Here is a 57,671-nt window from a genome sequence, read left to right as displayed (position 1 = left end):
TTGCTGGACATGGCTCGAATAGTGGGCTCACACAATAGGCAGAACAGGGCTTCGCGGTAACCGCTCTTCCAGGGAGGCGTGTGAACTGTTCTCGCGGCGAATTGCGGGAGCCCCTGTCCGCGTCTGCGGTTCCCCGCGCAGCGCCGGCCACCGTACAGCGTGACCCCGCGGTGCGCCCGAGGGTCAGCCGATGACGTTGCGACCTTCGACCGGATAGTTGGGGTCCGTGTAGCCGGCCGTCGAAGCGTGACCCGGAGGCACCAGACTATCGACGAACTTTTCGTCGTCCGTTCCGAGCTCGAGCTTCAGTGCTTCGAGATAGCTGTCCCAATGCGCTTCCGTCCGCGGACCGGCAATCGCTGAGCTCACCAGCTTGTTCTTCAGCACCCATGCAATCGCAAAGGCAATTGAAGTCGTGCCGCGTTCAGCGGCGTGAGCCGCGAGTTTCTGCACGATGGCCAGCGACTCCGGACGCCATTCGGTCTGCTGAATACGCTTGTCACCGCGGCCGGCGCGGGAGTCGGCCGGCGGCGTACCGTCCAGCGCATATTTACCCGTCAACACGCCACGTGCGAGCGGGCTGTACGGAACCACGCCGATACCATAGTGGCCGGCGGCCGGCATCAATTCAGTCTCGGCGGTGCGATCGACCATGTTGTACACCGGCTCGATAGCAACCGGCCGATCGATGCCGAGCTGGTCCGCAAGACGCACGACCTCGGCAACCCGCCATGCGCGGAAATTCGAAAGGCCAAAATAGCGTACCTTGCCTTGACGAATAAGGTCGCCGATAGCGCGCACACCCTCTTCGAGCGGCGCATCGATCAGCGCACGATGGAAGTAGAGAACATCGATGTAGTCGGTGCCGAGACGCTTCAGGCTTGCGTCGACCATCTGGAAAATCCACTTGCGCGATTGCCCCTGCTCGTTCGGGCCTGGATTCGCGGTCGCGTGGTAGCCGAACTTCGTTGCAATGACCCAGTTGTCACGCTTTTGCGCAATCGCGCGGCCGACGACTTCCTCGGAGCGCCCAGCGTGATAAACGTCAGCGGTGTCGAGGAAATTCACACCTTGATCGAAGGCCTTATCGATGATTCGCCTGGACGTTGCTTCGTCGGTTTCACCGCCGAACATCATTGCGCCCAGACAAAGCGGCGAAACCTTAAGGGCGCTGCGGCCAAGATATCGATAATCCATGATCTTCTCCGTGCAGGCAGTGCCTGCTGTTGCTTGGGGGGAAAGGAGGAATGCACGCGGCGGTTCGATACGCGGCGGATGCTTTGGCTAGCCCGTCCGGTCGAGCGGACCGGGCGCGTTGCTGACGAGCCGTAGCGGGTATCGACAAATGATAGGCAGTTTCGGTCTAGCGATAAAGCCCGTAGAATGGCAAAGTATTATTAACTTTATTCATGAATGGCTTTGCCTCGTCAGCGACGGTAACGAAGCGTTTCGACGATCAACGACAGGGCAGGTGACACTTGTCTATTGCGGTTTCGACCTCCCATGCCCGAGAACAAAAGCCCGCTGACAACCAAGGCCTAGGCGATGAGGATCCAAGCAAGTGCGTTATGGTGACAAGCGACCACGGGCGGCGGCCGCACGCCAGATCGTTACGTCATAGGTGATCGATGGGCTTGTGATTTCTGGTAAATTTATCGCTCCGCGGCGTAGTACAAATACAAGGACCGCGAATGATATCGTCGAGGTGGTCATGGAAGTTCTTGATCGCGCGCCCGCCGTCTCGCCGGACGGACGCGCCGTGGTTTTCATGTTGTCGGCTCGCGGCCGCGATGTCGAAGGTGCGGTTGCGCGTGCCGCACTCGAAGAACACTTCTGGCTTCCTCCCGATGCCGACGCGGCACGCACACTCAAGACATTTCAAAACGGCCGCAACCGCATCGTCGCGGTCGCACAACGAAAGTTACTTGCGCGGCCCGACGAGCCGCTGTGCCTGACCGTCAACGACTTTCTAACCCGGTAACTGGCCGTTGGCTGAGGCTGACCGTCGGGCGGATGTGCATCTGATAAGCACAGAAAAGCACGATCGTTCAAATGTTGATCATTTCTTTTATGTAAAATGCAGGAATCCTATTTATATTTCACCCGACAACTAGCTCGTCAGAGACTCTGCTACGGCGACCCCGGAATCGGAGAGTCGCTCTTCCCCTTCAAGAAATGCAGCAACTGGCGCTCAGCGTCCTGCACCTCGTGAAGCCGCGCTTTCGCGAGCTGGGCGTCATGCAGGCACAGCAGCGCTTCAAAGTCACTGATGACGTCAGGCTCGAGCCGCCATTCGCCAGTTTCGTGAGCGTGAGCCAACGTGTTCTCGACGGCATATTCCGCGATTTTGAACTGCTCGTCCGGCAGATTCCCATAGCCGGCCCGCTGCAGGTACCAGCCGAGGTACACCGCACGCATGAGCTCATTGATCAGATGGGTATTGCCGTGGCCGTCGCGGCATGCAGCCAGCGCCAGATGGCACGTTAGTGAACGTTCAATGGCAGAAGACCGGTCCATCGGCAACAGATGCGCTTTTGTCAGGGATCGATGACCTTGACCGCGGCTCGACTTGTTCTGCCTGGATGACATTTTTGAATGTTATGGCTTTAGGGGACGCGGGAAATTATAGCGAATCCCTGTCATGGGTCCTGTCTTGGCCCGCGGCACAGGCCACGCAATGATGGACATCTGCAGTTGCGTCGGGTTGCGCGAATGAGGCGCGGGTTGCGCAACCTGGGCCGTCGACGCGTCGAAACGGGGCGCGAGTTCGTTTGCCTGATAGGTCTCTTCCCTGGCTCCATAAGCCGGAGCAGGCTCCCGGAAGTGAGTTTAATCGACGTTTCCTCAACATCAACCCGCAGTTTGCCGCGCGTATCTTATTCGCCGTTTCCCCCAACGTCCCACAGCGCTGCATGGTGCATGCATTGCGTCTTCGGGTATAGCGAAGCTGCCAAACTGGCTGCCGCCGCATGAGAGCACCCACCGCGACTTGCCACTAACCATGGGGTTCGCGGTTGTCCGCCCCTGGATGAGCGTATTCATACGGAGCGCGTCGTGTCCAGCCCTTTGATGGATCTTTCACTGACGAGGATTTCGTTGCCGGCATGACCTGCGATTCCTGCAGGGTTGGTTGTATTCGGCGAATAATGTTCATACATCATGCACTGCAAAAAAGCCGTCGCCGACGGTGCCGACGATGGTGAATTCCCGACATCCACGAGGGCAGACGTGCCGGGCTGAGAGACGCACTTCAGGGGCCGTTCTCGACACCGCCGTATTTCGAATTCACGGAACTCTTCTGGTCGTTCCCGACAGATTTGCATTGATTCAAAAAATCGCCCCGGGCACTCGACGTGCCACTCAGATCGAAATGCCCGTGGTGATAGCGCACAATCGAAAAATAGTCACGCTCATACTGATTGCATTGGCCGCCGCCATTGCCACCATCCATGAGCCCTGCCAGGCACAGCACCGCACCGCAGGCCGAGGTGTCGTCGTCGGCCGTCGCCATCGTCGGGATGGCCGCCGCCCAGCAGATCAATACAGCGATCAATCGTTTCATGAGGTCTCCAGTCAGATGGACAGCAGTCGCAGCGCCGCAAGGGCTCCGACCGTGAGCGCCGCTGAGCCAAGCATGGCGCACACGGTCCATGCAGCCAGTTCAATTCGGCCGATACCACGACCGCGGCCGCGCTCTTCGCGCAGGACATCGCGCAGCAGATCGCGGCTTCGGCCGTTGGCTTCGTCGTACTGCCTGAGCGAGATCTCGCCAAGCAGTTGATCGCGGGCCTCCGAAAACCGTCCCGCTTCGGCCAGCACATCGGTGCTCGATGCTGCGAACTGGTTGAGGAACTGCTCGTAGCGGGACGTGAAGCGCAGCAGCGTAAGTTCACCGTCGTCCTTGAACTGCTTGCCCGTGGTATCGACCAGCTGAGACAGACCCTTCACGTCCCGTCGCAACAGCGATAGCTCACCCAGTACTGCGCCGATCAGTTCTTCGCGGATCGAATCGTCCGATGCGCCCATCAATGCACCACGAGTTTGAAGACTGCGTCCAGTTCGGTTGTTACCCGTGTGGCCAGACGTTTGATTGCAACCAGTTGGCGAATCTGTGCAAGATGTTCCTCGGGCTCCCCGCTCTCCATTGCTTCGGCGTTCATCGCGACATAGTCGGTCGGATCGTTGCGAATATCGATGATGGAGCGATCGAAAGCCTTGATCTTTTCGTAGATAGGGTTCTCATACATCACCGCATCGCGATTCAGGACGAAATTGCGGTTTTCCGCATAGTAGTCGAAAATTTTCGAGAAAATCTTTGACACGTCGTCTTTCGGGGTGACCGTGTTAAACACAACGCGAATGCGGTTTGCCGGCACGCCAATTTCTCCCGTGAGTGCGCGCAACGTCGAAATTGTATCGACCTGTTGTTTAAGCGCAGGAACGGTCGGTACGACGAAGGCATCGAAGTCTTCGTGAGAACCGTGATAGTCACGCATCAGCGAGACAAAGTCTTCGACATTCGATGCCCCGATATCGACCACGGCATGCCGCAAGGTCATGAGTTTGTCCTGCAGTTCCCCAAATTCCTTCCCACGCATCGCCGATCCTTTTTCGCTGTCGTCTGAGTTGATCGACTCGACAGGAATCACCTGGGCACCTTCCAGCCGCGGCGCGAGAAGGTGATGTGCAACGGTACTCTTGCCAACATTGCCTGAGAAGTTGATTACAGCGATCTTCATGATGGTTTGCTCCTGTTGTTCGTTTTGACGATGACGGTCGCGAGGTGATTGCGGCCGCCCGTTGTTCTCCGCCGCCTTATGGTTCCATTTCGAGCGTCGGCCCGTCGTGTTCGGCGGTCTGCGACTGCAGGTCCTGTCCGCACTCCGGCGTCGCCTGTTGGGTGCCCTGCTGTGCTGCGTGAGCCTGGCCTCGCTGCTCCCGCTCGATCTGCTCGCGCACGGCCTCGATCGTTGCTTCGCTTACCTGAGGCATAGGCACGTCCAGTGGCCGGTTAGTTGCGCGCGCCTCGGCCACGGCGCTTTCGAACTCCCCCATCAGCTTCTCCTGCTGCTGCTCCGGCAGACCCTTGATCTCGTCACGCAGCACCTCGCGCGCGGCCTGCGCCTTGATGCGCTCGCGTGCCTCATCGAGCGTCTTCTGCTGTTCCTTCGAGTATTTCCAGTCTCCGTTCAGGAACCGCTCGCGTGCCTCATTGATCTGTCGGCGCTCATCGGCGTCGCGGCGCGCGCTGGCCAGCGCTTCGCGCTGCTCGCGCGTGGGCAGGCCCGGCACATCGGGCGAGAACACCAGCCATTCGTTACGTCGGCTCTCGACTGACTTTGGCGCGAGTTCAGTACCCTTCTCGTCGAACTGGCGCTGCTGCGCTGTTACCGTCTTGCTGCCGCCCTTTTCCAGCTCGATCCGCTGACCGGGCTGCACACCGCTTTCGCCGATCGCGCGCTCGATGTCCAGTCCCCAGACGGTGTGCTCGCCATCCTCTGTCCGCACCGTCGCGTAGTAGCTGTCGTTCTGCTTTTCATCGTGGTTGAACGGGGCGGGACCGTGCGCCACCAGCACCCCCGCCGTGACACCGGCCGGCGTTGGCGCGCTCTGAACGGGGCTCGCCGGCGCAGCTGCAGACGGTTGCGTGGCGGGCGTCGGGTTGCCTCTGGGCGCGGTGTTTTCACGTCCCGGAGTGGCCGGTTTCGCCGACTCCGGCGCGGCGGGTCTTTGCCCCACTGCGTCTGCTGCCTCCATCTCATTCGTGCGCGCCTTGTCCGTATCACTGGATTTGTCACCGGCCCCGATGCGCATCGCCTCGCGCGCAGCGGTCAGTACTGCCCGATCCTGCGCACCAGGCTTGAAGCCACGCGTCGGCACGCCAGCGAGTTCGGCGGCGATCCACGCCTGCCGTCGAAACTCTTCGCTGCCCTTAAGCTGCAGCTCACCCCAGTTCTTAGCCTTCGCGACTTCGACCATGTGTGCGATCACGTCGCGGTCCTCGCTGGCCGTCGACAGCGAGCGGCCCTTGTCCTCGAAGTGCACCGTCTCGCTTTTGCGATCGAGAAACTTACCCTCATGCGCCACGTACCGGTTGGTGACCGACTTTGGCACGTCATAGCCGGTCTTCTCGAAAACCGGTTTCGGGCGGATCGTGTTCTCCGCATCGTTACCCTTCTTCCCGAGCGGCTTGCCGGTGCCGGCGGCCGGTTTCACCGCCTCGTCGGTGGCTGTGCTGGTCGATGGGTCGCGCTTGAGAAGCTTCTCGACCTTCTCCCGATCGGCCGCACGGATTTTCTTCAGGCGCTCTTCGGTTGCGTCATCGACCGGCGTTTCCGGAGTGCCGGGCACGGCGCCCGCGTCCGGCTCGTTCGCCGGCGGCGTGACGCGCGCGCGAATGGTCGACGCATCGTTGGCGTTTGCCGCGTCGCGTTCGCGGTAGTCGATCCGGTCGGCGGGAAATTCGATCTCGTTCATACGGTCACTCCTTGCGGTTCAGGCTGTGATTGAGGTGCTGCGGTTTGCGCCGACACGGCGGCGGCCGCGTCCGGCAGGACTTCTCGCAGATAAGGCATCAACTGGAAGAGCGACGCGCGGATGCTGTTACGGTTGGCGAGATGAACAGGCGCGAGTACGCCGATCTCGTGCTCCCGGACGTCACGCGCCAGACCGGCCGACTGTGTGGCTGCGTCTGCGGCCGCCGCGGCCTGCTGCGCGCGGCGGGCCGCGTTCTGCGTCTGCCACCACTGCTCGACGTCGATCTTTGGCACGGGTGCGCACAGTTCGCGCGCGACGAACGCGGCGTGTTTCATCTGTACTTCATTGGGAAACTTCGGACCGAAACCGAACCAGGCGCGCCGGCGATTGGTTTTCTCCAGCTTCGCCATCACACCCCGCAGGTAAGGGCTCTGCCGCACGAGCCGGTCGACGAGCTCGGCGTCTTCATAGAAAAACGCCTTCTCGCACAGGATCGGCTCGCACCCCTCGATCGTGATGATCTGTTTGTTGTGCTTCAGCGCCCGCAGCTCCTGCGGCATCATCAGTGCCCTGCCGTGCTCCGACTCATTGGTGCTCGTCGACGAACTCCGCCCGCGACTGCGGTTACGCGAGCGCGCCATGTACGTGAAGGTCCCCAGCATCTTCGAGTACTCTTCCGATTCCTTGACCGTACGCGGCGCATACAGGCTGCGCATCTTGCAGTTGATCGCCAGCGTTTCCGCGCCGTGCTTGCCGTACAGCTTCGGATCCTCGATCTGGGACATGCCCTGAAAGATCAGCATCAGCCGGAGGTTGTAGCCAGCAATGAACGGGTTGGCCGTATCGATGATGTCGATCTTGCCGGGCGCTGCAAACTCGTCCAGGATCAGCGCGCACTGGTATTTGAGCGCAGGATTCTCGGCAGGCAGCTCGCGCGTGTTCAGGTCGATCAGCTGCGAGAAAAAGAGATTGACCAGCAGCGCGCCGGCCTTCAGGTCGCCCGGCTTGATGCCCACATAGATCGACATGCGCTTTTTGCGCACATCGGCCAGATCGAAGTCCGAGCGGCTGGTTGCCGCGTCGACCACCGGATTGCTGAAGACGTTCAGCGGCGCGGTCATCGTCGATACGATGTTCGCGAACGCTTCCTTCGACTGCGACAGGAAGCGGTTCAGCGCATCGAGACATTCGAAGGTGAGCGCCGGCAGCCCGTCAGTCGCATGCGCTGCATCGGCACGCGTGCTGACGATCGACGAGACGTGTTCACGGATCGCCCTGCCCTTGCCGGAGGCCTGCCGCAGCACCTCGCCGAACGTGCACGGCAGCGAGGGCGTTTCCAGCAGGTACAGCACGAGCCCGATGAACAGGTTGCGGGCGTTGTCGTTCCAGTACTTCAGGCGCGCGTCGACGTTGGACGGATACAGGTGTTCGCCGATCGTCATCACGTCGCCAACGCGCGCATAGGCAGGTCGGCTGGCGATGTATTCGAGCGGGTTGTACGCGTGCGAGCGGCCGTCTTCCGAGAAAGGCGCCCACAGGTAGGTTTCGTGGCCGCATGCCCGCCGGTAGCCGGACGTATAGTGGTAGTTCTCTTCCTTGATGTCCTCGACCACGACCGAATCGGGATAGGTGAGAAGATTCGGGATCACAAGCGACGTGCCCTTGCCGGAGCGGGTGCCCGCAGCCGTCATCAGGAAATCCTGGCCGTAATACTTCAGGTATTCACCCTTGTACTTGCCGACAATGAACGGCGGATACAGATGTTGTGCAGTGGTCATGGTTATTTCCTCTCCAGCAGACCGGCTTTCACAATGTCGTTACGGGTTGCGAACCGGGCCTCGCCAAACTGGGCGAGGCGCTTGCGGCCCGACACGAGCGCCATCGTGATCACGACCACTGGCAGGCCGGTGATGACCACCGACAGCAGCGTGCACACCTTGAGCGCACGCACTACCGCAGGCACGTCACCGTAGGCATGCCAGTAGTCGTACAGCGTGAACATGCCCGCGCTGCCCTCCGGCAGCTTCTGCATCTTCGCGAAAAGCTGGCCGCCGGCGAACTGGCCGAGGAACGCGAAGCCGCACAGGATCAGCAGGAAGACCACCACGGGAATCAGAATTCGAAGCGGTTTCGGCATGGTCGGTCCTCAGTGGGTGGCTGCATCGCTATTGACCTCAAATTCGGCCGCGTCAAATCCGACGATCGGCTTCGCAGGGAACCCGCCGGCCTGATCGGCGGCCGCGATCAGCACATGCAGGCCTGCGGCCGTCTCGTCGTCGCAGTGTTCGAGTACGCGCTGCGCGGCGCGAAGGACCGGCATGCGGGCACGCAGGCGCTCGGCGCTCGCATAGGCATGGCGTGCGAAATTGAGCGGTCTGTCAGCAAGGAGCCGGTCCAGCACCGCGCGATCGTCCTCTCCGAAGGTGAACGTCAGCGGCGGCTGGCCGGTCTCGCCCACCGTCTGGCTGCTCTGCCAGGTTGTTTCCGGCGTCATGCGCTCGGCGAGCTCGAGCAGCCGCAGCCCGATTTCCAGCACCGTGCGTCGACGGACCGAAAAGTTAGCGGCGACACCGCCGCCCGGTTTGCCACTCGCCTTAACGTCGCGCACCGCGAACGTCACGTGATCCGGGTGATCCGGCGCATAACCGTTGCCGTCCTCGATGCAGATCCACTTTTCGCCAATGCGGAATTTCAGATGCGTTGTCATGCGGCCATCTCCTGTTGTTGCAGATGCGCGGTCTGGTCGCGATGCAGGCGCATCGCGTCGCGCACGTTATCGAAGGGTCCGTGGAACTGGTTGCTGCTGGCCGCCGTACAGCGATCGATCGGCTCCCACAGCAGGTAGCGCCACTCGTCATAGACTGAGTACCGCGCGATCGTCCAGCCCGACGGGTGGACCAGCGCAAAGTCGCCGGACGGTCGCCATTTGCACTGGCTGGCATCGTTCGCGTCCGCGGCATCGACAATCGCGGGAACCGGAAGATCTGCCTTCATTGCGGGAACTCTCCGAGTGGATCGGCGGACAGGATCCGCAGGGCGTCGCGCTGAGCGTCGTCCAGCCCGGCATCGGTGATACCCTCCCGGCCGTGCACGATCACGGCGCCGTAGAGCCGCGCCAGCGCGCGGGCCTCTGTGCTGGCAGCAAATGCTTCGTCCGACGGCGAACGCATGCGCCACCCCTCGATCGCCGCCTCGATATCGCTGATCGCGAAGTTCATACACGGTCCTCCCTGCGGACGAGCCAGTGCGCCGTGAAACCGCGCGCCCACGACGCCGCATAGACAAAGCACAGCGCGAGCACGCCGTACTGATGCGCTCGCCATGCCATGTCGAACCAGAACGGCTGCGCGGCCAGCCCGAAGATGCAGGCCCAGCGCCGCCAGTGCGCACGCCGGTCCTGCGACAGAAACACGGCGAGCGCACCGCACAGGCTGATCGCGATCTGTTCGATCATCTGCGCCGCGGCATCGGCGCTCATGAGACACAACCCAGCAGCTGCGCCTTGCCGATCGGGTCGTACCAGAGTTCGGTGAGCCGCTTGTTGCGCATGAAGAGAACCAGATCAACCGTTACGCGCACCTGTTCCATAATGAATTGCCAGTCGAGCGTCTGGCCGACGGCGCTCTGCTTGACCAGCGTCGCGATGCGCGACGGTGCCGAGCGCGCATCGTTGCAATGCACCGTCGTGATGCCGCCGGGCGTGCCCGTATTGAGCAGCGTCATGTAGTCCCACGTCTCGTCGCCGCGCAGCTCGGCAAGGAACACGCGGTCAAACTTCATGCGCAGCGTGGAGCGCACCAGTTCCTTCGCCGGCAGCGTGTCGCTGAAAAACATATGCACGCGGTTCGGGTGATTCGGCAGCGACAGCTCCGGCGTGTCCTCGATCGTGCCGATCCGCTCGTCGGACGGCACGAGGTCTGAGAGCGCCTTATTCAGCGTGGTCTTGCCGGAGCCGGTGCCGCCGGCGAGCACAATGTTCAACCGGTTGGCAACCGCAAGCTCGAGCATGCGCGTGACGTTGCGCTGACCTTTCGCCTCGAGCATCTCGAGCTCGAACGGCTGCAGGTCCAGCGACTGGGACATGTCGCGGCGCGGCGACCCGTCCCGATAGCCCTCGAACCAGCCGTTGCGCTCGTACTCGGCGACCGAGAAGCGCACGTCTGACGGGATCCGGATCGTTATGGATATCGTGTCCTGCTCGCAGGCCGGCTGCATCAGCACGTGTCCACGTTGGCCCTCGGGCAGGACCACCGGATGAATCGGCTCCTTTGTCGAGAACTTGCCGCCCTTCATCACCGTCAGCGCGTTGGCGAGCTTGAAGCACGCATCGAGCGAGCAGGCCGGTGCATCGTGCCGTCGCCATCCGGCACTGCCCTCTGTCCAGATCTCACCGGGACGGTTGATCGCAACTTCGGTGAGGCTCCCGTCGAAGAAGTTCGAGATGCCCATTTGTTTGAGAAAGCTGCGGGCGATCGTGCCCTTCTCGATCACATCGATTACGACTGCGCTCATTCGCACTCCTTTCTGGTTTAGGGTCACATCCGTTAATCAAAGTGCCGCGCAGGTTCAGCGAGGCGTGGTGCCCGAATCCTGCGGCTCGATCTGCACTGACACGCGATACGGGCGTCGATCGTCCGGCACGCTGCTGGCGAGTTCCCGAAGGGTTTGCGCCGGCGACGTGGAAACCACGGTCGCGCTCAAAGGCGCGGCCGGCCGGGTCAGTTTCCAGGCCGCACCGCCGATCACCACAGCTGCGCATAGCCCCGTTACAAGCCAGATGCGCAATATGCGTGGCGTCTGGTGATCGTGAATCGCTGGGGTTTCGATGGGTTGACGGTTAGTTGCGTGCACGTCCATTGCGTGAGCGGCCGCGCGATTGACCAGTTCATCGAGCGATGGCAAGGCGCTGTCGCCCCATTCCGAGATCGTCAGCCCGATACGCGCCCCGACGTTACGGAGCAGGTTGCGTCGCAGCGGCGCTGACATGTCGTCGATCCAGCACCCATCGAGCGCCATGCAATCCTCGAACGCGTGCTCGTCGGCGATCTGACGCAGTGGCAACGCATCGGGAACCTCGCGCGCACGCCGTGCATCGACCCGCTCGGCCAGCTGGCGGACCGTGTTGCCGTAGAAACAGAAACGCAGAGCGTTGCGTAGTTTGGTCTCGAACATGTCGCGATCGAGACCATGCAACGGGAAGTCGTTCGGGTAGGTGATCTTCAGGTTCATGGGTCCGCTCCTCATTGCTGCCCGTTCTGGCCAACAGGGTTGCCCTGCGCGTCGACGTTCTCGTACACGCCGGTCAGGTCAATATCGCGCGCCACAAAGATATTGATTACAGAGCCCTGGTTTGAATAAGCCGTCGGCGGAATGTTGATGGTGTTACGCAGCGTCTCCGCGGCCACATCTTGCGTGGCGTTCGAACTGTTGGAGAACGTGATCTGCTGGCCAGACCCGGTTGCCTTGTTCGCCAGCGCCTGGCCGAAGTCGCCAATCAGGCTGACCATCAGCGCGCCCTTGAACCGCAGCCAGAAGTGCTCGTCGACATAGGCTGGAATACCGGCGGCACCCAGCGGATCGGTCGCTGGCGAGTTCAGAGGAATGTGTACGTCGCCGTCGTCGATCTCGTCCCAGATCGCGCCGATCACGCCCTGCCCCTGGATCACCGCATCGCGCTGCTCGCCCTTCGCCATCGCACCCTTGCGAACGAGCAGCGTCGTGCCATCGTCGGACCAAACGTCCTGCGCGATCGGGCACCCGATCAGGCCCGGCCGGTCGGTACGGATCGCCGTCGACTGACCACAGCGGATCATCGTGTTGCGACTGAGCAGGTAATGCCGGTTCGGCCGGAACGAGGCCTGCATCGGCTGCAGCTTTGACGGCTGCAAGGACTGGTCGATCGCGGAGCCCTTGCCGTCGCCCGCGTCTGCCTTGCTGGTTGAGCTGGGCGCACCGCCTGCACTGCCGCCGCGCAGCGCTGACAGACCCATCGACTTCGCCAGACCTGCCAGACCAGACGCATCATGGCCGCTGGCCCCGGCGTTGCCGCCGCCGGTGTTGCCACCGCTGTCACCTGCAGTTTCATTTGATGCTACGGGACCATCGTTGCTCTGGCCGGAATCGTTGTTGCCGCTCGCGACGAGCACGCTGCCCTGCAGGCGGCGCTCGGCCGGCGTGAGCGGCCGCGGCTGGTTGCTCACGGCCACCGCCTGTCCGTTCGTCTGCGATGCCGCGCCGGCCGGCGTCGCGAGGTGGGAATTCGCGGCAGCGGCGGCCGCAGCCTCCGACGTTGCACGGGCCTGATCTTCCGCGCGCTTGATACGTTCCTTCTGCGTCTCCAGATCCGCACCGGCGTCACTCGCGCCACTGTCTTTCGGTTTTGTCAGCGCCGCCTGTTTCGCGTCCTGATGCTGCTGGAACAGGCGCTGCAGATAGATCGTGACGCCCGATGCACCCAGCGCAATAACGGCGAGCGCGACCAGCACCAGACGCAGCTTGCCCACACGCGTTTTCCGACGGCCCGGCAGGTCGAGCGAAGGCTGCGGGCCGACGTCGGTCGACGCCGCAGGTTCCATTTCGTTTCGTTCAGTCATACCCTGTTCGCTCCCTGATCAGTTCGTCGATGCATCGGTATGGTCACGCGCGACGCGCGCGCTGCCCGGTACCGACGAGCCCGCACGGTTGTAATGACCATCAGGCGAATAGCCGTCGTTGCGGATACCCAGCACCGACTGACCGTAGCGGATGACAAACGACTTCGACACTTCGTGCACGACGACCGTATCGCCCTCCATATGAAAGTTCGCCGTCGCCTCGCCACCGTCGGGAAGCTTCGTGAAGATCGTCGGCAGGTCACGCGCGGTTGAGTACTTGAAGTACGTGAATCGGCCGTCGTCCCAAAGCGCAGTCGGTGCGAGTGCGTGGTCGCCGCGCATCATGTATTGGATATTGGCCGCAGGAACCGACGCCACAGGCGTGGATTTCGCAACGCCAACGCTGTTCGCGATCGATGCTGGAACCGCTGGCCCATTGCCCTGCTGACCGCCCAGCGCTGCGCTAACCGCTTCCTGCCGGCGCAGCTGCGCGCTCGCCGCCTTGGCACGCGTGTCCGGATAGTCGAAACGCAGTATCCATGTCGCCGGCTGTGCGGCCGACACGTCAACAAGCGAGAGCGGATAGGTGCGCCGGTTGGTGACCAGCAGAAGATTGGTTTCCGGCTGCGGCGCACCCGGTTTGAGCATCGCGCCACTGTCGTTGATGGCCACGTGCCAGGCCTTGCCGTCTCCGATGCCCTCACCGCTGTTGATGATGTGTTCGCCTGGCTCGAACTGGATCATCACCGCACGCCCCGGCATGGTCGCCACACGATAGGCCTGGTCCGGATCGTAGGTCGCGCACTGGATGTGCGGGTCTGAACCGCAGCTGCGCGGCGTTTCGAGCGCTCGCGCGTGGATCGGCGCCAACGCGAAGCTTAGTGCGACCGCCGCTGCGCTCGCTGACATCCGGATCGTTCGTCCTTTCATGCTCCACCTCCGGCTGCCGCAGGGCCCGACGCCGGCGCAGCATCGGCAGGCGCCCGGGTCCAGTCGCGCGTGACCTCGTAGCTGGTGCAGCGAAAACCGTCCGCGTTGAGATCCTGCTGGTCCTGCTTTTCCGGAACGTTCACACGCTCGAATGCGACCGTCGCAATCCAGTACGTCGGATCCGGACGCTTTACGGCCGCGTTGAGCCAAACCAGTTGCCGCGAGCAGAACACCTGTGCCGTCGTTCCCACGAAGGTGATCGAGCCGACGTGTGCAATGACCCGCGCCTGATCCTTCAGCAGCTTGAGTGGGCCCGCCGGGCCGCGCACGAACCCGTCATAGGCTTCCTTCTCGTGGTCGTCGCTCATGAACATCACCGCGGCGTGCGTGTCCGAAATCGTCTCCCAGTCGTAGCTCTCGCGCAGTTCGACGTAACGGTGCAGATCCGCGCGATCGGTCTTCTCGGAAAACGTAACGTGTCCGTTCGCGGTCGTCGGCAACACATCCACCTTCCCTGTCGTGTCGTTCACGCGCAGCACAGCCGGCGGGTTCGGCCGCTTTAGGAGTCCTAAAGCCCCCATGCCAGAAACAGCGGCGAGAGCGACAACGCCCGATAACACCGAGCGCCGGTCCGCAATACGGGCCTTCTCTTCCGCTGCTTCGACCTTCGATTTTTCGAAGGCCTGTGCCTGTTTCAGGTACCAGCTGACCGCATCGCGCTCACCCGACTCAACACCGCTCACCGGCGCGTCTGCGCGCGCGGTCGACCCGGCCGGGCTTCCCTTACGTTTGCGCGCGTTCGCTCCCGACGCAAACCATTGCCTGATAGTCGATGCCATCCTGTTCCTCACTTCAGTTCCGTATGGCCCGGTTGCTGGGCCAACGGCTGGTTGACGGGTACCCACTGACCAGTCGGCTCGGGTGGCTTTGGCGCCGAGCTGCACGCCTGCAGCGCGAAGGCCATCAGCAAAATAGCGACAGGATATTTCATGGTCTCCGTTTCTCCTTTGGATTGAGCAAAACAGGCGTATTGCGTGGCATCTAGTAAAACAGCTTGATCGATACCATCGCGCCGATCGTTGCCACCACCGCCGCGATAAGCCACCAACGTGCGATTGTCTTGAATAACCTGATCATTTTTTAGGCCTCACTCAAGCTACCGCCGGTCTTCGGCGATCCGCCGCCGCCCATTTTTCCAAGCGAGCCAGCAAATCTCGCGACGCTACCCAGCTTGCCCACCATCGTCGAGATACCGACACCGCCCGCTAGAGACGAAGCCAAACCCGGCAGGTTAAGCGAGATAACCCAGAAGGACAGCCCCATGATGTCCAGGTCAATAACCTGCGCGATAGAGGGGGATCCGTTCAGCGGTACCACACCCATCGCGAAATTGACTTCGAGTGCACATGCAGCCGCGAAGAGTGCGACCAGCAGGGTGTAGTTCATGCATTGACCGACCCAGTTCCAGAAGAACTGTCGCGATGGCGGGAAGAGCGCCGCTGAGATGAACAACGGACCGAGTGCGAGCAGAAGCCCAAGCGCAAACTTCGCCAGAATGATGTACGCAATGGCTATCGCCATGAACGGGCCACCGAAAATGATCATCAGCGCGATCGTCCAGATGGCCGCAATAACCTTCAGGCCGGACGCCTGTGCATAAATCGCCTGCGCTGCGTTGATGTATGCATTGAGCAGGTTGTCGAGGCCGGACACCGGGTTGCTACCGTTGGTCAACGCGCCGGCCATCTGTTCGCCAAAACCATTGAAGAATGGAACGACGTACTCACTGTAGAACTGGATGTTCATCCCGCAGGTCAGGATGAGCGCCCACGTTGCCATGCGCATCAGGAAATCGTTGATCGGCTCGTCGTTGCGCCCCTGCCAGTACGTCCAGAGAATCAACAGGACATAGATGCTGAAGCAGGTGGCCATCAATGGCGAGATCAGCGCAATGATGTTGCTCGAACCGGTCGAGATCGTGTTCAAAACGTTCTTGTCGAACGAATTGGTCATTGAGGTGAAAAGCTGGACGTCTGCCACGGATATCTCCTGCTTCGGTCAGTGATTGATGGACGAGCCGGATTACTTCAGCCCGGCCGCGCGGGCTTCGGCATCGTCGCTTGCAGCGTTGATACCCTTCGCCTTACGCTCAGCGGCAAGCTTCTCGGGCGTCGTGCCGAGAAACGCCGCATCGAACTTCAGATCCTGCTGCTGCTGTTGTTCTTCCTGCAGGTTGTGCTGGTGACGATCCCACGCGAGGTATCCGAGATAGCCGGCGATCGCGACCAGCAAAGCGATGATTGAGCCTAGAAGTGTCTTATTGACCATTGGTTTTCCCCAGAAATGCGTTGTCGAATTCACGGTCGCGCTGCTGTTCGGCAAGCTGCAGCTCTGTTTTCTGCAACTGCGCGGTGAGCTGCAGGCGCGTCTGGTCATTTGTGACCATCGCCTCTTCCGCGGCCATCCGGTTCTGCAGATCAGCCTTTTGCGCCGGATCCTGCGTCATGTTGGACTGCTGCATCAGCGCCTGGATGTTGTTCAGGCGCGCCATCGTCGCGCTGTACGCCTGCTCGTTCATCGCCTTGTTGGCCGCGAGCGTGTCGTAATAGCGCTGCTGACCGGGCGTGCTGGCGCCGGTCATGCTTTCCTGCTGCTCGATCGACCGCATCGACGAACTGATACCCGAGAGACCGCCGTTCTTCGCCTGGTCGTAAATGTTTTGCCACTGTTCCGGAAGGTAGTTACGCAGCGACGCATCGTTCATGATGTTGCCGAAACTGCTGTTGCCAGTCAGCGCACGGTACTGGTCTTCCTGATTCTGGATCTGCTGCCCCAGCTGCTCGACCTGCATCATCTGTTGCGCGAGCTCCGCCGGCGAGATGGTCGGCACACCCTGCGCGTGAGCCTGTGAAAACGCACACGCGCACAACAACGCGACCAGTCTGCGGCGAGGCCAAAGCGTAATTCCCGGCAGATAGGCAAAGGCGCTCATGCCGGCGCGCGTTGATCGTGCCCGCAGCGCCTCGCGAAGGTTCCAGATCGCTGGGTCAACCGGCCGGCGCACGGCCGGATAGACATCGGTGCTGTTCATCGTTCCCTCCTTGGGTTGCAGCACATCAGGCAAAAACTTCGTCGTCAACCGGCTGATAAACCGGTGGATAAATCTGCGCAAGCTCGGCGCGCTTGCGCTCGAGGCCGCGCTGCAGTTCCGCGGACCACAGACGCTCATCGGCGCCGTGCTTCGCCGCGAGCCGCGTGCGCATCTTGCGTTCGAATACGCGGTACAGATGGACGGGCAGCCAGACGTCCGGATCGTCGCCAAACTCGGCGCGCACCCCGTCGCAGATCAGTGCGTTCTCGCGATCGCCAGAGAACACCGCAATCGCATCGTCCAGGCCGCTCAGGTCAAAGCTGGCGAAGGCCGACTGGTTGCCCTGCTTGATCAGGAATCGGCGCGACTGTGGCGTGAGTTTTTTGAATTCCTTGAACTCCTTGCGGGTCATGCCATCGCGCAGATAGGCCTCTTCTTCGGCCGCCGGATCGGCCAGCCAGATCTTCGTGGCGACCAGACTGCGCAGCGCGGGAAACAGGTCTGCCGCACGCTGTGCCTGTTCCGGCTGTTGCGTGATCAGTCCCATGAATTCCCCTTCTTTACGCCCGCTCGCCAGCGTTTCCTCGATTTGCTCGCGGATCGTGCGAAAGCGCAGCGGCAGCCAGTACTCTTCGATCACCGTCAGCATCAGGGTGCCTTCCCGACGCATCAGTTTCTTGAGATGGAACAGGTAGGCAAATGCAGGCTCCGACGGCTCATAGTTCTCGACAAGAAACGCCTCAACATCGAACCCGATCCAGCGTTGCTCGCTCATGTTCAATGAGAGATTGGGCGGGTTATCGAACACCCACCAGAACCGGCCGCCCTCCGACTTGCACCAGATCGACAGACGTGCGCGCAGGCCGTCGTCGCCCTCGTCCGGAATGCTGTCGAGTAGCAGGCTGAAGCGGCGCAGCCGAACGTCATCGACCCCCATTACCGCATCGACGGCGTTGCGGCAGTGAATCTTCTCGCCGGCCGTCAGGTCAATCTTGATTGGCTTACCCTGATGGTCGACACCGTTCTTGCGGCCGCACAGTTCGACGAGCCCGTACAGGAATTCGCGATTGTCTGGCGTGTCGGCGAGTTCGAACGGCGCCCACCCGGTCGGCTTGCCTTTCTCCAGATAGACATAGGCGCCACCCATCGCACGAATGAACACTTCCCAGCCCCGCCCCTTGTCCAGCACGTACAGCATCGGATCGAAGCGGGACAGCATGCCGGTCGCCGCCACGATGACCGTAGACTTGCCGCTGCCCGTCGTGCCTTTCGCTTCAAAATGCCCGGCTACCTTCTCCGAAACGTTGATGTCCCCCAGCCGGCTCGCGTGCGAGCTGTAGTTGTACACGCCCGAATCAGAGCGAAACGGGATGACGGCTGACCCGTCACCGATCGGGTTACCTTCCGCCTTGCCTGACGAGTAGTCATGGCAGGTGTACATCGCCGCAAAATTGCGCGAGGACTGCACTTTCGGTCGCGGTTTGACTCGCGCGCCCGGGACTTGTGAGAAGTACGTGAACGGAGCAGACCCCGTCGCGGGCGACCATTCAACTCCACACTCGTTGCGCGAACGGGACGCAAACCTGTCGGCGTTCTCCAACGCCTCTTTCGCTGTTTCGCCGTAGATAACCGCCGCGCCGTGATACTCGCCGAACGACAGTTCACCCGTGTTCACGTAACCCTGTGCGTCGCGCAGTTCCTTGACCTGATGCTTCGCCTTGTCACCGGCCGACTCCAGCTTGTTGATTACCGAATCGATGGTCCGGTTTGACTCGAAGCCCGTCATGCAGTTGAAAGTATGCGTAATCGTGAATTCCATGTTCAACGTGATCAACGGGTCGAGCTGGCCCCAGCCCGGCTTCTCCGGGCAACTGCGAAGGTCGAGGCAGGTTGCAACGCGTCGGTACGCCGGCACGTCGCTCGCCCCGATCTCAAGCGTGTTGTAACCAAAATGCAAATGGCTCGACGGGATGACATCGGTGCCGGGTTCCGCTGCGACCGGCAGATCGCCGGTCTTCCCATTGATGAGATAGCTGACGAGCCCATACAAGGGTGAGAACAGCATCTTCGTGCCGTTCATGTGCTTGCGCTCGTACACTTCAAGCAACTCGGCTTCATACTCGGCGAACTGCAGCAGCGCCTGTTGTGCGAGAGACCCGATTTCTTTCAGCCCGTCGTCGAACTCCTCGTATTTCAGGATTAGCGACAGGTAGTAGCGGTTCTCGAAGAACTTTTCGTCTCCGAAACGTCGCCCGATGTACTCGCGTACGAACCACTGCAGGAAGCGTTGTTTGAACCGGTACACACGATCAAAACTCACGCGCTGTCGCACGAACGTTGCGTGATAGCCAAGGCGGCCACCCAGGTCGCGACCAAGCTTGCTGTACGCTTCCGTATCGCGATCGAACATGCGCTCCATCGCGACGTTCTCGTGTACCTCGAACGGCACGCCGCGCATGGCCAGCGTCACCATGAACCGGTTGCCCTCAAGGTGCTGTACGTGTTTCGTGACCGGATGCCCGTACTTCGGAATCCAGTCTTCCACGGCGCCGATCGCGCCGAGGATTTCGCTGGTGACGGCGGGTCTGCTTTGCATCAGGCCTCCGGATCGAGCTCACGCAGCCGGCGCTCACCCTTGGACAACGGTTTGAAAAAATCGCGATAGACGCGGCGCTGCCGTCCGTATCGCAGCGGCGCGAGCGTAGCGGTATTGCCGAAGCGCGGGGCGGCTCGCCCGGCATTTAACCGCGCGCGGACCCGCAGCTGCCAGAAGTAGAAGCGGCAACGCAATTCCAGCCACATGATCCGCAGGCCCTGGTCGTCGGTTTCGCAGATGTGCTTGAAATACAGCAGCACCGGAAAGCCCAGGAAGATAAACAGCAGACCGCCTGGTCCGACGAAGAAGGAAATCAGCACGCCGACAAACATCGACGCGACGACGACAACCAGCATCGCCATATAGGGAACGCCCCAGATGGCCGCCGTGCGGCCAAGGCCGTTGAATCCGGGATAGCGGGTTTTTTCGTCCGACATGGCGTGCTCAGCTGAACATGTTCCACAGATACGGTGCGAGCACGCCGACCACCGAGCCCACCGCCGCCACCTTGCCGCACATCGTCACAAACTCGCTCCAGTGCGCGCGATCGGCCCAGCACTCCGCCCCTTTCCACATCAGCACGCAGGCCGCGACGACGCCAAGGAACGAATAAAGCCAGATCTTGAAGGTGGTCGCGCCCTGCGTCGCCGAATCGAGCCCCCCACCCGCGAATGCAAGTTCCGGACCGATTGCGATGCCGAGGGCCATCGTCTGGCGCATATGGGTTGCGATTCGCCGCGTTGATATGCGATATGAATAACCTTTCAGTGGTACTAATTTCATGGTCGCGAGCTTCGTATTGCGATTCATGTCTTCTCCTTTCACGTGGTTGAGATCAGGCCGCGTCGTCGCGGCTCAAGTCAGTTGCAGTCGTTGTCACAAGCGGAATCGCCGAATGCATCCCATGACGGGTGCGGCGCGTCCTGCCGTTGTTTTGGGCCACTGCGGCGCGCGGAAGATGTTTTGGCATCGGGCGCTGCTGCGTGTGCTGGTCTGTCGGACTGACTGTTCATCACAGCAGGAATCGCAGGAACGACATTGGTTGAACCTGCCGCCGTCCGAGCGTTGGCAACAACGCGCTGTACGTAGCTTGTACCGCCGGCGTCGGCTGTCTCGCCGCGCGTGAAATCGCCGCTGTAGTAGCAGCTGATAGCTGCACGCAATGCCGGTGCGCCCTGCCCCATTGCTGCGACCGCCCGCTGATAGCAGTCGTGCAGGATGGCGCTGCCCGCGCGCAGGTTTTCGCACGGGTCGAAGGCTGTTTCGTAGGTCAGTCCGTAGCGTGCGAGATTGGTCTTGTTGACCTGTCCAAGCCCCATGCTGAAGTTGATGCCTTGCGCTTCGAGCGCCTTCGCCGTCGCTACGGCCTCTTCACGATCACGCGGCTGGCGAACAAGGCGTCCACCGACGACGCCGATCGCGTACGGATTGAAGCCGGACTCAGTCCTCACGACCGCCTGAAGCGTCGTGGGGTGGACGTTCGGCGCGCATTGCTGGGCTAACGAGATGAAATCAAGCATGACTTCCCCCCTCGCCCACGTTATGTCGCCGGCTGTGCCCGAACGATATAATGGCTTTAGCCATTGTCGACCTCTCAGGTTCCAACATTGGTCAGGTCCGCGCCGATGCTCGCTACATCGACGCTGAGCGCTCCTACACCCTCACCTACCCTTCCCTGGCTGGCAGTACCTCGCAAAGATCTGGCTCGCGCGCCTCCTCACGATTTACAACGCCGTCTTTCAGTCCGAGCAAGACTGCCGCGTTGTGCGCGTGACCGCGCTTGCCCTTTAGCCTTCCCTGCAACACGCCGTTTACGATGTTGCGGGGGATTCCGTGTCTTACGGCCCAGCTCGAAACGGAGACACCACACCGGTCGAACTCTGCGCGTACCTCTTCCAATGTTTTCAGGGGCATAAGTAGGGACCGTATACTGATCGAGAAAAGACACTTCATCATCAGTATGGGGCATTTTATCCCCGTCTTCAACATAATTACCCAATTTATGCCTTATTCTTTTGGAGCACGTTTGATAGAGGAGCGAGACCGTCTCGGCCTTACACAGGGAGACATCTGCGAATCGACAGGCATCAACAGGAAAACGCAATTTGCATACGAAAGGGATCATCGCTATCCCGATGCCGGCTACCTGATGAAGCTGCTCAAACATGGTTTTGATGTCTCGTACATGCTAAGTGGCGAACGCCCTCCTCGTTATGGCACCGTCCATGAAGAGCTGCTCTGCAATGTGTTAGTTGCTGTCGATACCGAACTGTCTCGCGCCGGCCGCTCGATTGATGCTGCGAAGAAGGCCAAACTTGTTGCGCTCCTCTATCAAACCTCCTCCGAGACTGGTCAGGTCGATCCGGTCGTCGCGCAAAAAGCAATCGACCTTCTTTCCTGACTATTTCATTACGGAGTGGTCCGCGCCATCGCACTGGAACGGTAGTGACACTATGGCGCAAGGGCAATGGCGAATTCAAGCCACCGAATTAGTATGCACAAGCAATATGATCAGTGATCCTGATTATTATTCTGCAATAAGGATGTCGTGGATCACGGCAACGGATTCAGTCAAGCAGACCGTGGGCGGCCGCCTTTTCGACGGCATCTGTAATTCTCGTTGCGCCCGTTTTTCTGGTGATCTGCTGGTAGATCGTTTTATAGACCGTATGTTTGGACATTCCCAGTCGATCGGCGACGTGGGATGCGCTGGCGCCATCGCGCAGCATCCGCAGGATTTGTGTCTCCTGTTCGCTGAGCTCGTACTTCGCCAGCGCATTCTGGCGCACCTGCGACACGCGCCAGTCCAGTAGTTCCGACGACATGGCGCGGAACAGCACCCGGTTGTCCCACAGCACGACCTCACCAGCGGGCACCCGGACCGAATTGCTCACATGCAGTAGCCCGACCAGACCATGGCCATGGATATGCGCCGGGACAACGACCCCGCTCGCAAAGCCGTGCATACGCGCCTCTGTCACCAGCCAGTGATCGACGCGATGTACATTCACGTGCGACGTAAGCGCAGGTGCAACATTTGTCCTGGCGTATGTTACGTAGGGATCGTTCATGTACCACAGCCTTGCGATGTACTGTTGCGTCCAGGCAGGTCTGCAACCAACGAGGTAACGTGTCTCCACGGCATCGCCCGTGGCAGGATTCGCACCGTCAAAACGGATCCATTGGTAAGTGAACTGCGTTCCGCCCAGACCCGCAATGATTGTGCGCACCTTGGACAGCAGCGCACCTTCCGTCGCGCACATTGAAAGCTCGCCGATTAATCTTACGGGGTCGCCAGTTTCGACCTGTCTTGGGCGATCACCCTCCGTCGCTGCGACGCACTTCTGCCGGATGCGGTCGTAACTCTCCTGCAGGCGGGTCTCATATGGATCAGCCGTCACAAAGTCCGACAGAACGTCCACGCTATCTATCGCGACAATCTGGCTGAACGACGCGCCGTCACTCCGGATCAACCTTCGTGTCAGGATGCAGTCCTGCGACAGACTCAGCTCCACGCACTCGTTGAAAATGTGATGTTCATCTTCATGCAGTGTCGCGGGTGTAGCCACCTCGATCACTTTCTCCTGCATCGCCGCATACCTCTACACCGATGAACTCGTCGCGGAAAAGGCATCGGTAACGAAACGACCTTGCACTTCAGCGCCGGGAAACTGTGTGAGCCACGTGAACTGCTCCTGACGGTCCACACCATGAACCAGGACGCTCAATTCCATCTCGGTACAGACGCCGACTATCCCTTTAACGAGCGCCCTGGAAACCGGTTCAGAAGGTACGCGATCCACAAGCTCTTCGTCGATGCAAAGGCCATCGATAGGCAGCTTCGACAAATTCGGGAACGCAGAATCGGCCGTGAGCGCGGCAAGAATCTGCACACCGGTAGAGCGTATCGTCTCCAGCTTGTCGAGAACATGTGCTGCGGCCTGATCCAGACGGGTCTGAACGATCAGCCGCAAGGTCGATGGTTCCACCGCGTGCTCACGTAAGCATTCGGATACACAGCCAGTGAGATCGCCGTCAACGAGCTGCGCGTAGGGTACGTTCAGGGTGACGTGCTGAACACCCTGTCCAGCGGTACGCCACTCGCGTAGCTGCCGGCACGCCTCGGTCAGCTGGAACTCGCCGAGCTGGACGCCGAATCCCGACGACTCGACCATTGAGAAAAGCTCGCGCCCTTCCAGTGGAGGCGCACCGTCCCGATTCCACTGCACCGATGCAAGAAGGCCGCGGGCCGTTCCGCCGACGGTGTAGCAGTCTCGATAATCCAGCGCGAATTCCTTCCTGAGAAACCCATACTGCAGCGCCTGATAGAACTCCAGTCCGCGCTCAGCGCGTTCGGACAGTTCGGGCGTATATACATGACACGCGCTGATATCCTTGCCCTTACCAACCGCTTTGGCGGCATACATCGCGAGGTCAGCACGGGTCAGAAGATCGAATGCGCTGTCTCCGTGCCTCACGTGCTCGACCACTCCAATGCTTCCCCGCATCCGATAGCTATTCGCGCGCAGCACATAAGCGAGCTCAAAGTCTTCTACGACACGGTTTGCCAGTTCCTGCGCTGTGAAGCGGGCAAAGTCACCCCTAACGACGATCACGAATTCGTCGCCGCTAACCCGAATGACCTCCTGCTCACCACGGGCGACGCGCTGCAGGCGGTTCGCTACCTGTTTGAGTAGCTGATCACCATCCCTATGTCCAAGGGAGTCGTTGACTCGCTTGAAGTTGTCAAGGTCAATGAAGAGAAGCGCAAGCCGTTCAATGCTTTGCTGAGTCATTGTCAGAGCATTCAGGCGGTCCATCAGGTAATTTCTGTTCCGCAAGCCAGTCAGCGTATCCGTGTTGGCCAGCTCGGCCAGACGATCGCGCGCCCGCCGTTCTTCAGTGATGTCGATGCCTGAACAAATCAAAAACGTGTCATCAGGATGCTCACTTGTTCGGGCGAACTTGTTGCGGAATTGGAATAGCCGCGGACCCCGGATCGTTTTTACCGTCCGTTCAACCTCATACGCCTCGCCGCGCTGGAAAAACCTTTCTATGTTCTGACGGGACTCACTTCCATCCTCGTCGGACATGAACAGGTCCCACGCATTTTTTCCTATTACGTCAGCTTCCTTGAGGCCGGAAAGCTCTTCGGCGAACCGGTTGAACCGTTGAATAGTGCCATCGCGATTCAGAATCACAACAAGCGAATTGACTTCCGACAGGACTGTCTCTGCAAATGACAGCCCGCGCGCCAGATCACCCGCAATGGCTTCGGCATTAATGCTCGGAGAGGCCGTTCCGGCCCACCTGGTCCGATCGACTTTCCGTCCGACCAGGTGCAGGCGAAACCTCTTTTCAAACAGCAGCGCGTCGACAGTCACGCTCGACGTGACGCCAGTAAGTGCCCGGATTTGTGCCGCCTGCTCAGTTGAAAGCGTAACGGCTGCAGCGACCGGTCCGGTAATCGGGCTAAGTTCGAGGGCATTGCTATCATGAGACAGTTGCCAGCGCGGACTTAGCGTTTCAAACGTTGCCCGAAATAAGGTGATCGCTTCGTGGTCGTGAAGGTCCATTCACAAAAGATAAATTGTCTGGACTATCTAGAGGAGCGGTTTTTACGAACTGTTACAGTGCCGCGATGCATGCTGCATTACCGCAGCGTCGGAGAAATGCAATCTGAATATCAATCGACATTAAGGAGCAAAGGAATCCTCTCCCTCAGTCGGTTTCCCGAATCGAGCGTCCTTTCCGCGATTCTCCGCATCCAGCGTGGGTTATTCAAGGCATCAGATACTTGCTGTCTTTCACTACGACAGACCGACGAATACAACACGCAATCAAGGTAACCTGACGGTTTTTCGAGAGGCGTCGTGAACTACCTCGCCAGCTATGATCAGTGCCGTCAGGTCTCTTTGAGGCGACACGACAACGCGTCGTGGACCTGTCTTTGATTTCAAAACGTTGCCCGCGCCAGGTCACCGCGACTCAATCCTGCCTCCCTCCAAGAGGCATTCTTGAATCAAAGCCTGCCGGGAATATGACTGGGTGCGGAATTGAAAACATTCGTTCGAGATATCGAACCGGCTCGGGGTCAAGGGCTTGTTTGGTTGCTTCCCACCCAAGCCGATAGCCACTGCCAATAGTAAAACCGCGAAAAAGCGTGGGTTGATCGGGTATGCGATCAAATCGGCAGAATGGCTTCTCGGACGCTAGCACAATCACGGAGTCCTGGGCGGGCGGTCTAACGCTCCACCAACTGCTGGTCGGCCTTAAGGAATCCGCAATCCTGCTGAGATCTGTGTCCTTGTGCAACCAGTGGATGCCCCACTCCGGGTTTTCCGCGGTGCCGCCGTCCATCTTGAAATAGGGCTTGTAGACCCGCAACGGGGAATCTGTATTGATTTGCGTCGCAATCAAGCATCCTGCCTTGCTTCGAACCACGAGTGCGGGAAGTTCCTGGATGTAAAGAACTGTGCCTTCTTTTCGCAAGGTTTCAGCATAGAGTTCGGCCTCTCGCCGTGACGCGTGCAAGCACTCGTTGTTGTAACGATTTATCCAGGTCGAGTGCCACGCATTGCGCCCCGTGTAAACGTGATACAGACATATGCCTTGTGCGGATGTGGCGTGCGTGCAAGGGAGACCAGGAAATTCCTCCGGCGAGTACATTGTAAGTGCCATTTGTTAGGCATCCTATCTTGAAGTCGCGGGTGTATCGTCTTTGTAAGCGGACGAACCGAACAACGTGGGCGTGTACTTATGGCTGGATTTTGCACGCTCGAGCAACATCCTTCTATGCGGAAGACCACAATGCGTATGGCGCCCACCCCTGAAGTTAAGCCAACGGTTCGCGGCACCAGCTATCACGTCGTCACACCGCTGCAAGCAGCGGCCATAGCCGCCGCGCCAGTTGAGAAAGATGATCTTGCGCCGGCCGGAAACGGCTTGCCAGCAACTGGCCGTGGCCCCCGGACCACCCCTTTTACATTTTTCCGGGATAAGCGCTACACTAGACACTGTATATTTATACAGTATTCTTGCCCCATGAGCGCCCTGCCCCGTCACCCTGAAGAAATTCACCCTGCGCTCTGGCGAGCCTCGCAGCTGGCCGCCGGTTTCGATCGGGTGGTGCCGTGCGGCCACGCCGCGCTAACCGCCGAGCTGCCGGGCGGCGGCTGGCCCGCGGGCGCGCTCACCGAACTGCTCACACCACAGCCGGGCTGCGGTGAACTGCGTCTGCTGCAGCCCGCACTGGCGACCGTCGCGTCCCGCCCCTTGCTGCTGCTGCAGCCGCCGCATCGGCTACAACCCGCCGGACTGGCGTGGCTGGGCGTTCCCGCAGCACAGGCCTGCGTGCTGCGCGCACCACGCACGGCTGATGCGCTGTGGGCCGCCGAGCAGATCCTGCGTGCCGGCACCTGCGGCGCCCTGCTCTTCTGGCAGGCCGAAGTCCGGCAGGAAGCGCTGCGGCGCCTGCATCTGGCCGCGCAGGCCTCGGACACGCTGCTGTTTCTGTTTCGCCCGCTTGCGGCCGCCCAGGCGACGTCGCCGGCGCCGCTGCGGCTTGCGCTGCGAGCCGCCAGGGGCGGTATTGAAGTGACGTTCGTCAAGCGCCGCGGACCGCAGCGCGACGAACCCGTTTTCGTTCCTCTCGTACCTTCACCTGCCCTGTTGAGCCGATATGCAACTCTGGATCGGCGTACATCTGCCGCACCTCGCCCTCGAGTCGTTTCGCCCGCGCTGGTCGACGCCACGCCATGAGGCCGGGTTTGTCGTGCTGGAGAAGGACCGCGTTGTCGCGCTCGACCGCGCGGCGCACTCGGCCGGGATCGTGTCCGGTATGCGCCGCGGTGGCGTGTTGACGCTCGCCCCCGACGCGGTCATCCGGGAACGTGATCTCACCCGTGAAGCGGAGCTTGTTCTTGGCGTGGCGTTCGCCCTGCTGCAGTTCACCCCCCACGTGGTGCTGGCGGAGGAGTCGGTCGTGCTGGCCGACGTCTCGGCGAGCCTGCGCCTCTTCGGTGGCATCCGGCCACTGCGCCGGCGGGCGGGTGAAACGGTGAGCGCGTTCGGTGTGACCGCGACACTTGCCGTTGCGCCGACGGGACAGGCCGCGTGGCTCTTCGCCCGGTCATCGGCTGGCATCGCGCTCACGTTGCGCTCCGTCGACCGTATGCTGCGTCGCGTGCCGTTACCTGCCCTGCCGCCTGCGCGCCCCTACGCCGAATGGTTCGACGGACTGGGATGCGAAACGGTCGACGACGTCCGGCGACTACCGCGCGCAGGGCTCAAGAAGCGCTGCGGCGCGGCCCTGCTCGATGCGCTCGATCGCGCAACGGGCGCGGCGCCGGAAGTGTACGAATGGCTGGAGTTGCCTCCCGCCTTCAGCGCACGGCTCGAGCTGCCCGACCGGATCGAGCATGCGGAAGCCGTGCTGTTCGCGGCGCGGCGGCTGATCCTGCAGATGACCGGCTGGCTGTCGGCGCGACAGCTGGCGATCGCGCGGTTTGTACTTGAGCTCGAGCATGAACGCGGCCGCGCGGCGGTACCGCCGACGGCAATCGAAATCGCGCTTGGCGAACCGACGTCACGCGAGGAACACCTCGTGCGCCTGCTGAAAGAACGGCTGGGCCGCGTCGAACTGGCCGCGCCGGTCGTCGCCGTTCGCCTCGATGCAAAGGACGTCCGCGAAGCGGACACGCCGAGCGAATCGCTGTTCCCGGAGCCCGGCGGCTCGCCGCAGGATCACGCGCGCCTGATGGAGCTGCTCGTCGCCCGGCTCGGCGCGCAGAACGTGCTCAAGGCGGCTCCGGTTGCCGACCACCGCCCGGAAGTCGCCGCACGCTGGCTTCCCATCGGCGAGACCGCCAGGCCCATGTTGCCGCCGCCAGATCTTCCGCGACCCACGTGGCTGCTCGACAACCCGCTGCAGCTCATCATGCGCGGCCACCGCCCGTTCTACGGCACGCCGCTGCGCATGGTCTCGCCGGGAGAACGGATCGAGGTCGGCTGGCAGGATGGGCACCCGGTGACGCGAGATTATTTTGTCGCGGAGTCCGAAGACGCGCTGCACTACTGGGTCTTCCGGGAGCGCGTAAGCGCCGTCGAGGAACGCGAGCCGCGCTGGTTCCTGCACGGCCTGTTCGGGTGATCGCCCATGGCGCCGACCTACGGCGCACTGCCCGACTATGCGGAGCTTCAGTGCGCGTCCAACTTCTCCTTTCTGCACGGCGCATCGCACGCCGAGGATCTCGCCGCTCGCGCCGCACAGCTCGGCTATGCCGCGCTGGCCGTCACGGACGAATGCTCACTTGCCGGCGTCGTGCGCGCGCACGTCGAGGCGAAGAAGGCCGGGCTGCCTTTCATCGTCGGGTCGCACTTCCACCTGACCAACGCCGACGGTTCGCCGGCCCTGTCATTCACCGCACTGGCGATGACGCGCGAAGGCTATGGCAACCTCTCCGAGCTGATCACGCTCGGCCGCATGCGCGCGCACAAGGGCAGTTACCGGCTCGCGCCGCTGGATCTCGCGCACCCGGAAAAGCCCTTTGGACACCTGCGGGGACTGCCCGGGTGCGTCGCGATCCTGTCACCGGACTACCCCGCCGATGAAGACAGACTGGATACGCAGGTCGAGTGGTTCGCTCAGACCTTCGGCGATCGCGCATGGGTCGCACTGACATTGCACGCGCGTGCAATGGACGATATTCACCGCGGCGCCGTCGAACACGTCGCGGCGCGTCACGGCGTTCCCGTCGTCGCGACCGGCGCGCCCGTCATGCATGTGCGTTCGCGCAAGCCGCTGCAGGACGTGCTGACGGCGATCCGGATCGGAAAGCCCGTCGGGGAATGCGGCTATGATCTCGCGCCCAACGCCGAGCAGCACCTGCGATCGCGTCTGCGGCTCGCCAACCTGTATTCGCAACGCACGCTCGAGGAGACGCTGCGAATCACTCGCCTGTGCACGTTTTCACTCGACGAGCTGCGCTACGAGTATCCCGACGAGCTCGTGCCGGTGGGCCATACGCCGACAAGCTACCTGAGACAGGAAACCTACATCGGCGCGCATCGCCGCTGGCCGGAAGGCGTCCCCCATCAGGTGCAACTGCAGATCGAACACGAGCTGGCGCTGATCGGGGATCTGCGTTACGAGCCGTACTTTCTTACCGTCTACGACATTGTCCGGTTCGCGCGCAGCGAAGGCATCCTGTGCCAGGGGCGCGGCTCGGCGGCCAACTCGGCCGTGTGCTTTGCTCTTGGCGTGACCGAGGTGGATCCCGCGCGCTCGTCGATGCTGTTCGAGCGGTTCATCTCGAAAGAGCGAGGTGAGCCGCCTGACATCGACGTCGATTTCGAGCATCAGCGCCGCGAGGAAGTCGTGCAGTACATCTATCGCAAGTACGGGCGCGATCGCGCGGCGCTGACAGCCGCCGTGACGACATACCGCCCGCGCAGCGCGCTGCGCGAATCGGGCAAGGCGCTCGGCGTGGATCCGGCGATCGTCGATCGCGTCGCGAAGGCCCATCAGTGGTTCGATTCGAGCGGCGATCTGCTCAACCGCTTCGCCGAGGCGGGCCTCGATGCCGGGTCTCCGCTGATCGTGCAGTGGGCGAATTTCGCGGCGCTGCTGGTGGGCTTTCCACGGCATCTGTCACAGCACAGCGGCGGCTTCGTGATCAGCCGCGGCAAGCTGTCGAGGCTGGTGCCGATCGAGAACGCTGCGATGGCCGACCGCTCGATCATCCAGTGGGACAAGGACGATATCGAGGCACTTGGCCTGCTGAAGATCGACGTGCTCGCACTCGGAATGCTGTCGGCCATACGCCGCGCGCTCGACGTCATCTCGGAAAAACGTGGCGAGCCGTTCGAGCTGCAGGACATTCCTGCCGAAGATCCCGACACCTACGCGATGATCTGTCGCGCCGATACCGTTGGCGTATTCCAGATCGAGTCGCGCGCGCAGATGAGCATGCTGCCCCGCCTGCAGCCGCGCTGCTTTTACGATCTGGTGATCGAGGTGGCGATCGTGCGTCCGGGCCCGGTACAGGGCGGCATGGTGCATCCCTACCTGCGCCGGCGGCAGGGACTGGAGCCCGTCACCTATCCGAGTCCGCAGATGGAGCAGGCGCTCTCGCGCACGCTCGGCGTGCCGATCTTCCAGGAGCAGGTAATGCAGGTCGCGATGCTCGCGGCCGGATTCACCGCCGGCGAGGCCGACCAGTTGCGTCGCGCGATGGCCGCGTGGCGCCGCAAGGGCGGACTCGAAGCCTACTACGACCGCATCGTGAACGGGATGCTTGAGCGCGGCTACGACCGCGAATTCGCCGAGGCCATCTTTGCGCAGATCCAGGGCTTCGGCGAGTACGGCTTTCCGGAGAGTCACGCGGCCAGCTTCGCGCTGCTGGTTTATGCGAGTGCATGGCTGAAGTACCATGAACCGGTCGCGTTTCTCGTCGCCATGCTCAACAGCCAGCCAATGGGGTTCTATTCACCCTCACAGCTCGTGCAGGATGCGAAGCGACACGGCGTGAAGGTACTGCCGGTCGACGTGACGCTGAGCAACTGGGATTCGGCGGTTGAAGGCAAATCAACGCGCTCGCCGGTGCGCCTCGGCATGTCGCTGGTACGCGGGCTGAAGGAGGAAGCCGCCGCGCGCATCGAGCTCGCGCGGGCTGTTCGGCCCTTTGCCGATGTCTCCGATCTGGCACGACGTGCGCAACTTGATCGCAAGGACCTGCAGGCGCTCGCTGCGGCCGACGCGTTACGCTCGCTCGCCGGCGACCGGCGGGCGGCACTCTGGCATGCCGTCGCTGCGGTACCGGACCGGGATCTGCTGCGCGGCGCGACTGATGACGACGCGACGCCGGTCCTCGCGCCAATGACCGAAGGGCAGCAGATCGTCAGCGATTACCGGGCGCTCGGCCTGACGCTCGGCAGGCACCCGCTGGAACTGCTGCGCCCTCGCCTGCTCGCCCAGCGATTGCTGCCGGCGTCGACGCTGGCCGGATTCCGGAACGGACAGCTCGCGCGTGCCTGCGGCATCGTGACGGTCCGGCAGCGGCCCGGCACGGCCAAGGGTGTGATGTTCGTCACGCTGGAGGATGAGACCGGGCAGGTCAACGTCATCATCTGGCCGTCCCTGCTCGAAAAGCAGCGACGCGAAGCGCTCGGCTCGTCACTACTTGCTGTGTACGGCGTCTGGCAGCGTGGGGGTGAAGTGCGCCACCTCGTCGCGCACCGGCTGGTCGACGTGTCCCCACTGCTCGGCTCTCTCGTCACGTCGACGCGAAACTTCCATTAGGAACCGGCGTACCATATTCGCGCACCTTCCTTCAAGGAGAGCGACCATGTGCTATTCAGCCCAGATCCAGGCGGACTACCGCAAGTACGTCAGGATGTTTGGCGCACACATGAGCATCCGGGAATTCGCGCAGCTGTACTGGGAACGCGCCGAGGGCAGCAACATCAAGATTCCGAAGGCGATGGACGCCGCGTTCTCGGTTCCCGCGACGGACGACGAACGCTGGATCAGGGAAGCGATCGACCGGTTCAACGGCGAGCAGGCAACCAGGCTGGAGCAGGAACTGTTCAAGCAGCGCGCGCGGCTCGCCGACGCGGAACGCGCCCTGCAAAGCAAGACGACGAAGGCGGCCTCCGAAAGCAAACGGATCGCAACCAGCAAGATCGAGTCGGCGCTGCGCGGGCTCGACGATCTCCGGCGCACCGACCTGAAGGACCGCGATTCGCGAATTTTCCCCGGCAACTATGCTCCGGTGATGGTCATGGAAGACGGCAAGCGCGTCATCAAGCCGATGCGATATCAGTGTCGCCCGGCTGGCAAGCCTGCGTTCTATGACAGGAAATATCCCGGAACCTACAACGCCAGGCGTGACAACCTTGAAGGCTTCTGGAAGGGCGTTTTTGGGTATTCGCACGGACTTATCGTCGCGAATGCGTTCTATGAAAACGTGAAACGACATCGCCTTGAAGGGCGAGAGCTTGCTGAAGGCGAACTGGAAGAAAACGTGGTCCTGGAGTTCAAGCCCCAGCCCGCTCTGGACATGCTCGTTGCCTGCCTCTGGTCGCACTGGCAAAGCCCTGGCGAGCCTGATCTGCTCTCCTTCGCGGCCATCACTGATGAGCCGCCCCCTGAAGTTGCCGCCGCCGGCCACGATCGCTGCATCATTCCAATCAAGCCGGAGCGTATCGACGCGTGGCTCAATCCCGATCCACGCAATCTTGCGGCACAGTACGCGATTCTCGATGATCGGGAGCGACCGTACTACGAGCATCGAATGGCGGCCTGAGCATCGCGAGTCGTGACCGACATCGGGCCAAGCCTCGGTGCACATAAGCAGGTCGGACCGTCGCCCACTAACGAAAGTCTCCGTGCCAATTGCAGAAATTGGCACGTGTGAGGTTAAACGTCCGAAACGGGACCGTTAACGGACCGTCCGCTGCTAGTATTCGGGGCGTGAAACAGCGGACATCCGCAGCCTCACAGGCAGTGTGTAGAATTGGCCTCCAACGGATTCCGTTGTTAGCCTTAAGACGGGAATCGGCGACATTAAGCCAGCTTCCGTCGCTTGTGCATCGCAGAAGTATCCGCGCTACTGCTAGCACGAGAACCCGTTCCCTCATTGTTCGCGCCAAGCTAGACTCGACTCCAAGTTGGATTGCGCTCGTCGGGTGTGGCCCTCGCATTTCAGGCTCGGACGAGTGCTGACGATTCGATTAGAGGCAAGTTTGACTAAATCGGCAAAGAACAAACCGGCGCCACAGCAGGGAGTGCCGAAAAAAAAACAGGCAACATCCACCGAACTGACCGGTGGCGCGGGGTTCACCTACGAAGACAAGGTGGCCGCCTACTATTTGGCGGCTCTCCTCCGCGGTGAGAAGGCGATGCTTCAGCACGGCAGTGTAAGCAGCGTTGCCGTCCAGCAGGCGGGCCACGACCAGCCGATGGATGATCTTATCGTCGAGTTTCGAGATACCGACGGCCCGAGAATGCTGGGTCTTCAAGTGAAGTCCACGATCACGGTGAGCGGGGCCGCTAGTAACAAGGACTTCCGCGACGTTCTCAACCGGGCGCGCGAGACCAGGCAGACTCCTGGTTTTCGAGCCGATCGGGACGTCTACGGTTACGTCGGCGAGAATGTAGCTGAGGACAGACATCGGTCGCTCAACCGCCTCATCGACTGGGCGGTAAGTAGTCCCACCCCTGCAGATTTTGACCGTCGCTTTGCGGAAGGTGGCGCAGCCGCAGCACCCGAACGTGCTCTTCGGGACGAGCTGGCCCCGCTAATCGGGGCGAGCAGCGCCGAGGACGAAAGGAATTTCTACCGACAGTTTGTTGCCGCTCGACTTAACGGCCTCGACGAGACCGGCATCGTTTGGACGGAGATCACAAACCGCCTACAAGAGCTTGTTTCGAGCAACGAGGATGGGCAGGAAGTTCTGCTTTTTGATCGCCTCTGCCGCATTGTTCGCGATGGCGCTGGCACAGCCCGCAAATGGACCCGCGCTACCCTGCTCGCGCAACTTCGCGGGTTCGTCCGGCTAAAGGTCTCACCGAGCTTCCGCGACGACATCGACACCCTTGTTCAGTTCTCCACTGATGGCCTCAACGAAATTGCCGAGAGCATCGACGGATTCGAGGTGAACCGGGCTGCTCTTCAACAAGCCGTAAATGAGCGCCTTGGCGTCAGCCGTGTCGTGAACATCAGCGGCCTCCCAGGGTGCGGCAAATCTGTCGTGCTCAAACGGGTAGCGGGAGAGGCCGGGAATCGCGGGCCGCTCCTTTTCCTGAAGTCGGACCGGCTGACCGGGAAGAGCTGGGTCGAGTTTGCGGCAGCGCTGGGCCTCAAACATCGGAAGCTTGATGACCTCCTCGCAGAGATCGGCTCAACCGGCACAGCTACGCTCTACATTGATGGGATTGATCGTATCAACCCCGACCAGAAGCGGATTATTCTTGACATCCTCAATGCGATCGAAGCTAACCCTGGCCTCAGCAATTGGCGGGTTCTGGCCACATCGCGCGACCAAGGGCTTGAAACATATCGCGCTTGGTTTCCAGAGACCTTCTATAGCGGCACTCAGATTGGTGACGTTCAGGTCGAGCCTTTCAACGACGACGAAGCTGAGGCCCTGGTGAAGAAAAAACCTGGGCTTCGTCACCTTTTGATGGGCACGCCGTCAGTGAAGGCGATTGCGCGGCGTCCGTTCTTCGCCGCGGTGCTTGCCCGAAGCTTTAGCGATGGGACGACCGAACCGCAGACAGAGGTCGATCTCATCAACGCTTGGTGGGCCCGAGCAGGGCACGATGCCCCGTCGGAGGTCGTGCCGCAGCGGCAACGCGCACTGCTCGATATCGCGGAAAAGGGAGTCGCCAACCTTGGGAAGAACGTCGCGGCCCGCTCGCTGGCACCACCCACGTTTGAGCACATCGCGGCGCTGAAGAGCGACCTGCTCGTGCGTGGAAACAACGGCGACGCCTCATATTCGTTTACGCACGACATATTCTTTGAGTGGACGTTCTTCCGCCTTCTCATCGAACTTGGCGACACGTGGATCGAAGGTCTGGCGCAGGCGGGCGAGCCCCCGCTACTCGGCCGCGTTGTCGGCCTTTTGTCCCAGCATTCGATCGCCGAGCCGGGCAAGTGGTCGACCAGTTACGCCGCCCTCGATCGATCCGCGCTTAGGCCCCAATGGCGTCGGGAATGGCTAACCGCACCACCGTTCACAAGCGCATTCGTTAGTAAAGGGAAGGAATTCACTGAGCTTGTGACGCCCAACGACTATGCGTTGCTCGAAAAACTTTTGGTCTGGTTCCAAGCCCAACACACAATTCCGAGCCCGACTGTCCTTGCCCATGCCTCGCCGGGTCAATCAGGGCTCGATCGGGTCGGCCTTGCCGAGCTTCTGAGTTGGCCCTCGGATTTCACAAGTTGGGGGCGTTTTCTTGACTGGCTTCTGCCGCTCGCGGCAACGCTGCCCGTCCGGCTTCTCCCTAGGGTCGTCGAAGTCTTCTCCGTTTGGCAGAACGCCCTTTCAGATTTCCGCGCGGCGCGAACAAAAGCCATCGTTACGACCTGCGCCGACTGGCTGATCGAATTTGAGAAAGCTGCTTATCCGGAAAATCGGGCATTCGAGCGCGGCCGGTGGGACGAGCTTGGTCGCGACGCGCAAAAGCAGTTTGCCACGGCGCTAAGAATCGTTGTCGTGCGGGCAGCGCGAGCGTTTCCCGAACACGCCAATGCGCTTTTCGATCGGGCGGTGACCGACAAGCAAATGCGCAGCGACGCGTATTCTGATCTCATGGCGCTGGCTTGGATGATGGCGGAGGTGTCGCCCGATCGATTGGCGGCTGTCACTAGGGCCGAGCTACAGCAGGAGTTGCCGCAGGATCACGTCGACCGCGAGGAGCGCGAACAGCGGGAAAGGGTCGAGTGGATCCAACGAATCCGCGTCAAGCCGGAAAGCGAACGTACTGACAATGAAAGGCGGGCGCTAGAACATCCGCACTTCCACATCCCGCACAGCTATGAGGGTTATGGCCGCGAGGATATCGGGATCGACCGACATCACAACTTCTATTACCCGGTCTCATCTGCGCACGAACCCTTCGCCAGCCTCTTCGCCAGGAAGCCGGATGTTGCCCTAGAACTGGTTCGCGATCTCTCCAATCACGGAACGACCGGCTGGCGGCAGATCGCGAACATCACCCGTCATAAACACGGCACCCCGATCCCGGTGACGATTGTTTTTCCGTGGGGCGAGCAGCAGTTTTGGGGCGATTGGCCCGCTTACAATTGGCAGCTTGGCCAGCTCGGCGCGCAGCCGCTTGAGTGTGCCTTTCTGGCCATGAGCTATTGGGCCTTCCGCCAAATCGAAAGCGGCCGCCCCGTCGACGAGGTGATCCAGCTCATCGTGCAGGGCAACGAGGCGATCGCCGCCCCGGGCCTAGCGCTTCGCTTGGCGTTGGAGACGTTTCATATCTCCGAAGTCACTCTGGCTCTGGTGGCATGCCAACGCCTTTGGCCTTTCGATATTGCGCGTGTGCGCCAAGAGCCGACGCGAAACATCGACCTGTTTGGGCTGGGACTGATTAATCAGCTAACCGGCGACAAGAAAGTTGCACAGGACTACCTGGATAAGCGGCTGAGCCGGTTCCGCGACGTGAAGCACCTCGCCATGCAGTTCGCGGTGAATGGCGATGACGCGCTCACCGAACGGTTTAAGCTGGCATTGGCCGATTTTGTCACTGCGCTCCCCTTCGAGCTAGAAGAGCAGCGCTCCAATCCCGCAGCAAAGGTAACGCTCACCGAACAGGCGGAAGAATATGCGGCGCTTGCCATCGTCGAAAATTACCAGGGATATCGCACGCCCGATAAACAGAACATGGTTGTCTATCAGCCCCCGCTTTCGTCGGAGACTATTCAGCGCGGCGAGGCAGCGGGCGTGTACTTGCAGCAAAACAGTATCCTGGTGTGGGCGATGAAATCGTTGCGTGCTTTCGCGCTCGCCCCCGACAAGACGTTGGCTGGTGCAGTCGCGCTTGCTCGCCCGCTGGACCATTCGACGCTCTTTGCGGAGCGCTTGGATGTCGAAGGTCACACGCCCCAAAGCGTGGTCGCGGCCGTCGCTGCGTGTGTCATTTGTTTCGGCGACGCCGCGTCCGACGACTACAAATGGGCGATGGATGTACTGGCGCGGGTCTACGGGATGAAGGAGCCTGCGGGATTTTTCTACGGCTCGAAAATCGCCTGGCATCCTGTGCGGCAATTGATCTTCGCTTTGCTCCATCTGCGGCGCACCAATCCGTCTGACCTCGGGCCTGCGCGACAGTTGGTCTGGTTGACGGCTCACCCGCACGAGGAGGCCGCCGACTTTGCATTCACAGCGCTACTTGCCGACCCCGATGCACATGTGTCGTGGGTCGTGGCTCAACTTGCGCTGGAAAGGGCGCTCTACTACCGACCGGCGATAAACGAAGACGGCGAGCGGGACAATCGTAAGGCAACAAAGGCGGCGAAAGCCGCGCTTGATCGAGCCCTCGAGGGACTCAAATCAAAGAAGTTTGAACCTTTTGGCCCGCTGCCGCCCGCTTGGGTCAAGTTGGCGTCAGCTTCGGACGACGAGGATGATGCTGACGACAACGGTAGATGGTCTGAACCTGATCCTCTGTTTGATCCGCAACGGGTCGAGAAACACCTTGAGAAATTCCCGATCGAGAAGTGGTGCGCGTCAGATGAGACAAAGCCGCTTGTGCTCGCGTTGATCCGAAGCCTCGTCAACTGGACAGTGCTGCGCATGAACCCGCAGGCAAGCACGGGACGGCGGCGCGACCGTACCACCGATCTGATCGGTTGGAACGACGCGTTGGGTGATATGTTGGCTCGTGCAGCGCCATTCTTCGATCTTGCCCTCGTCAAGACTGAGCTTCTTGCGCCCTTCTTGCAGAAGCAAAGCGACGACGGACTTGATGTTATCTCCGCGTTCACCGACAGGTTGGTCACGCGCCACGTTCTGGACGCTCCAGCAATACCGGCCGGTACTTTTGAGTTGCTGGGGCTCTGCGTTGACCACGTAGTTGCTGACAGCACGTTTCGGCCGGGCGGATACCGCGCGGGAGAAGTCTCCGGCCACGATATGCCGAAGCTCATCGAGGCCCTCCTAATGGTCAATGTCGAAAGGGCTACCGGAGCCGCCCGCTTCGTAAATGGCGATTGGTCCGAGATCGGTCTGGTCATGCCGACGGTTACTCGCTTGGTGACGGCTACGGGATGGTCAACTTTCGTCATGTCGAAGTTTCTGCTGCTATGTCAACGCACCGGGACCACGTACCCGCTCGACCAGTTCGTTCAACAGGTCAGTGCAGTACTCGCGAAGTTGGACAACGCAAAGGGCAACTGGGTCGGAACCAGCCTTCCGGCGCGAACGGCAGCGGCGGTGCAACGGCTCGCGGACGCCAATTTTCCGCTACGGCCCGATCAAGCCCAGGGTCTGTTGCGAATTCTCGACGCTTTGATCGACCTTGGCGATCGAAGAAGTGCTGCACTTGAACAAACCGAGGCATTCAAGGGAGTGCAAGCCCGATCCTCGATCCGATGACAATCGGATCGTCGCTTCTCGTTTGCCCACCCCGCAAGGAACACCGCGGCTAATGTAGCGACGAGCTGGCAACTCCATGCTTTTGACGCCAACATGCCGCGTCAGCGGTGCGTTTGCATGTCCGCTTATGGGATCCTGCAGGGACATGCTTATCGCACGGGTCTCGCCATTGCCCAGGCACTGGCCGCGCGCGATCCGGCCAATACCGGCTGGCAACGCGATCTGGAGGACAGCCACGTCAAGATCGGCGACGTGCTGCGCGCCCAAGGCGACGCGCCGGGCGCACTTGCGGCGTATCGCGCGGCCTTCGCCACCGCCGAGGCGCTGGTCGCGCGCGATCCGGCCAACACTATCTGGCAACGCGATCTGGCGGTCAGCTACAACGAGACCGGTGACGTGCTGCTCGCCCAGGGCGACGCGCCGGGCGCGCTGGCCGCCTATCGCTCGGGCCTCGCGATTGCCGGGACGCTGCCCTTGGTAGGGCGTCCCCTCTGAAAGCCAGCCTCACGCCCGGAAAATATCCACTTTAGTCTCCAGGCACTTTCGCAGGCTCAGATCGTTCGCCCCAACCTCGAACCTGCCGCCCGGCTTCTGATAGAAATCCAGGCCGCGACCGATCTTGATAATCCAGCCGTTGTCGAGGCGGATCTCGCGGTCATGGATGTTGGGGTTGAGTTTCACCCCCAGCTCGACGTCCAGCTCCAGCAGACTTTGCTTGAGTTCTTCGAGCTTTTCGGCAATTTCGGCCAGCTGCGTCTTGTCGTCGTAGCCAGTGATCAAGCTGATCTTCTTCACAGTACCAGCCTTCAACACAGTCTCGCAAAAGCGAACGAAGTTCTGAATCTGATGTTGGAGCCGGATGTACGGGTCTTCAATGACGACGGCCTTCGCGCCCTGCAAGTAGGGGCCAAGGATCGATTCATAGCTGTAACCAGTGTCGCCATAGAGGATGCTGAAGTGCTGTTCCTTGAGCTCCACGGTTGTTGGCGTAACCACCGCAGGTGTCGGAGCAGTCGCCGACGGAGCTACTGGAGGCTCCGCTGCAACGGCGGGCGGGGGTTGAACGGCTGGCTGCACTTCGACTACCGCGCTGGGCTGCTGATCCACCTGAGTCAATCTGCGACGAGCTGGCTGCTGTGTTGCCGCAGCATCTTTCGATTCGGGGCAGAAGACCACCACCTCCTCACCGCTGGACTTGAAATAGGAAAGATTGATGCGCGCAAATTCATCGTCAGGCTTGCGTTTGTTCATCTGCTCCTTAACGCGGCGGCGGCACTCGGTCGCGTAAGCCACGTACTCTTCGAACTCCTCGTCTGACGGCGGGCCATTCGGATGCAGGATCTTCAAAAACGCACAGACGGTCTTCTTGATGCCTTTTTCGTCGCGCCCCTCGATCGACTTGCCAAGATGAATGCGCTTGCTGACTTCCTCATACCGGTTCGTGTGCTTGAATTGGTAGTGGAAGGCCTCGGCAAGGTAGTCCGTAATAAATCCATACCGGCTGGTCAGAAACTCACTGCTGTTCTTGGGCATTTCCCAGCCTGGGATATAGGCAGCAAAACGATCCATCACCGCCAGGTCAAGTTCGGGGGGCAGTGGCTGAAACAAGTCGTACTCGTTAGAATTCACCACTTGCTGCACTGAGACATCAATGTTGCCAACGAAGCTCAAACTGGCATCGGCAATGACCTCGGCGCCGCGCGAGAAACGGCCATTGGCCATGAAATCTTTCATGATCTGTATCGTGTCTGGATCACGGACCTTGATCCCGCCGACTTCGTCAAAGGCCACTGTGTCCCAATAGCCGACCAGGCCCACCTTGCGACGCGCGTTGTTGTAGAACAGCGTGGACTTCGTCGCCTGTCCGCCCGAGATCAGCGTGGCATAGGGCGAAAATTCGCTGAAGAAGTAGGACTTACCGGTGCCGCGCGGTCCCAGTTCGATGTAGTTGTAGTTGGGTTCCACCAAAGCCGCCAGCCGGGCGATGAAGTGCATCTGTACGCGTTTCGAGAGCTTGCCTGGTTCTAAGCCAACCGACCTCAAAACAGCCGCGATCCACTCGTCGCGTGTGAGAGCCGCACGACCTTCGGTGTAGCGGTCGAAGTCGAAGCGCGAGAGTTGAATCGGCCGGAGATCCTCGATGGAGAACGCGTAGTCGTCGTCGTCGATATCGTTATGCGCGAGGGTCACCTCGGCCCAGATGCCCCCTTCAAGCAGTCGATCGTTGTCACGATAGAACCTCTCGCCGATCGCGATGCGCTGCGAGTTGAAGTTTTCCAGAGATGCCCAGTGGCGCTTCTCTTTCTCGACATAGCGAACGTGGACCTTGTCGATAAACCGGTGCTTGCCCTTGGTGGCCACCTTGGACTGAGCCGCATTGGCTTCATCCGGGCGAACGTAGTTCTCCTGCAAGGAGGACAGCACCGCCTCCATGCCGGCATCCATCTCCGCCTGATCGTTACTGGCGCAGTACTTAGCGAGCAGAAATTCCAGGACGAAAGTCGGGACGTTGGTGCCTTTTTTGATCCGATGCAGCAAGTCCTTGCGCAGCACTTTGCCGTCGAACGTCGCATTTAGCTTTTGGTCCAGTTCGTCCATAGGGTTCACTCCGTATAGTCGGTTTCAATCGCAAGAGCGCTGTACGCCGCGAGCGTGGTCGGATTCAGCGCCTTGACCGAGAATTTGCCCCTGAACTCGTCATCCATGCGCAATGCAATTTGCTTGCGCTGGCCTGCCATCAAGGTCACGGTTCGGGTGGCGGGATTCACGTCGCCGCCTGGGCGTGGCTCACCGACCACCTTACCCTTGCTGTCCTGCGCTTCCAGCAAGATCTCGACGCTCATGTCTTGCGAAAACATGTCGTCGGCAACCAGTATCACTTCGATGACGGGCAGCATCGTAGTAATTCGTTTGGCGCCATTTTTGTAGCTCAGCTCCACCACCACCTTGCGCAGTTCCGCATGGGCGGCGGTATCCAGGCGTGCCACCAGCACAGGTACAACGGCCTCCGCCAGGGACGCTCCGCCGTGGAAATACAGATGCCCCGAGCGATAGGGCGCCATGCTGCGGGGCAGAGCCACTTGGGAGAAGTCGCCCCGAATGCCGACCTTCTCCGCGCTGACCACCAGGCTGTGACCGTCTGCCGAGCCGTCGCCCAGCATCATGCGGTCATGCGCATTCACTGGCCATTTGCCCTGGGGTTTGACGCACACATCCCCAGCCTCCGCTTGCGCATTGAGGAAGAAGCCATGGTCGGTCACGATGACCGCTTCTTTAAATCCCATGCCACGCAGCTTATGCAGTGCGACGCGAATCAACTTAAGCGTGCCGGGGATCAAGCCTAGCGTCGTCTCGGGGTTGCTCTCCAGCTGGCTGTCGATTTCCGTGGAGCGCAGCACCAGCAGGTCGACGGTCTCTGAAATCTTCGGTTTGCCACGCACGAAATCGTTGAGCAGCATTTCCGAGAAGCGGTCTCCATAACGCTTGGCTAGCACATTCATGCGCTGCGGGACGTTGCCCACCGACACCCCCGCCAGCTTGGGCACGAGTGAGTCGCCCTCCAGCGACAAGGTCAAACCTGTGCGTGCTCCGGGGAGCAAGCTCGCCATACCCACCAAAGTGATGCTCGGCAGCTGAGCGTAGGCCGCGTGCAGCTCGACCGGGCCGTCCTCTACCAGCAGTTTTTCGAGCGCCACACCCAACTCGTAGCGCAGGGCGTCCACCATCAGGTAGGCCACCTTGCGGCCGCCTTCTTTGAGCCGATCTGCCACCAACCGATCGAAGGTATCGGCGTTGGCCAGGCGCCCGCTAGGCGGCCAACCAGCGGTCTCGACGTGCTTCACGAACACACCCTGAACCTTTTCGGCCAGACGCCGATAGCGAGCCCGTGCCTGGTTGATCACCTCGTGCATCAAGCCGTGCTGGTCGAGGAAGTCGCCTGCGGCTTGCTCGAACTCGCGCTGCAGGCGATCTGCTTCACGCAGGCTGCCCAGGTAGAAATCGATCAGCTCAGCCTGAGAGCGTGAGTGGTCTGGCAGCAGACGTTCAAAGTCTTCGCAGGCCTCGACCAGGCTCAGCCCGGACCGCACCAACTCCCACTGCGCCTGACTTTCGCCTTTGCCCAGCCACACCGAGCTTTTATGACGGGTCAGCACACGGCGTGTGGCATCAGTGTCGCCGGTCACGATGCCTTTGATCGCCGTGCGCAGGAAGGTCCGCTCCTCGAAGGGGAAAGTGTCGCGCTCCCCCAGGTCTTCAATCGACCCACACAGATCCGCCAGATTGAGCACTGTCTCGATGCCCTCGGCTCGCTCGATGTACACCGCGCGTGACTTCGGGTCGCTGCGCAGGCGGTCGCACACATCCTCGACGATAGGCCTGGCTTCCAAGGGGGCATATGGCACCCCTTTCAGGGTCTCTGGCAGCGCCAACGGTAAATCAAAAACGAACTCGCTGAACAGCAGATAGCGCCAAAGTTCATCCGCCAGGGCGGACCACGTCTTGCCGCGCGTCTTCACGCTCAGACCCAATGTGGCGCGGAGGAAGTCGCGCGCCTCTTGCACCCAGCCTTCCTGCCCCTTCAGCGCTTCGGTTTGGCTTGCGCTCGGCGCCAGTAGCGCCGCCAGAATCTCCCGGCCGGATTCCACCCGCAAGGTTGCCCGCAACTGGGGCCAGCTCACGCCGCCGCCGATGGCATCGATCACCGCAAAGGTCGGCCCCGCAGGCGACCCGGCAAACACCTGGCGGATCTCGGTGGCGTGATCCGGCCTGGCACGCAGGCAAAGGCTCAGATATTCGTCACCATCGTCCTGCGGGAACACCGCGCCGCATTCTGCATACAGCGCGAACGGGTCCGCCTGCTTTTGCTCGTCGGTTTCTGGCCGCCGGAAAGGCACATAGATCAACACCCCTTCCAGTGGGGCCTTGGGTTGCCCTACCTCGCGTAGTGCCAGCAGCGCCGCCTGGCGGCTTTCAATGCTACTTTCTGAGGCATCCACTACCCGCACCTTGCCTGCCGCCAGATCGAAACACTGCTCGCGGTAACGCTCGTCAGCGTCGTACACCACCATGCAGCCGGCTTGCTTCAAGCGCGGCCGCAGCACGCTCTCTCGGATAAATTCAGCAATACTCATTCATCACCCCCGTCCATCTTCCTGCCGCGCGCCTTTTTCGGTTTGGCCTCGGGCTCAATATACAGATCCTCCAGCCTGTGCGCGATGGCCAGCGACTTGTCGGTCTTAGACTTCTCGCGCACGCGATCGGGCCAGTAGTTCATGGCGAGATGTGCCCAATCGTAGTCACCTTTATCCAGCTTAGCCCAAGTGTCCTTGAGCACCTTCTGCCAAGGCTTGTGGCGAAACAACGGCCACAGTGGCGCAGCACAGATTTGGACCCCGTCATCTCGGTTAGGGTTGTAGTTGCGAGCCAGCCTGAGCACGGTATCGCGCAGCTCAATCAGTTCCAACTCGAAGGCTTGCAACGCCTCAAACTGCTTTTCATCGTCGCGGGTGCGGGCTGCGCCCTTGTTACGCAGCTGAGTCACATCGTCACCAACGTCTTTGAGCTTGGGCTCGACGAAATCGTTTATAGCGGTGTACAGCGTTTGGCTGTTGAGATTGTGATAATAGATCCAAAGGGTGTAGCTACCGGAAGTAGTGGACAGCGGCCAGTAAATCGGCGCCTTGCGGCGGCTCTTAGAATACTGGCGTAGATGAAATGCGAAGAAATCTCGTTGCAACCAACGGCGAACATCATTCGGCACCGCCACGTTAACGCGCGCCAGCACTTCCTCGATAAGCCGGGCGAGGTCATGCGGGTGTCCCGGGTCGTCCACCAAGATGCCGCCTCTGCCATGAAATGCTTCCGCGTCGTCACAAAGCATGCCCGGGCTTTGTGACGGCAATGGATCAAACGATGCGGGCTCAAGCGGGGTCTGGCGTTCCCCCGTCGCAAGCCTCCAATCAAACCGGCCAAAGGCTACTCCAACTGCCCACGAATGACGCGCACATGCCTTATCAACAAGTTCGCCCGCCTCAGCGGTATTTTCATCGTGCGCTTCGTCATCAGCGTCGACGTCGACCGCTCCAGGCGTTCGTACCAATGCCTCGTTGTGATCTCGCTGAAGAACACGAAATTCATCTGGCGTGAGCCCACACAAGTCAGCTATACGTCTATCGAAAGTCATGCCGATGAGGGTTTCACGATCGAAGGGTTGACGTCCTTCAGATTCATCATTGAGCGATGGTGATGTGAATAAAATTTCAGTCTCATCGCGTTTAAATCGTTCCGCCATACGACCACGTACATCGGAGATAATTCGCGACGCCTCACTGAGGTCATCCGCATCCGGCTTGACGTACGGTATCGCCGAAACCATCGAATTTTGGAACTTTAGCCGCCAGAATGCCTCGCCGCGGAAGCGCGCAACAGCAGTGGCAAGGTTTGATGACAACAGTACCGCCAACCACATCTCGCTATTCAGGTCAGGGTAAACCTGACTCCTACCTGCGGTCGGAATAACACCTGCCGGCACCAAATACGGAACCAAGCGACTCGAACGCAGCATATAGCTCAATGCTGGCAGAAAATAGGAGCTCTCTGAACGAACGTACTTCGACGGGGAATCGCCTTTTCCTACGTGGAAAGCGCGAATCTCTTCGCCATCCATCAGCCAATTTACGCAAACATGTATGGACGACAGCATTGGCGAAGCAGCCTCAGTTTTTGAATACCACGCCCATTTTTTTTTAGCACTAGACTCAAGGCACTCGATCCGCAGAGTTTGAAGATTAGATTTCTCGGACGGCACGACAATACGACCATTGTCTACCTCCCACCAAAGCCTCAGAAATCTGAAATCGTCTCCAGTCTGCAGACCAACTCGAATGGAACATGCAGACGGATCAATTGCAGGATGGGCTGCGATCTTCTTTGCAATCGAATCATTGATCCAATACACGTAAGGCATATCTTCGAAAACTGAGAACTGCTCGACCCGCCTCCTAAAAAAATTGGGACCACTGCAACCGCCCTTCAGCAAGCCAATTGATTCGAGCAGGCCGTCGTTTTTTTCGATTCGATTAAGTTCCCGAAAGAAGATCGCTTCGTCTCCCTTTCCGTTGCTCCGCTCCCACGTGACGGCTGCCGTTTCCACCATCGCATCGAGCACACCCTCGCCTAGGTCGGCAAAACTCTCCAGCGTGAGCTCCTCCGACAGCACCGACTTGCGAAATGCAGAGAAACTCTGAAGAAAGAAGCATGTGCGGCTGACTATCGCCCCGACACGGCCGCCGGGCCGCAATAATTGCGTTGCGCGCTCGATAAACTGAGTAAGAATATTTCCCTTGGATCGCGGCAGAGTCTCCTCAAGGTAAGATTTTGTCGAACGTGCCGGCTCTCCAAATGGTGGATTCATCACCAAGACATCAAATCGCTCGCGCAAGAGATCAATTAGTCGCAGGCCGTCCAAGGCATCTTGAGCAAATAGCCGTGCTTGATATGTCGATTTCGCCGCATGGGAAAAGCCGACGAGAGCTTCTCGCAACCTGGTTTCGGCCTGCCACCAAGTCTCTTGCTCTTGTTCAGCAAATAGACCGGTCCCTTCCCCTACATAGATTTCCCGAACGAGCCTTGGAAGGTCTTTTTCGACCTGTAGCAGTACTCCTAGTTCGGGAAGGCCCTTCAGAAGCTGCAATGCTTTCTCAAACAGTTCAGCATCCCGCTTGTCTAGCTCGGCCGAAAACTGCCGACGATGCTCGCGCTCCGCCGGCGGTGCAGTCGCAGCGATGACGTGACCATGGCCAATTAAGGGACGATCTTTGGCCTTAACCCCTGCTTCGTGCCAGGCTCGCTGTGCTCGCAGCCATAGCGCCAGCGAAGCGATTTGCGCAGCACGTGGGTCGATGTCTACGCCGTAGATGTTGTGCTCGATGATCAGGCGCGGCACGTCACGCAGGAACGCTGCCTCGTCGGCGTAGGTTTGGCTCAGCGGCTTTAATACCGCCGAGGCGTGGGTGGAAACGTCCAGCGAGCCTGGGCCATGCTGCCGCTCCCAATCCCACGCTTCACGGTAAATCTCGACGAACAGGTCGAACGCGTAAAGGCCGAAGTGCATGGATCCGCAAGCCGGGTCCAGCAATTTCAAGGTGCGAGGGTCGCGCAACTTGAGGGCAGTCCTGGGCTCTTCATCAGGTTTTGCCAGCAGGTATCGGCAATGCTCGCGCAGTTTAGTCTGTCCACCCGTTGCGTTGAACCACAGACGACCCAAGGTGTTGTCCACCAGAAACTCGACCACATAGCGTGGTGTGAAGAACTGGTTGCGCACTGCTAGCTCTCGACTATTGCGCGGCGCCTGTGAAGCATCACGCATCGCCTTGCGTTCTTCCTTGGAGTTGAAGTACTGGTAGATCCAGCCGATGGTTTCGTCCTCGCTCCACAGCGGGGCGATGTCGGCATTGTTGATCAGGTTAAGCGCTTGCAGCAGCGCTGCTTCGCGCGGGAACAAGCGGCCTTGGGGCGAGTAGCGATCGAACAGTCCTGGCAGGTCTTGGCTCAGCTCATCGAACACACTGAATAAATAGGTGCGATAGGCATCGCCGGTTTCACCCAGTCCTGTGCCGGCAAGACGGGCGTAGAGCTGAAACCCTTTGGCCTGGAAGCCATCGCCCACCGACTCGACCAACAACCCGCGCGCCTCGGCCATGCGCAACGCTGCCAAGCGGTTGAGCACAGTAAAGGCCTGTTCGCGAACGATACGGTCCAGCCCCTGCCTGGCATCCATGTCGCCACCGGCACAGTAGTGCGCCAGGGTGTCGCGCAAGATGCGCGCGGATTCGCGCTGTGCGTCATTGATGTGGCGCAGGTTGGCCAGTTCCGCAACGCTGCCTGCGTTCGGGTCCATGCCGTAGTCGTTCTGGAGTTGACGGGTGAACTCCTCTTCCAACACGCGGCGCGCGTCGTTGACAAAGCGCTGCAGGCGATTTCTTGTGGTTTGGTCGAAGGCCATGCTACTTCTTGCCTCCGTTACCTACCGAGAACGTCACTTCGATCTCCGAGTAGAGGCCGAGCTGCGCCTTGATTTCGTGGAGTTGCTGGATCAACGAGTCGATGTCCGCGGCCGATGTCATCTTCTCTGGTACGGAGATCGACTTGGAGAGCTTGACCGGACCTTTCTCGCCGGTCTTGGCCCGCTCTTCCTCCATACTTTGGCGAAGGCGCTCCTGGCCCTGGCGCTGGATGGAGCGCTTGAGCTCTTCGAGGGTGCTGTTGATGTCGTAGTCGCGGGCCAGGAGCTTCTTGAGTCCGGCCAGATCGTGGGTGGCTGCCAGAGCGAGCCCGTCCAGCCGGTTCACTGCGTTGCCACGCTCTTCTTGGGTGAGTCCGTCCCATTCGGGGATGCGCTGCAAGTCCTCGACGCCTTCCCTCAAACGCAGCTTCTGCTGCTCTGACAGGGTAATGACCGCATCACGCACACGGCCCTTCAGGTGGGTGAGCTGCGAATTGAAGTCGGCCGTGTGTTTGTAGAAGTCCTCTTTGCCCAGGCGCTCTGACAGGGTTCCAAGGTCTTCACTCAGTTCGCGGCGCAGCTCACCCGGCACTCCGGTGTCGGGCAATGCCTCGATGTCGCGGCGATGTGCTTGAAGATCCCGCAGGGTGGTGTCGAGTCCGTTGTCGAGCACGCGCTTCACTTCGAGCGCCCACTTGAGGTTGTCGTAAATGGCGGAGGTTTCGGCACCCAGGCGCTGGGGGGCATCCGAGGCATCGGTGAACAGGACGTCGGCAATGTCCTGGTTCAAGGTGCGGATGCGATCGCTGCCCGCCAGCCCAAGACCACAGAGCTTTTCGGCCAAGGAGCCGTAATCGTGCTGGAAGCGCGGGAAGTACTTGGCTGCTGCCTTGCTGATCTCCTGCTCTAGCGGAATGACCATGTCGCCGACCAGTTCGGTGAGCCGCTCCGCCGCCCGCCCGAGGGTTTCGATGGACGGGCGCTCGTCGCGCAGCGCGACACCGATCTGCTTGAAGGAGTTGTTGGTCTTGAGGGCATCGATCGCCTGTTGGCCAGCGGCAGTAACTTCTCGCCCTGAGACCTTGAGCTTGACTTCACCGGCCATCAGCATGGCAGCGACGATGTAGCGCGTTGTATCTGGCGACCAGCCGAAGGGGTCACTGCTGAAATCGTCGAGCAGGCGCTTGCCATCGACCGTGCCGCGCTTGTCGATGTAGTCGCGGATGCTGATCATCGCCTTGTGATCGGTCTTGAACGAGGCGCGACCCGCAGCCGTCTGCACCAGGCCGAGTGGGTCCAGGCTGCTGCTGATGGCGGCGGGGTTTGCGACCCTCAGAAATTTCTCGGCGGTGTCGGTGCCGGCGCGCACCGGGGCTTCGACATAGCGGTCGAACACCTGGTCAGCCACATCGGAGAGCAGCTTCTTGGCCGCTTCCAGCAGGTCTGCATCCAGCGCCGATACCGCCGTGGCCTGGCCACGGAAAACAAACGAGCCGGACTGCAGGGTCTGCTTGATCTTGCTCTGGAGTTGGGTCGCGAGCTTGGCGGCGCGATCAAGTTGACCTGTGCAATAGTCTTTGACCTCCTGATCCGGCTCATTGCGATGCAGTTCGGCGATGCGCTGGCAGCGATAGATTTCGTTGGCAAGGTCGTCCAGCTCATGGTTGGACCGGGCCAAAAGTCCGATGATGTTACGACCCGCGCGGCTGCGGGAGTCGTCCAGCATGCGGTTCTTGGCGGCCTCGTAGTCGCTGGCAGGCACCAGCTCTACGACGGTGTGGATGGTGCTCTGATCACCGGCCAGGCTGGTGATGGCGCTGCCTGCCTGGACTTTCAAGCCAGTAGCGACGGCCATCGTGCCGTGGAGGCTGACCCGGGGCAGCGGGTCGAAGGATTCGCGAAGCGCATCGTTGAAGATGCGCTTCACATCCACGGTGCGCAGCGCAATGGCGCCACGCTCCTGTTCGATGTCGCGCAGCTTCTCGCTGAGGAACACGAGGCTGCCATCTTTCTCACCGAGCGGGACATGCACGTCACCCAACATTTCTTCCACGGCCTTACGTACCGTGTCGAGCTGCGACGGCGCAGTGACGGATGGATGCATCAGGCTGGTGACGTTCTGCACCGACACCGGCAAGTTGCCGAGGATCTGCAACACGGCGACCGACTTCGCGATGTCCTGATGGAGCTGCGAATCCGGGAAGCGAATCTGAACCTTGCCAACCGCCTGATGAATGGAGGTAAAGGCACGGCGGATGTCCTTCTCCAGTTCGTCGTACAACGTGACCGTGGTGGCGACCCAGCCTACTGGGTGATCGGCCATCGCCTTGGAGCCGCCTTCGCCTTTGAGGACGTCCTGGATCACCTTGATTGCAGAGCGCAGGCCGATGCCACCGGTGGACTTGGCGAGGGCGCCAAGCAGGTGCAGCAGAATGTCAAAGTGAGCCGGCAGGAATGGGTAGAGATTGGTGAAGCTCTCCTTGCTGAAGTCCGTGTCGTAATACTTGGCGTCCTGCAGCTTGGTGTTGTGCCGCAGCGCCTGGCCGTGGGCATCGAACAGCTTGCCAAGCTCGGTCTCGCCGGCCGGCGATTTACCGAGCAGACGGCGATAGCAAATCTCTTTGATATCGCTCGATTCCAGGTCGATCTGGATCGGGAAACGATCCTTGAGCTTGTAGAGCTTGTCCGAGTTCAGCGCTGCGCGGGGGTCATCTTCGGTAAGCGTCTGCTGCGCGGTAGAGATGATCCAGGCCTTGCCGTCGCCCAGCCGCTTGAGGTTCTTAGCCAAGCCATCAAGGTTGAGGATCAGGTTGTCGCGCGAGGCAATGTACTGGCCGACCTCGTCGACGATGAAGATGATGTTCTGTTTGCCACTTTTCTCGCGGACGATGTCGATCATCTCCTGCACACGCTGGTCTTCGAACTGGAAGAAGCCCTCAGTGCTGGACGAGAAGGACTTGGCTTCCGGGAAGAGCGCTGGGTACATCTCGTGGGCGATCTTCGGAATCAGCCCGTCGATGGCCAGTGGGTTGTTTTGGACGCGAACCCAGGTCGCACCGGGCAGCGCCTTGGCGATGCGCTCATGAAGCTCGGGGGTGCGGCCGTCCTTCTCGATCATGCGTTCGAAGGCGGCAACCTTGAGGTTCCTCGAGTAACCGGCCCACTGTAGCACTTTGAAATAGAGGACGGTGGAGACGTCTTCCATCGTGGCGCCGGCGAGCATTTCACTAGCAAGGTCCAGCATGACCACGGCGGCCGGAAACCGCTGTGCGACGGTGCTCAGCAGGGCCTTGGTCTGCGGCTTGTGCAGCCGGTCCTGCAGGTATTTGATGAATGGCGTGCCGTCGATGGTGCGCTGATCATCAAACGCCAGGCCGAGATACTTGGTGAACGAGCTCTTACCTGACCCGTAGAAGCCCGAGACCCAGACACCGACCTCATTCTCCCCGCCGGACTCCATCGCCAGCTGCATGCGGTCAAGGAGCTTGCGGAACTGCTCCTCAATGCTCTCTGTGACCACATACTCGGAGATCTCAGCCTTCAGGCGGCCCTCTTGCGAGGCGCCATAGGTGATGACCTTCTCGATGGTCCGGTAGATGTCCTTGCTTGGATCGAAGAGTGATCGGATGCTCATAGGTTTGTCCCAAGGTTCTTTTATCTGTTCAGCCGCCGACGTGAACGGAGCGGTAGTTGCCATCTTCCGGGTAGAAGCCGAGAAACTTCAGGCGCGTCTTGCCGGTTCGCACGCCGGGGTACAGAAAAATCGTCGGCACGTGAAACTTGCCGTGGAGCTGACTTTCGATGGCGCCGATTCGCAAAAACGGATGCAGCGCTTCCAGGTCCGTCACGAAAAGCAGTGCGTTCTGCTGTCCTTCGAGCGGCTGTAGGGCATCCTCCAGGCGTTTCAGTAGGCCGTTATCCGCGGTCAGGATGTCCGCCAATGCCTTGTTGGTGCGCGGCCAGTCAAGCGGAGCGGATTTGTCTTCCATCACGCAGAGCGACCAGAACGGGTCATCTTTGAGCAACGCCCAGATCTGTTCTGTGATGGAGAACGTGTGCACTTCCCACCCTTCCTGGTGGAGCTTGGCCGCCCAGGCGGGCGTCTGTCGCTTCACCTCGAGGATCTGTTCGGGGGAAAAGACCAGGTAGTAAATCGGCTCGAAGCTCGCATGGCCGAGCTCGCGCCCGTGCCGGATGCGCTCGCGCAGTTCGTCGAAGTCAGCTTTGAGTGAGGACATCGCAGAGCGCCTCCATGTCTTGTCGTTTCCAGCTGATCCGGATCACATCACCAGCTGCTTGAACGATGAGCAATCCCTTCAGCGAAAGCCGCTTGATCTCTTCCAGCACGTCTTCGCGCGCCAGCCCAAATAGCTGCCAGTCTTCGTGTGTCAGCAGGGCATTATCACCGACGCCGGAAAAGTGCAGCTCGTAGGCAAGGTATGCGGCCACGCTTGGTACCATGCGGAACGGGAGGATGCGCCGCCCCTTGGTTGACGCTCCGCCGAGCAAACCAAAATCTGCGCAGCAGCCTGTCAAATAGCGGCCCATTCGCACTATCTGACCCTCTGCCCAGCGAGAAGGGGTCTTGCCATCATCGATCGCGCGCCGAATAAATTCCTCGGCGTTTTCTTTAGTAATCACGTCGACTGCGGACTCGTAGCTGCCCCAATACACAGTTCTAACAAAGTCAGCAAGTATCGGATTAGCGCGACAGGTATAAATAAAAAAAAGCTGAGCAATTTCGGGCTGCGTCAGATTCGGCAAGAGACGCTTTAAATCTGCCGCCCCACCGCTCTTCACCAGGTACCGGTTGGCAAAGCATCTAACAACAATGTTCCGCAAACGGTAGGCAGAAACGTTCGAAAAAAGTCCCAACTCCAGAACCTTTTTATAGAGTTCGTCAGCATTGGTATCTGGCACCCAGGCTTCCAACAAAATCTTCGTCTCATTGATCAGGCCCAACCCCATTGCCAGATTTGTGTCATATTTCTCTTGCTTAATCACGACTACACCGCCAGATACGGATAGATGTTGGTGTTCTTAATGAAAGCCGATAGGTAGGCGCCTGCGATAGCATTTAAGGCATCGGCGGAATCGAGGTCCCGGATGTTTCCGACAGCCGTCGGCCCCTCGCCGGCCGCGGTGCAGTTGGCGGCCAAATACTTCAACGCTTCCAGAGCCGCATCTTTGCTTTGAGTGGCTTGGCTGGCGATTTCTTCACCCACGCGGCTTTGTACCATAGCGTGCAGGTCTTGCTCGATTTCTTCGGGCAAACGGAATAGATGGTAGCTGCCTACGCTCAAATGCTCGTCGTGCAATCGTCTGGCGGCTTCCAGCACACCGTGGTACTGCGCGAGCCGGGACGTTTTCGAGAAGACGGGCTCCAGGAAGAGCCTGCTTGATGCCTCATAGAACGCCGTTGGCCACCAGGCAAACTGAGCGCGCTCGCCGAGGAAGCCGACGAGCATCCTCATTTGCAGCAATGTCGGCAGGTAGACTTCTTCCATTTCATTTCTCGTAGTTCGTTTGATCTGTCAGCGGGGCCGATGTGGGCCAGAATCGCAATTATTCAATCACGTTCCACTCCCACCCGAGCCGCATTTAGCGGGTGCATAGCATATAGGGGTTATCGTACTTTCCGTGCGAAATCTGGTGGTTTGATCATGAAAATCCATATTGATCATGAACTTGCGCAATCGCCTATTGCGCGAAAACTGCCGAACGGCCGAGCCTTGCTGCAAGCGGCGCTGCGCGCGGCTACCGCCAGATTTTGCACGGAAAGTACGATAACCTCGATTTCCTCTTCCGTTGCGACGGGCCGAGCCTGATCGAGCACCGTGCGGGGGGATGGAGAACATCTGTCAACGCAGCGCTAGTCACCAATGGGGCGTGTGCTTCAGGCCGACGTCCAAAGGGCTGGAGTTTGTACTGTAGGAGTGCCACTAGGTAGACGCCGAGTCACGAAAACATCTTTAGGTTCACAAGGCATGTTCTTGCCGCTTCGTCCCATCGCTTTCGCGATGGAACCCGCGCTGCTGGTCTCAAGCCGCCGGAGGCGCACAACAGGTCCGCATGGTTTTTTTGTCTGCTCCCAAATCTTCGCCGCGAATCCCTGCCGCTGCGCGACACGGCAGGAGCGAAGGCCTGCCGGTTTCCCCTAGTGCGGCTGGCCGTCCGGGCCCACAAGACGCATCAGCGTATGGACCTGCCTCGGCGCCCGGTTGCGCTCTTGCAGCTCGCGGGTCCTGATCTCGACCCGCCAGGGCGTCTGTGGAAGCGTGCGCGGGTCGACCGGCGGATGTTCGATGTCGATCTGTTCCTGGATTTGACGGATGACGGCCGGACTGACCGCGCCCTTCAGGACCAGCTGGCCGCCGTCTTCACCCATCGTATAGAAATCGAACCGTCTGGAATCCGGCAGCAAAAAGAGGGTTCCGGTCATCTCGACGTCGCGCTCGACAATCTCGATGGCCTGGGTACGCTCACGGGCCAGCGCGACGGCACGACGATCCAGCAGGAAGTCCCGGGTTCCGTCGACCACCCGCATCGTTGCACCTTGCTCGTCGAGCCGCTGGAAAAACTGCCTGAGAGTGACCAGGATGCGTTCATCCAGTTCAGTCGCCGCCTCTTCAAATACGGCTTCATCGTCGGCACCAACCCGCGAGAGGATGTCGGCGATTTCGTCGACGGCAGTCTTGAGCGGTGTCTCAACCATTTGAGGATTGCTGCCGGACTCTTCGAGTACGAATCCGACTGAGCCTCGCACGATGTTTGTCACCAGCATCTGTGACGTGTCGACGCGCGGAACCGGCCCGCGCTGAGCCAGCCGGCCGAACTCACGGCCGGAGAAGCGTTTCGAGACGAGCGCCTGCAGGTCCTCGAGCGCCCTGCCGGCAAAATCGGCGTTGATGCCGCGTGAGCCCTGAACCGGACCGCCACCGAAGAAGATGCCTAACTCGGCATGGGTCACCGTGCGCGCCATGACCTCGCCAAGCGCCTGTTCGATTTCTTCCTTGCGCGAGGCGAACTGATACCAGCCGATCGGATCGTCGGCTTCGCTGCGCGACGCGAGCAATGCCTCGACCGCAGACAGATCGGCTTTCAATGCATCAATTTCGAGTTTCCTAAGCATCGTCGTCGCCCTGCTCGTCAAACACCAGGTTCTGCAAATGGACCCGCGCCTGATCATCATCCGATACCAGCGGTATCTGGACCATCCCTTTCCACAGCGCGGTCGCGCGCTGATGCGAGAACAGGCCAAACCAGTAGCGCGTGTCATCGACCAGCAGTTCCGGTCGCTTGCCCATGTCTACAAAGTAGGCATCGCAGCTGTAGAGCCTCTTGCTTTCGCGCTGATCAAACAGCGCGCGGTGCGCTGTCATCCACGCATCGAAGGCGGGTTTGTCGGCAAACCGCGGTGGATGTCCAAACGTCACGACATCAATATCACCCGGCGGCCGTCCCCTTGCCTGTTCGACGTCCTCGACGAAACTGCCGTCCATCCATTGAAAAGCCCGCGCGGTGTCGACAGTCGCGGTCCGGAGTGCTTCGCGATAGTCGAGCAATCCGGTGAGGATGGTGCTCCGCTCAGGTGAGGTCGCAAACTGTTGGACGAACTCAAGCATCTGCGAGCGATACGGTGACATGGTCGCCGGTGATGTCGGATCGGCTCCGGTGAATGGCGGCAACACCATCGAGGCGTTGAATCGTGGCAGCACGTCTTTACCTGCGTTTTCTTATTGAACTTCAATTATGGCAAGAAGCCGGCGAACCAGCCATCGGAATGAATGGCCCGTGTGGGCTGGGTCCCACACGCGGGTAACACCATAGACGAGGCGTCGCTCATTGCGTGGCGCGCCGCTGAAAACACACTAGGCGAAACCCGCCCTTTTTCGCCCCGGGAGAAAATGCACACATCTGATAACTGGAGTTATCACGAGTGGCGAATTTACTTGGCAGATTTTGCGTGCTCCGCCATACTTCGCTGGAAGGCCCGCCCGGCAAGGCTTTGCCGGAACCTGTTTTTTCTGGACAGCGACTTAACCCGGAGACCGCCCGATGACGCCGCCCGAAATCAACCTGACGCAGCCCGACGCCGTCAGGCGCGAACTGCTCGACGACGACCGTGCCGTCAAAGACGAATTCGCGCGGCACCTCGACGGCGAGCTGAACGAGCTTGCCGAGGTCCTGGCCGCCTGCTTTCGCCTGCTGCCCGCGATCAACGAGGCGGCCAACCGGCTTCAGACGCAACGCAGTGCGCTCGTCGCCGGCTTCGCGTTCGGCGTGCTGGATGACCTCGTGATCTCTACCAAACTCATGCTGTCCGGCAAGGCGCCTGCCGCAGGCAATGTCATGCGTCAAGCGGTCGAAGGCATCGCCATGTCCATGCTCTGCTCGACGGACGAACTGCTGGTGGTCGAAATGAAGAAGAAACAAACGCCCGTCCGGGCGCGCTATTGGGAGAAGGTCTGGAGCGGCGACAGCCGGACACAGGGACACCTCGCAGTCACGCAGCTGGACTGGAACGCCGCCACACTGAAGCTGAACGGCGACGGGGTCGCACGTCTGCGTCACGCCAGGAAGCACTACAACACGTTCAGCCACTGCGGCACGCTGACGATCGCGAGCCGGGTCGCGCTCGACGTGCCCGGGATGGTCTACGTCGGCGGCCACTTCGATCCCGCGAAACTGGACGCATATCGCGTCGAGATGAATGAGCGGATCGGCCTGTGTCGCGTGCTGCCGCCGTTCATGGACCGCCTGCTTGCCACGATGCCGCGGCCGGCCGGTCGCCCGCTCGCGGCGGCACAGCCAGCGGAGCCGGCATGAAGCCCGCTGCGCGCCGGCTCACGCGTCAGCACTTCGCGCTGTATCGCGGCTGGTTGGAAGGCGCCGCGATCGAGGGGCTGCACTCGGCCTACGGTGAGGCGGGCAGTGACGTGCGCCTCACGCGCCGGCTCATCACCACGATGCGAGACGCGCTGGCCGTGGCGGCCCGTCGCGCGCGCGACATCGAGGCGGCCCACCTGCTGCGCCTGAAGCCCGGCAGCATCCCCCTCGTTGAACTGCACGGCCGCGACGACGTGCCGACGCTCGAGGACTACCGCGCGCAGGTCGATCCGGACGTGGTCTACGGCGAAGCGGAGCTCATCGAGCTCTACCGGGGGGATTTTCCGCCGCCGCCTTCGCCCACCCTTGACCGGAAAATCGCCCGCAATGCGCGGCTGCGCGCCCGCCAGGCCGCAGCGCTCGAGCGCATGGAACGCGCGCTGGTTCAAGACCCTTCGCCAGAGCACCCGCTCGACGGCTGGTTCGAGCCGGCGGTCGCGGCGCGCCTCGCCGCTGCGGGGCTGACCACCCTCGCCGACCTGCTCGCGCTGATCCAGCGCCGCCGGCAGCGCTGGTACACCGCCGTGCCCCGGCTCGGTCCGAAGGGCGCGCAGCGCATCACCGACTGGCTGGATCTGCACGCGCGTTCGCTGCACTGCATCCTCTCCCCGCTTGCGACCACGCCGCGCAGGCAGTTCGCGGTGGGCCATCCGGTGCTCACGCGACCGGCCGTCAGCGCTGACGTGGCGCCACTGGAGTCGCTGCGCGTGCCGCCCGAACTGGATGGATCGCAGGGCCTGAACCGGGCGCCCGTGCCCGCCCACCAGGCGGAACTCGCCACCGACCTGGACGCCGTCAACGCGTGGATTGCGATCCGCGGCGAGCGCAGCGCGCACACCGCCCGCGCCTACCGGCGCGAAGCCGAGCGGCTGCTGCTGTGGGCGATCATCGTGCGGCGCAAACCGCTGTCGTCGCTCAATACGCTGGACTGCCGCGAGTACATCAACGGCTTTCTGGCCGACCCGCAGCCGGCCG

At 60.7% G+C, this 57,671-nt stretch carries 48 protein-coding genes (1 of these 48 cut by a window edge); 10 read left to right on the top strand and 38 right to left on the bottom strand.

Annotated elements, in window-relative coordinates:
• Positions 1 to 183: 183 nt before the first annotated feature.
• Positions 184 to 1,197: an aldo/keto reductase gene (locus AC3WOG_RS37330; protein ID WP_492582845.1), complete on the bottom strand. Its 1,014-nt coding sequence runs from the start codon at positions 1,195 to 1,197 to the stop codon at positions 184 to 186.
• Positions 1,198 to 1,711: 514 nt separating this feature from the next.
• Here AC3WOG_RS37330 and AC3WOG_RS37325 point away from each other — a divergent pair.
• The gene (locus AC3WOG_RS37325; protein WP_492582900.1) at positions 1,712 to 1,981 is read left to right on the top strand and encodes a DUF1488 family protein; all 270 of its coding nucleotides are present in this window, start codon (positions 1,712 to 1,714) and stop codon (positions 1,979 to 1,981) included.
• 149 nt (positions 1,982 to 2,130) lie between these two features.
• Here AC3WOG_RS37325 and AC3WOG_RS37320 read toward each other — a convergent pair whose 3' ends face one another.
• The 25 genes from AC3WOG_RS37320 to AC3WOG_RS37200 all read right to left on the bottom strand — a co-directional run bounded on the left by AC3WOG_RS37320 (position 2,131) and on the right by AC3WOG_RS37200 (position 21,601).
• On the bottom strand, positions 2,131 to 2,517 hold the full coding sequence (locus AC3WOG_RS37320; RefSeq protein ID WP_492582899.1) for a hypothetical protein: 387 nt from the start codon (positions 2,515 to 2,517) through the stop codon (positions 2,131 to 2,133).
• 733 nt (positions 2,518 to 3,250) lie between these two features.
• Positions 3,251 to 3,562 carry a TrbM/KikA/MpfK family conjugal transfer protein gene (locus AC3WOG_RS37315; protein WP_492582844.1) on the bottom strand — a complete coding sequence of 104 codons (312 nt, stop codon included), beginning with the start codon at positions 3,560 to 3,562 and terminating at the stop codon, positions 3,251 to 3,253.
• 11 nt (positions 3,563 to 3,573) lie between these two features.
• On the bottom strand, positions 3,574 to 4,026 hold the full coding sequence (locus AC3WOG_RS37310) for a hypothetical protein (RefSeq protein WP_492582843.1): 453 nt from the start codon (positions 4,024 to 4,026) through the stop codon (positions 3,574 to 3,576).
• Complete coding sequence (gene stbB, locus AC3WOG_RS37305; protein ID WP_171928303.1) at positions 4,026 to 4,739, bottom strand: StbB family protein; 714 nt, start codon at positions 4,737 to 4,739, stop codon at positions 4,026 to 4,028. The genes AC3WOG_RS37310 and stbB overlap by 1 nt, the downstream gene beginning before the upstream one ends.
• A 76-nt stretch (positions 4,740 to 4,815) precedes the next feature.
• Positions 4,816 to 6,477: an LPD7 domain-containing protein gene (locus AC3WOG_RS37300; RefSeq protein ID WP_492582842.1), complete on the bottom strand. Its 1,662-nt coding sequence runs from the start codon at positions 6,475 to 6,477 to the stop codon at positions 4,816 to 4,818.
• A complete protein-coding gene (locus tag AC3WOG_RS37295; protein WP_492582841.1) occupies positions 6,474 to 8,255 on the bottom strand; it encodes a type IV secretory system conjugative DNA transfer family protein in 1,782 nt (593 codons plus the stop codon). The genes AC3WOG_RS37300 and AC3WOG_RS37295 overlap by 4 nt, the downstream gene beginning before the upstream one ends.
• A 2-nt stretch (positions 8,256 to 8,257) precedes the next feature.
• The gene (locus AC3WOG_RS37290; protein WP_408495325.1) at positions 8,258 to 8,614 is read right to left on the bottom strand and encodes a hypothetical protein; all 357 of its coding nucleotides are present in this window, start codon (positions 8,612 to 8,614) and stop codon (positions 8,258 to 8,260) included.
• A gap of 9 nt (positions 8,615 to 8,623) precedes the next feature.
• Complete coding sequence (locus AC3WOG_RS37285; protein WP_492582840.1) at positions 8,624 to 9,184, bottom strand: hypothetical protein; 561 nt, start codon at positions 9,182 to 9,184, stop codon at positions 8,624 to 8,626.
• Positions 9,181 to 9,471: a hypothetical protein gene (locus tag AC3WOG_RS37280; RefSeq protein ID WP_201108897.1), complete on the bottom strand. Its 291-nt coding sequence runs from the start codon at positions 9,469 to 9,471 to the stop codon at positions 9,181 to 9,183. The genes AC3WOG_RS37285 and AC3WOG_RS37280 overlap by 4 nt, the downstream gene beginning before the upstream one ends.
• Entirely contained in the window at positions 9,468 to 9,695 is a 228-nt protein-coding gene (locus AC3WOG_RS37275) for a DUF3717 domain-containing protein (protein WP_172171330.1), read from the bottom strand. The genes AC3WOG_RS37280 and AC3WOG_RS37275 overlap by 4 nt, the downstream gene beginning before the upstream one ends.
• Positions 9,692 to 9,955, bottom strand: coding sequence for a hypothetical protein (locus AC3WOG_RS37270; protein ID WP_175054589.1), 264 nt, complete (start codon positions 9,953 to 9,955; stop codon positions 9,692 to 9,694). The genes AC3WOG_RS37275 and AC3WOG_RS37270 overlap by 4 nt, the downstream gene beginning before the upstream one ends.
• Entirely contained in the window at positions 9,952 to 10,989 is a 1,038-nt protein-coding gene (virB11, locus tag AC3WOG_RS37265) for a P-type DNA transfer ATPase VirB11 (RefSeq protein WP_492582839.1), read from the bottom strand. The genes AC3WOG_RS37270 and virB11 overlap by 4 nt, the downstream gene beginning before the upstream one ends.
• A gap of 54 nt (positions 10,990 to 11,043) precedes the next feature.
• Complete coding sequence (locus tag AC3WOG_RS37260) at positions 11,044 to 11,706, bottom strand: hypothetical protein (RefSeq protein WP_492582838.1); 663 nt, start codon at positions 11,704 to 11,706, stop codon at positions 11,044 to 11,046.
• An 11-nt stretch (positions 11,707 to 11,717) separates the two neighbouring features.
• Complete coding sequence (locus AC3WOG_RS37255; protein ID WP_492582837.1) at positions 11,718 to 13,070, bottom strand: TrbI/VirB10 family protein; 1,353 nt, start codon at positions 13,068 to 13,070, stop codon at positions 11,718 to 11,720.
• A gap of 18 nt (positions 13,071 to 13,088) precedes the next feature.
• Complete coding sequence (locus tag AC3WOG_RS37250; protein ID WP_492582898.1) at positions 13,089 to 13,979, bottom strand: TrbG/VirB9 family P-type conjugative transfer protein; 891 nt, start codon at positions 13,977 to 13,979, stop codon at positions 13,089 to 13,091.
• 17 nt (positions 13,980 to 13,996) lie between these two features.
• Positions 13,997 to 14,839, bottom strand: coding sequence for a VirB8 family type IV secretion system protein (locus AC3WOG_RS37245; RefSeq protein ID WP_492582836.1), 843 nt, complete (start codon positions 14,837 to 14,839; stop codon positions 13,997 to 13,999).
• Between the two features lie 8 nt (positions 14,840 to 14,847).
• On the bottom strand, positions 14,848 to 15,105 hold the full coding sequence (locus AC3WOG_RS37240) for a hypothetical protein (protein ID WP_492582897.1): 258 nt from the start codon (positions 15,103 to 15,105) through the stop codon (positions 14,848 to 14,850).
• A gap of 35 nt (positions 15,106 to 15,140) precedes the next feature.
• On the bottom strand, positions 15,141 to 16,013 hold the full coding sequence (locus tag AC3WOG_RS37235; protein ID WP_492582896.1) for a TrbL/VirB6 family protein: 873 nt from the start codon (positions 16,011 to 16,013) through the stop codon (positions 15,141 to 15,143).
• 69 nt (positions 16,014 to 16,082) lie between these two features.
• On the bottom strand, positions 16,083 to 16,328 hold the full coding sequence (locus tag AC3WOG_RS37230; protein WP_097397545.1) for a hypothetical protein: 246 nt from the start codon (positions 16,326 to 16,328) through the stop codon (positions 16,083 to 16,085).
• Entirely contained in the window at positions 16,318 to 17,091 is a 774-nt protein-coding gene (locus AC3WOG_RS37225) for a TrbJ/VirB5 family protein (protein WP_424780643.1), read from the bottom strand. The genes AC3WOG_RS37230 and AC3WOG_RS37225 overlap by 11 nt, the downstream gene beginning before the upstream one ends.
• A gap of 25 nt (positions 17,092 to 17,116) precedes the next feature.
• Complete coding sequence (locus tag AC3WOG_RS37220; RefSeq protein WP_201108908.1) at positions 17,117 to 19,687, bottom strand: VirB4 family type IV secretion system protein; 2,571 nt, start codon at positions 19,685 to 19,687, stop codon at positions 17,117 to 17,119.
• On the bottom strand, positions 19,687 to 20,124 hold the full coding sequence (locus tag AC3WOG_RS37215) for a VirB3 family type IV secretion system protein (protein WP_424780641.1): 438 nt from the start codon (positions 20,122 to 20,124) through the stop codon (positions 19,687 to 19,689). Before AC3WOG_RS37215 ends, AC3WOG_RS37220 begins: the two co-directional genes overlap by 1 nt.
• A 7-nt stretch (positions 20,125 to 20,131) precedes the next feature.
• Positions 20,132 to 20,497, bottom strand: a complete 366-nt coding sequence (locus AC3WOG_RS37210) for a hypothetical protein (RefSeq protein WP_492582835.1) — start codon at positions 20,495 to 20,497, stop codon at positions 20,132 to 20,134.
• Positions 20,498 to 20,547: 50 nt separating this feature from the next.
• Entirely contained in the window at positions 20,548 to 21,207 is a 660-nt protein-coding gene (locus AC3WOG_RS37205) for a lytic transglycosylase domain-containing protein (RefSeq protein ID WP_492582834.1), read from the bottom strand.
• A 145-nt stretch (positions 21,208 to 21,352) separates the two neighbouring features.
• Entirely contained in the window at positions 21,353 to 21,601 is a 249-nt protein-coding gene (locus AC3WOG_RS37200) for a DNA-binding protein (protein ID WP_172171358.1), read from the bottom strand.
• 46 nt (positions 21,602 to 21,647) lie between these two features.
• On the opposite strand from AC3WOG_RS37200, the gene AC3WOG_RS37195 reads away from it, so the two are divergent.
• Complete coding sequence (locus tag AC3WOG_RS37195; RefSeq protein WP_492582833.1) at positions 21,648 to 22,088, top strand: helix-turn-helix domain-containing protein; 441 nt, start codon at positions 21,648 to 21,650, stop codon at positions 22,086 to 22,088.
• A 166-nt stretch (positions 22,089 to 22,254) separates the two neighbouring features.
• Here AC3WOG_RS37195 and AC3WOG_RS37190 read toward each other — a convergent pair whose 3' ends face one another.
• The 3 genes from AC3WOG_RS37190 to AC3WOG_RS37180 form a co-directional block, all read right to left on the bottom strand.
• Complete coding sequence (locus AC3WOG_RS37190; protein ID WP_492582832.1) at positions 22,255 to 23,277, bottom strand: helix-turn-helix transcriptional regulator; 1,023 nt, start codon at positions 23,275 to 23,277, stop codon at positions 22,255 to 22,257.
• Positions 23,278 to 23,289: 12 nt separating this feature from the next.
• On the bottom strand, positions 23,290 to 25,263 hold the full coding sequence (locus tag AC3WOG_RS37185) for a diguanylate cyclase domain-containing protein (RefSeq protein WP_492582831.1): 1,974 nt from the start codon (positions 25,261 to 25,263) through the stop codon (positions 23,290 to 23,292).
• A 412-nt stretch (positions 25,264 to 25,675) separates the two neighbouring features.
• Positions 25,676 to 26,368, bottom strand: a complete 693-nt coding sequence (locus AC3WOG_RS37180; protein ID WP_492582830.1) for a hypothetical protein — start codon at positions 26,366 to 26,368, stop codon at positions 25,676 to 25,678.
• 363 nt (positions 26,369 to 26,731) lie between these two features.
• Between AC3WOG_RS37180 and imuA the strand changes: the two genes are divergently transcribed.
• From imuA to AC3WOG_RS37150, 6 genes are all read left to right on the top strand, one after another.
• Positions 26,732 to 27,448: a translesion DNA synthesis-associated protein ImuA gene (gene imuA / locus AC3WOG_RS37175; RefSeq protein ID WP_492582829.1), complete on the top strand. Its 717-nt coding sequence runs from the start codon at positions 26,732 to 26,734 to the stop codon at positions 27,446 to 27,448.
• On the top strand, positions 27,369 to 28,838 hold the full coding sequence (locus tag AC3WOG_RS37170) for a Y-family DNA polymerase (RefSeq protein ID WP_492582828.1): 1,470 nt from the start codon (positions 27,369 to 27,371) through the stop codon (positions 28,836 to 28,838). The genes imuA and AC3WOG_RS37170 overlap by 80 nt, the downstream gene beginning before the upstream one ends.
• 6 nt (positions 28,839 to 28,844) lie before the next feature.
• Positions 28,845 to 31,988 (top strand): error-prone DNA polymerase, encoded by a 3,144-nt coding sequence (locus AC3WOG_RS37165; protein WP_492582827.1) that lies wholly within the window; start codon positions 28,845 to 28,847, stop codon positions 31,986 to 31,988.
• A 46-nt stretch (positions 31,989 to 32,034) separates the two neighbouring features.
• Positions 32,035 to 32,994 carry an SOS response-associated peptidase family protein gene (locus AC3WOG_RS37160; RefSeq protein ID WP_492582826.1) on the top strand — a complete coding sequence of 320 codons (960 nt, stop codon included), beginning with the start codon at positions 32,035 to 32,037 and terminating at the stop codon, positions 32,992 to 32,994.
• A 412-nt stretch (positions 32,995 to 33,406) separates the two neighbouring features.
• The gene (locus tag AC3WOG_RS37155; RefSeq protein ID WP_492582825.1) at positions 33,407 to 38,803 is read left to right on the top strand and encodes an NACHT domain-containing protein; all 5,397 of its coding nucleotides are present in this window, start codon (positions 33,407 to 33,409) and stop codon (positions 38,801 to 38,803) included.
• A gap of 117 nt (positions 38,804 to 38,920) precedes the next feature.
• Positions 38,921 to 39,298 carry a hypothetical protein gene (locus AC3WOG_RS37150; protein WP_492582824.1) on the top strand — a complete coding sequence of 126 codons (378 nt, stop codon included), beginning with the start codon at positions 38,921 to 38,923 and terminating at the stop codon, positions 39,296 to 39,298.
• Between the two features lie 9 nt (positions 39,299 to 39,307).
• Here the strand turns inward: AC3WOG_RS37150 and brxL are convergent, their stop codons facing one another.
• From brxL to AC3WOG_RS37105, 9 genes are all read right to left on the bottom strand, one after another.
• Positions 39,308 to 41,401, bottom strand: a complete 2,094-nt coding sequence (gene brxL / locus AC3WOG_RS37145; protein ID WP_492582823.1) for a BREX system Lon protease-like protein BrxL — start codon at positions 41,399 to 41,401, stop codon at positions 39,308 to 39,310.
• A 5-nt stretch (positions 41,402 to 41,406) separates the two neighbouring features.
• Complete coding sequence (locus AC3WOG_RS37140; protein ID WP_492582822.1) at positions 41,407 to 43,935, bottom strand: PglZ domain-containing protein; 2,529 nt, start codon at positions 43,933 to 43,935, stop codon at positions 41,407 to 41,409.
• Positions 43,932 to 47,807 carry a BREX-1 system adenine-specific DNA-methyltransferase PglX gene (pglX, locus tag AC3WOG_RS37135; RefSeq protein WP_492582821.1) on the bottom strand — a complete coding sequence of 1,292 codons (3,876 nt, stop codon included), beginning with the start codon at positions 47,805 to 47,807 and terminating at the stop codon, positions 43,932 to 43,934. The genes AC3WOG_RS37140 and pglX overlap by 4 nt, the downstream gene beginning before the upstream one ends.
• 1 nt (position 47,808) lies before the next feature.
• Positions 47,809 to 51,441, bottom strand: coding sequence for a BREX system P-loop protein BrxC (gene brxC, locus AC3WOG_RS37130; RefSeq protein ID WP_492582820.1), 3,633 nt, complete (start codon positions 51,439 to 51,441; stop codon positions 47,809 to 47,811).
• Between the two features lie 28 nt (positions 51,442 to 51,469).
• On the bottom strand, positions 51,470 to 52,045 hold the full coding sequence (locus tag AC3WOG_RS37125) for a BREX protein BrxB domain-containing protein (RefSeq protein WP_492582819.1): 576 nt from the start codon (positions 52,043 to 52,045) through the stop codon (positions 51,470 to 51,472).
• On the bottom strand, positions 52,026 to 52,811 hold the full coding sequence (locus AC3WOG_RS37120) for a BrxA family protein (protein WP_492582818.1): 786 nt from the start codon (positions 52,809 to 52,811) through the stop codon (positions 52,026 to 52,028). Before AC3WOG_RS37120 ends, AC3WOG_RS37125 begins: the two co-directional genes overlap by 20 nt.
• A 2-nt stretch (positions 52,812 to 52,813) precedes the next feature.
• Positions 52,814 to 53,314 carry a BrxE family protein gene (locus AC3WOG_RS37115; RefSeq protein WP_492582817.1) on the bottom strand — a complete coding sequence of 167 codons (501 nt, stop codon included), beginning with the start codon at positions 53,312 to 53,314 and terminating at the stop codon, positions 52,814 to 52,816.
• Between the two features lie 650 nt (positions 53,315 to 53,964).
• The gene (locus tag AC3WOG_RS37110) at positions 53,965 to 54,912 is read right to left on the bottom strand and encodes a hypothetical protein (protein ID WP_492582816.1); all 948 of its coding nucleotides are present in this window, start codon (positions 54,910 to 54,912) and stop codon (positions 53,965 to 53,967) included.
• 19 nt (positions 54,913 to 54,931) lie between these two features.
• Positions 54,932 to 55,525 (bottom strand): DUF6932 family protein, encoded by a 594-nt coding sequence (locus AC3WOG_RS37105; RefSeq protein WP_492582815.1) that lies wholly within the window; start codon positions 55,523 to 55,525, stop codon positions 54,932 to 54,934.
• 340 nt (positions 55,526 to 55,865) lie between these two features.
• On the opposite strand from AC3WOG_RS37105, the gene AC3WOG_RS37100 reads away from it, so the two are divergent.
• The gene (locus AC3WOG_RS37100) at positions 55,866 to 56,636 is read left to right on the top strand and encodes a hypothetical protein (protein ID WP_492582814.1); all 771 of its coding nucleotides are present in this window, start codon (positions 55,866 to 55,868) and stop codon (positions 56,634 to 56,636) included.
• Positions 56,633 to 57,671: the 5' portion of a site-specific integrase gene (locus AC3WOG_RS37095; protein ID WP_492582813.1), read on the top strand. Its footprint extends 890 nt past the window's final position; only the first 1,039 of its 1,929 coding nucleotides appear in the window; its start codon is at positions 56,633 to 56,635; its stop codon lies off the right edge, out of view. The genes AC3WOG_RS37100 and AC3WOG_RS37095 overlap by 4 nt, the downstream gene beginning before the upstream one ends.

The sequence above is a fragment of the Paraburkholderia sp. FW306-02-B genome, from assembly GCF_058782725.1.
Note: the sequence above shows the minus strand (reverse complement) of the source record. Positions and strands in the feature narration are given on the sequence as shown.

Bases quoted from the DNA above. Each gene is read 5' to 3' on its own strand.
- AC3WOG_RS37330 (WP_492582845.1), bottom strand. From the start codon at position 1,197: ATGGATTATCGATATCTTGGCCGCAGCGCCCTTAAGGTTTCGCCGCTT.
- AC3WOG_RS37325 (WP_492582900.1), top strand. From the start codon at position 1,712: ATGGAAGTTCTTGATCGCGCGCCCGCCGTCTCGCCGGACGGACGCGCC.
- AC3WOG_RS37320 (WP_492582899.1), bottom strand. From the start codon at position 2,517: ATGGACCGGTCTTCTGCCATTGAACGTTCACTAACGTGCCATCTGGCG.
- AC3WOG_RS37315 (WP_492582844.1), bottom strand. From the start codon at position 3,562: ATGAAACGATTGATCGCTGTATTGATCTGCTGGGCGGCGGCCATCCCG.
- AC3WOG_RS37310 (WP_492582843.1), bottom strand. From the start codon at position 4,026: ATGGGCGCATCGGACGATTCGATCCGCGAAGAACTGATCGGCGCAGTA.
- stbB (WP_171928303.1), bottom strand. From the start codon at position 4,739: ATGAAGATCGCTGTAATCAACTTCTCAGGCAATGTTGGCAAGAGTACC.
- AC3WOG_RS37300 (WP_492582842.1), bottom strand. From the start codon at position 6,477: ATGAACGAGATCGAATTTCCCGCCGACCGGATCGACTACCGCGAACGC.
- AC3WOG_RS37295 (WP_492582841.1), bottom strand. From the start codon at position 8,255: ATGACCACTGCACAACATCTGTATCCGCCGTTCATTGTCGGCAAGTAC.
- AC3WOG_RS37290 (WP_408495325.1), bottom strand. From the start codon at position 8,614: ATGCCGAAACCGCTTCGAATTCTGATTCCCGTGGTGGTCTTCCTGCTG.
- AC3WOG_RS37285 (WP_492582840.1), bottom strand. From the start codon at position 9,184: ATGACAACGCATCTGAAATTCCGCATTGGCGAAAAGTGGATCTGCATC.
- AC3WOG_RS37280 (WP_201108897.1), bottom strand. From the start codon at position 9,471: ATGAAGGCAGATCTTCCGGTTCCCGCGATTGTCGATGCCGCGGACGCG.
- AC3WOG_RS37275 (WP_172171330.1), bottom strand. From the start codon at position 9,695: ATGAACTTCGCGATCAGCGATATCGAGGCGGCGATCGAGGGGTGGCGC.
- AC3WOG_RS37270 (WP_175054589.1), bottom strand. From the start codon at position 9,955: ATGAGCGCCGATGCCGCGGCGCAGATGATCGAACAGATCGCGATCAGC.
- virB11 (WP_492582839.1), bottom strand. From the start codon at position 10,989: ATGAGCGCAGTCGTAATCGATGTGATCGAGAAGGGCACGATCGCCCGC.
- AC3WOG_RS37260 (WP_492582838.1), bottom strand. From the start codon at position 11,706: ATGAACCTGAAGATCACCTACCCGAACGACTTCCCGTTGCATGGTCTC.
- AC3WOG_RS37255 (WP_492582837.1), bottom strand. From the start codon at position 13,070: ATGACTGAACGAAACGAAATGGAACCTGCGGCGTCGACCGACGTCGGC.
- AC3WOG_RS37250 (WP_492582898.1), bottom strand. From the start codon at position 13,979: ATGTCAGCGAGCGCAGCGGCGGTCGCACTAAGCTTCGCGTTGGCGCCG.
- AC3WOG_RS37245 (WP_492582836.1), bottom strand. From the start codon at position 14,839: ATGGCATCGACTATCAGGCAATGGTTTGCGTCGGGAGCGAACGCGCGC.
- AC3WOG_RS37235 (WP_492582896.1), bottom strand. From the start codon at position 16,013: ATGACCAATTCGTTCGACAAGAACGTTTTGAACACGATCTCGACCGGT.
- AC3WOG_RS37230 (WP_097397545.1), bottom strand. From the start codon at position 16,328: ATGGTCAATAAGACACTTCTAGGCTCAATCATCGCTTTGCTGGTCGCG.
- AC3WOG_RS37225 (WP_424780643.1), bottom strand. From the start codon at position 17,091: ATGAACAGCACCGATGTCTATCCGGCCGTGCGCCGGCCGGTTGACCCA.
- AC3WOG_RS37220 (WP_201108908.1), bottom strand. From the start codon at position 19,687: ATGCAAAGCAGACCCGCCGTCACCAGCGAAATCCTCGGCGCGATCGGC.
- AC3WOG_RS37215 (WP_424780641.1), bottom strand. From the start codon at position 20,124: ATGTCGGACGAAAAAACCCGCTATCCCGGATTCAACGGCCTTGGCCGC.
- AC3WOG_RS37210 (WP_492582835.1), bottom strand. From the start codon at position 20,497: ATGAATCGCAATACGAAGCTCGCGACCATGAAATTAGTACCACTGAAA.
- AC3WOG_RS37205 (WP_492582834.1), bottom strand. From the start codon at position 21,207: ATGCTTGATTTCATCTCGTTAGCCCAGCAATGCGCGCCGAACGTCCAC.
- AC3WOG_RS37200 (WP_172171358.1), bottom strand. From the start codon at position 21,601: ATGCCCCTGAAAACATTGGAAGAGGTACGCGCAGAGTTCGACCGGTGT.
- AC3WOG_RS37195 (WP_492582833.1), top strand. From the start codon at position 21,648: ATGGGGCATTTTATCCCCGTCTTCAACATAATTACCCAATTTATGCCT.
- AC3WOG_RS37190 (WP_492582832.1), bottom strand. From the start codon at position 23,277: ATGCAGGAGAAAGTGATCGAGGTGGCTACACCCGCGACACTGCATGAA.
- AC3WOG_RS37185 (WP_492582831.1), bottom strand. From the start codon at position 25,263: ATGGACCTTCACGACCACGAAGCGATCACCTTATTTCGGGCAACGTTT.
- AC3WOG_RS37180 (WP_492582830.1), bottom strand. From the start codon at position 26,368: ATGGCACTTACAATGTACTCGCCGGAGGAATTTCCTGGTCTCCCTTGC.
- imuA (WP_492582829.1), top strand. From the start codon at position 26,732: ATGAGCGCCCTGCCCCGTCACCCTGAAGAAATTCACCCTGCGCTCTGG.
- AC3WOG_RS37170 (WP_492582828.1), top strand. From the start codon at position 27,369: ATGCAACTCTGGATCGGCGTACATCTGCCGCACCTCGCCCTCGAGTCG.
- AC3WOG_RS37165 (WP_492582827.1), top strand. From the start codon at position 28,845: ATGGCGCCGACCTACGGCGCACTGCCCGACTATGCGGAGCTTCAGTGC.
- AC3WOG_RS37160 (WP_492582826.1), top strand. From the start codon at position 32,035: ATGTGCTATTCAGCCCAGATCCAGGCGGACTACCGCAAGTACGTCAGG.
- AC3WOG_RS37150 (WP_492582824.1), top strand. From the start codon at position 38,921: ATGTCCGCTTATGGGATCCTGCAGGGACATGCTTATCGCACGGGTCTC.
- brxL (WP_492582823.1), bottom strand. From the start codon at position 41,401: ATGGACGAACTGGACCAAAAGCTAAATGCGACGTTCGACGGCAAAGTG.
- AC3WOG_RS37140 (WP_492582822.1), bottom strand. From the start codon at position 43,935: ATGAGTATTGCTGAATTTATCCGAGAGAGCGTGCTGCGGCCGCGCTTG.
- pglX (WP_492582821.1), bottom strand. From the start codon at position 47,807: ATGGCCTTCGACCAAACCACAAGAAATCGCCTGCAGCGCTTTGTCAAC.
- brxC (WP_492582820.1), bottom strand. From the start codon at position 51,441: ATGAGCATCCGATCACTCTTCGATCCAAGCAAGGACATCTACCGGACC.
- AC3WOG_RS37125 (WP_492582819.1), bottom strand. From the start codon at position 52,045: ATGTCCTCACTCAAAGCTGACTTCGACGAACTGCGCGAGCGCATCCGG.
- AC3WOG_RS37115 (WP_492582817.1), bottom strand. From the start codon at position 53,314: ATGGAAGAAGTCTACCTGCCGACATTGCTGCAAATGAGGATGCTCGTC.
- AC3WOG_RS37100 (WP_492582814.1), top strand. From the start codon at position 55,866: ATGACGCCGCCCGAAATCAACCTGACGCAGCCCGACGCCGTCAGGCGC.